Annotated in this window: 42 protein-coding genes and 2 pseudogenes; 30 read left to right on the top strand and 14 right to left on the bottom strand. The window is 70.7% G+C overall.

Features of this window, described 5'->3' with window-relative positions; all coding sequences use genetic code 11:
* Nucleotides 1-98 precede the first annotated feature (98 nt).
* Both ACZ5CR_RS33195 and ACZ5CR_RS33190 read right to left on the bottom strand, forming a co-directional pair.
* The gene (locus ACZ5CR_RS33195; RefSeq protein WP_468864356.1) at nt 99-398 is read right to left on the bottom strand and encodes a hypothetical protein; all 300 of its coding nucleotides are present in this window, start codon (nt 396-398) and stop codon (nt 99-101) included.
* Between the two features lie 149 nt (nt 399-547).
* Nucleotides 548-1,357 (bottom strand): hypothetical protein, encoded by an 810-nt coding sequence (locus tag ACZ5CR_RS33190; RefSeq protein ID WP_468864354.1) that lies wholly within the window; start codon nt 1,355-1,357, stop codon nt 548-550.
* A gap of 522 nt (nt 1,358-1,879) precedes the next feature.
* Here ACZ5CR_RS33190 and ACZ5CR_RS33185 point away from each other — a divergent pair.
* Nucleotides 1,880-2,524 carry a LysM peptidoglycan-binding domain-containing protein gene (locus ACZ5CR_RS33185; RefSeq protein ID WP_468864352.1) on the top strand — a complete coding sequence of 215 codons (645 nt, stop codon included), beginning with the start codon at nt 1,880-1,882 and terminating at the stop codon, nt 2,522-2,524.
* A 119-nt stretch (nt 2,525-2,643) separates the two neighbouring features.
* Entirely contained in the window at nt 2,644-3,435 is a 792-nt protein-coding gene (locus ACZ5CR_RS33180; protein ID WP_468864350.1) for a LysM peptidoglycan-binding domain-containing protein, read from the top strand.
* On the opposite strand, the gene ACZ5CR_RS33175 is transcribed toward ACZ5CR_RS33180, so the two are convergent.
* From ACZ5CR_RS33175 to ACZ5CR_RS33165, 3 genes are read right to left on the bottom strand one after another with little or no spacing between them, the layout of a single operon-like run.
* Nucleotides 3,422-4,129, bottom strand: a complete 708-nt coding sequence (locus ACZ5CR_RS33175; RefSeq protein ID WP_468864347.1) for an ATP-binding cassette domain-containing protein — start codon at nt 4,127-4,129, stop codon at nt 3,422-3,424. The genes ACZ5CR_RS33180 and ACZ5CR_RS33175 overlap by 14 nt on opposite strands.
* A complete protein-coding gene (locus ACZ5CR_RS33170; RefSeq protein WP_468864345.1) occupies nt 4,126-6,819 on the bottom strand; it encodes an ABC transporter permease subunit in 2,694 nt (897 codons plus the stop codon). Before ACZ5CR_RS33170 ends, ACZ5CR_RS33175 begins: the two co-directional genes overlap by 4 nt.
* A gap of 4 nt (nt 6,820-6,823) precedes the next feature.
* The gene (locus ACZ5CR_RS33165; protein WP_468864435.1) at nt 6,824-7,336 is read right to left on the bottom strand and encodes a hypothetical protein; all 513 of its coding nucleotides are present in this window, start codon (nt 7,334-7,336) and stop codon (nt 6,824-6,826) included.
* 134 nt (nt 7,337-7,470) lie between these two features.
* Here ACZ5CR_RS33165 and ACZ5CR_RS33160 point away from each other — a divergent pair, with 134 nt between their 5' ends.
* From ACZ5CR_RS33160 to ACZ5CR_RS33140, 5 genes are all read left to right on the top strand, one after another.
* Complete coding sequence (locus ACZ5CR_RS33160; RefSeq protein ID WP_468864343.1) at nt 7,471-8,052, top strand: MTB12 C-terminal domain-containing protein; 582 nt, start codon at nt 7,471-7,473, stop codon at nt 8,050-8,052.
* Entirely contained in the window at nt 8,027-9,325 is a 1,299-nt protein-coding gene (locus tag ACZ5CR_RS33155) for an ABC transporter substrate-binding protein (RefSeq protein ID WP_468864340.1), read from the top strand. The genes ACZ5CR_RS33160 and ACZ5CR_RS33155 overlap by 26 nt, the downstream gene beginning before the upstream one ends.
* Before the next feature lie 164 nt (nt 9,326-9,489).
* A complete protein-coding gene (locus ACZ5CR_RS33150; RefSeq protein WP_468864338.1) occupies nt 9,490-10,770 on the top strand; it encodes a glycosyltransferase family 4 protein in 1,281 nt (426 codons plus the stop codon).
* Nucleotides 10,767-11,642, top strand: a complete 876-nt coding sequence (locus ACZ5CR_RS33145) for a hypothetical protein (protein ID WP_468864336.1) — start codon at nt 10,767-10,769, stop codon at nt 11,640-11,642. Before ACZ5CR_RS33150 ends, ACZ5CR_RS33145 begins: the two co-directional genes overlap by 4 nt.
* Nucleotides 11,643-11,738: 96 nt before the next feature.
* Nucleotides 11,739-12,809 carry a helix-turn-helix transcriptional regulator gene (locus tag ACZ5CR_RS33140; protein WP_468864333.1) on the top strand — a complete coding sequence of 357 codons (1,071 nt, stop codon included), beginning with the start codon at nt 11,739-11,741 and terminating at the stop codon, nt 12,807-12,809.
* Nucleotide 12,810: 1 nt separating this feature from the next.
* On the opposite strand, the pseudogene ctaD reads toward ACZ5CR_RS33140, so the two are convergent.
* A pseudogene (gene ctaD / locus ACZ5CR_RS33135) lies at nt 12,811-14,382 on the bottom strand (aa3-type cytochrome oxidase subunit I); the annotation flags it as partial.
* 414 nt (nt 14,383-14,796) lie between these two features.
* On the opposite strand from ctaD, the gene ACZ5CR_RS33130 reads away from it, so the two are divergent.
* Nucleotides 14,797-15,012, top strand: a complete 216-nt coding sequence (locus tag ACZ5CR_RS33130; protein WP_468864330.1) for an I78 family peptidase inhibitor — start codon at nt 14,797-14,799, stop codon at nt 15,010-15,012.
* Between the two features lie 167 nt (nt 15,013-15,179).
* Here ACZ5CR_RS33130 and ACZ5CR_RS33125 read toward each other — a convergent pair whose 3' ends face one another.
* Entirely contained in the window at nt 15,180-16,193 is a 1,014-nt protein-coding gene (locus tag ACZ5CR_RS33125) for a phosphatase PAP2 family protein (protein ID WP_468864328.1), read from the bottom strand.
* A gap of 236 nt (nt 16,194-16,429) precedes the next feature.
* On the bottom strand, nt 16,430-17,569 hold the full coding sequence (locus ACZ5CR_RS33120) for a glycosyltransferase family 39 protein (protein ID WP_468864434.1): 1,140 nt from the start codon (nt 17,567-17,569) through the stop codon (nt 16,430-16,432).
* 251 nt (nt 17,570-17,820) lie between these two features.
* On the opposite strand from ACZ5CR_RS33120, the gene ACZ5CR_RS33115 reads away from it, so the two are divergent.
* Nucleotides 17,821-19,458 carry an MFS transporter gene (locus ACZ5CR_RS33115; RefSeq protein ID WP_468864326.1) on the top strand — a complete coding sequence of 546 codons (1,638 nt, stop codon included), beginning with the start codon at nt 17,821-17,823 and terminating at the stop codon, nt 19,456-19,458.
* Nucleotides 19,459-19,594: 136 nt separating this feature from the next.
* A complete protein-coding gene (locus ACZ5CR_RS33110) occupies nt 19,595-20,791 on the top strand; it encodes an acyl-CoA dehydrogenase family protein (RefSeq protein WP_468864324.1) in 1,197 nt (398 codons plus the stop codon).
* Between the two features lie 13 nt (nt 20,792-20,804).
* Here ACZ5CR_RS33110 and ACZ5CR_RS33105 read toward each other — a convergent pair whose 3' ends face one another.
* Nucleotides 20,805-21,248 (bottom strand): cell division protein SepF, encoded by a 444-nt coding sequence (locus tag ACZ5CR_RS33105; protein ID WP_383275957.1) that lies wholly within the window; start codon nt 21,246-21,248, stop codon nt 20,805-20,807.
* A gap of 289 nt (nt 21,249-21,537) precedes the next feature.
* Here ACZ5CR_RS33105 and ACZ5CR_RS33100 point away from each other — a divergent pair, with 289 nt between their 5' ends.
* Nucleotides 21,538-22,830 carry a DUF5685 family protein gene (locus ACZ5CR_RS33100; protein ID WP_468864320.1) on the top strand — a complete coding sequence of 431 codons (1,293 nt, stop codon included), beginning with the start codon at nt 21,538-21,540 and terminating at the stop codon, nt 22,828-22,830.
* Between the two features lie 36 nt (nt 22,831-22,866).
* On the opposite strand, the gene ACZ5CR_RS33095 is transcribed toward ACZ5CR_RS33100, so the two are convergent.
* Nucleotides 22,867-23,844: an ABC transporter substrate-binding protein gene (locus tag ACZ5CR_RS33095; protein WP_468864319.1), complete on the bottom strand. Its 978-nt coding sequence runs from the start codon at nt 23,842-23,844 to the stop codon at nt 22,867-22,869.
* Between the two features lie 523 nt (nt 23,845-24,367).
* Between ACZ5CR_RS33095 and ACZ5CR_RS33090 the strand changes: the two genes are divergently transcribed.
* The 8 genes from ACZ5CR_RS33090 to ACZ5CR_RS33055 all read left to right on the top strand — a co-directional run bounded on the left by ACZ5CR_RS33090 (nt 24,368) and on the right by ACZ5CR_RS33055 (nt 32,501).
* Nucleotides 24,368-25,225 (top strand): amino acid ABC transporter permease, encoded by an 858-nt coding sequence (locus tag ACZ5CR_RS33090; RefSeq protein ID WP_468864317.1) that lies wholly within the window; start codon nt 24,368-24,370, stop codon nt 25,223-25,225.
* Complete coding sequence (locus ACZ5CR_RS33085) at nt 25,222-26,097, top strand: amino acid ABC transporter permease (RefSeq protein ID WP_468864314.1); 876 nt, start codon at nt 25,222-25,224, stop codon at nt 26,095-26,097. Before ACZ5CR_RS33090 ends, ACZ5CR_RS33085 begins: the two co-directional genes overlap by 4 nt.
* Nucleotides 26,094-26,855, top strand: a complete 762-nt coding sequence (locus tag ACZ5CR_RS33080) for an amino acid ABC transporter ATP-binding protein (RefSeq protein ID WP_468864312.1) — start codon at nt 26,094-26,096, stop codon at nt 26,853-26,855. The genes ACZ5CR_RS33085 and ACZ5CR_RS33080 overlap by 4 nt, the downstream gene beginning before the upstream one ends.
* 44 nt (nt 26,856-26,899) lie before the next feature.
* The gene (locus tag ACZ5CR_RS33075) at nt 26,900-27,874 is read left to right on the top strand and encodes an ABC transporter substrate-binding protein (protein WP_468864310.1); all 975 of its coding nucleotides are present in this window, start codon (nt 26,900-26,902) and stop codon (nt 27,872-27,874) included.
* A gap of 72 nt (nt 27,875-27,946) precedes the next feature.
* Nucleotides 27,947-28,765, top strand: a complete 819-nt coding sequence (locus ACZ5CR_RS33070; RefSeq protein ID WP_468864309.1) for a DUF1684 domain-containing protein — start codon at nt 27,947-27,949, stop codon at nt 28,763-28,765.
* Between the two features lie 270 nt (nt 28,766-29,035).
* On the top strand, nt 29,036-29,935 hold the full coding sequence (locus ACZ5CR_RS33065) for a S1 family peptidase (RefSeq protein WP_468864307.1): 900 nt from the start codon (nt 29,036-29,038) through the stop codon (nt 29,933-29,935).
* 176 nt (nt 29,936-30,111) lie between these two features.
* Nucleotides 30,112-31,140, top strand: a complete 1,029-nt coding sequence (locus tag ACZ5CR_RS33060) for a slipin family protein (RefSeq protein WP_468864305.1) — start codon at nt 30,112-30,114, stop codon at nt 31,138-31,140.
* 275 nt (nt 31,141-31,415) lie between these two features.
* Entirely contained in the window at nt 31,416-32,501 is a 1,086-nt protein-coding gene (locus ACZ5CR_RS33055; protein ID WP_468864303.1) for a S1 family peptidase, read from the top strand.
* Nucleotides 32,502-32,668: 167 nt separating this feature from the next.
* On the opposite strand, the gene ACZ5CR_RS33050 is transcribed toward ACZ5CR_RS33055, so the two are convergent.
* Together ACZ5CR_RS33050 and ACZ5CR_RS33045 are read right to left on the bottom strand one after the other, a co-directional pair.
* A complete protein-coding gene (locus tag ACZ5CR_RS33050) occupies nt 32,669-33,856 on the bottom strand; it encodes an AAA family ATPase (RefSeq protein WP_468864302.1) in 1,188 nt (395 codons plus the stop codon).
* 49 nt (nt 33,857-33,905) lie between these two features.
* Entirely contained in the window at nt 33,906-34,952 is a 1,047-nt protein-coding gene (locus ACZ5CR_RS33045; RefSeq protein ID WP_468864300.1) for a DUF3533 domain-containing protein, read from the bottom strand.
* A 175-nt stretch (nt 34,953-35,127) separates the two neighbouring features.
* On the opposite strand from ACZ5CR_RS33045, the gene ACZ5CR_RS33040 reads away from it, so the two are divergent.
* The 5 genes from ACZ5CR_RS33040 to ACZ5CR_RS33020 all read left to right on the top strand — a co-directional run bounded on the left by ACZ5CR_RS33040 (nt 35,128) and on the right by ACZ5CR_RS33020 (nt 42,858).
* A complete protein-coding gene (locus ACZ5CR_RS33040; RefSeq protein WP_468864299.1) occupies nt 35,128-38,586 on the top strand; it encodes a DNA polymerase III subunit alpha in 3,459 nt (1,152 codons plus the stop codon).
* On the top strand, nt 38,583-39,557 hold the full coding sequence (locus ACZ5CR_RS33035; RefSeq protein ID WP_468864297.1) for a DNA polymerase Y family protein: 975 nt from the start codon (nt 38,583-38,585) through the stop codon (nt 39,555-39,557). The genes ACZ5CR_RS33040 and ACZ5CR_RS33035 overlap by 4 nt, the downstream gene beginning before the upstream one ends.
* Before the next feature lie 221 nt (nt 39,558-39,778).
* Nucleotides 39,779-41,104, top strand: a complete 1,326-nt coding sequence (locus tag ACZ5CR_RS33030; RefSeq protein ID WP_468864294.1) for a sensor histidine kinase — start codon at nt 39,779-39,781, stop codon at nt 41,102-41,104.
* Nucleotides 41,101-41,787, top strand: a complete 687-nt coding sequence (locus ACZ5CR_RS33025; protein ID WP_468864292.1) for a response regulator — start codon at nt 41,101-41,103, stop codon at nt 41,785-41,787. Before ACZ5CR_RS33030 ends, ACZ5CR_RS33025 begins: the two co-directional genes overlap by 4 nt.
* A gap of 201 nt (nt 41,788-41,988) precedes the next feature.
* A complete protein-coding gene (locus tag ACZ5CR_RS33020; protein ID WP_468864290.1) occupies nt 41,989-42,858 on the top strand; it encodes an esterase/lipase family protein in 870 nt (289 codons plus the stop codon).
* 122 nt (nt 42,859-42,980) lie between these two features.
* Here the strand turns inward: ACZ5CR_RS33020 and ACZ5CR_RS33015 are convergent, their stop codons facing one another.
* On the bottom strand, nt 42,981-43,976 hold the full coding sequence (locus ACZ5CR_RS33015; RefSeq protein ID WP_468864287.1) for a lytic polysaccharide monooxygenase auxiliary activity family 9 protein: 996 nt from the start codon (nt 43,974-43,976) through the stop codon (nt 42,981-42,983).
* A gap of 396 nt (nt 43,977-44,372) precedes the next feature.
* Between ACZ5CR_RS33015 and ACZ5CR_RS33010 the strand changes: the two genes are divergently transcribed.
* Nucleotides 44,373-44,861, top strand: a complete 489-nt coding sequence (locus ACZ5CR_RS33010; RefSeq protein WP_468864285.1) for a hypothetical protein — start codon at nt 44,373-44,375, stop codon at nt 44,859-44,861.
* Between the two features lie 100 nt (nt 44,862-44,961).
* Nucleotides 44,962-45,243 (top strand): hypothetical protein, encoded by a 282-nt coding sequence (locus tag ACZ5CR_RS33005; protein WP_468864283.1) that lies wholly within the window; start codon nt 44,962-44,964, stop codon nt 45,241-45,243.
* Nucleotides 45,244-45,320: 77 nt separating this feature from the next.
* Here ACZ5CR_RS33005 and ACZ5CR_RS33000 read toward each other — a convergent pair whose 3' ends face one another.
* Nucleotides 45,321-46,007: a response regulator gene (locus ACZ5CR_RS33000; RefSeq protein WP_468864280.1), complete on the bottom strand. Its 687-nt coding sequence runs from the start codon at nt 46,005-46,007 to the stop codon at nt 45,321-45,323.
* 205 nt (nt 46,008-46,212) lie between these two features.
* Here ACZ5CR_RS33000 and ACZ5CR_RS32995 point away from each other — a divergent pair, with 205 nt between their 5' ends.
* The 4 genes and pseudogenes from ACZ5CR_RS32995 to ACZ5CR_RS32980 all read left to right on the top strand — a co-directional run.
* Complete coding sequence (locus tag ACZ5CR_RS32995; RefSeq protein WP_468864431.1) at nt 46,213-47,196, top strand: Bug family tripartite tricarboxylate transporter substrate binding protein; 984 nt, start codon at nt 46,213-46,215, stop codon at nt 47,194-47,196.
* Nucleotides 47,193-47,738 carry a tripartite tricarboxylate transporter TctB family protein gene (locus tag ACZ5CR_RS32990; RefSeq protein WP_468864279.1) on the top strand — a complete coding sequence of 182 codons (546 nt, stop codon included), beginning with the start codon at nt 47,193-47,195 and terminating at the stop codon, nt 47,736-47,738. The genes ACZ5CR_RS32995 and ACZ5CR_RS32990 overlap by 4 nt, the downstream gene beginning before the upstream one ends.
* A 1-nt stretch (nt 47,739) precedes the next feature.
* On the top strand, nt 47,740-49,248 hold the full coding sequence (locus ACZ5CR_RS32985) for a tripartite tricarboxylate transporter permease (protein WP_468864278.1): 1,509 nt from the start codon (nt 47,740-47,742) through the stop codon (nt 49,246-49,248).
* Nucleotides 49,245-49,616: pseudogene (locus ACZ5CR_RS32980) on the top strand (hypothetical protein); the annotation flags it as partial. The gene ACZ5CR_RS32985 and the pseudogene ACZ5CR_RS32980, both read left to right, overlap by 4 nt.

Genomic DNA, 49,616 nt, shown 5'->3' with positions numbered 1-49,616 from the left:
AAACAAAGACCACCAACACACCCCCCCCCCCCCCCCCCCCCCCCCCCCCCCCCCCCCCCCCCCCCCCCCCCCCCCCCCGGCCCATCGGTGGTGGTGGCTCAGAGCCCCCTGCGCGGCGCCGGGGGAAGCGCCGCGGGGAACTGCTGGTTCGCCGTGCCGTGCTGCTCGTGGCCGTAGCGGGTGACGTGCAGTTGGCTGAAGGTGTTGTACCGCGGTTCGTTCCGGTCACCGGCCCGGTGCATGCCGTACGGCGCGCCGCCGAACGAGGTGAACCCCAGATCCTCCTCGCCGGACCGGTCTCCCGGAAGGGCCTTGAACGACCTGCGGTACTCCGAGTAGAGCGCGTCGTAGATCGGCGTGGCCGAGTGGGCGGCCCCCGTGTCCTGCGACGAGCGCATGGAGGGAATGGGGGTCTGGTACGCCGGCCGGGGGCGGGAGGGGTCGTATGTGTGCACGTATGTGCCAACGACCCCATGCCCGTACGGATGCGGGGGCCGCGCCGCTTTCACGGAGCGCCGGGAGCGTGAGCGGCGCGGCCCCCGCGGGCTCAGGTGCCGGCGAGCGGCATCGCGGCCGCGACCAGACGACCGTGTGCCGCCGCCTTGTCCAGGGCGTCGCGCATCAGGTCCTCGCGGTGCTGGCGGCCGATGGAGCCGACCGGCGCCGCGAACAGGAGCACCGTCTGCAGTTTGTTGGCCGCGGCCCGCCAGGCGTCGGTGACCTGGAGCGGGTGGTGGGCCTGCCACCAGGCGACGGGGGCCCCGCCGCCGGTGCCGGGCTGGAGCACGGCGTGCAGCTGACCCGCGGCGAGCAGCACCGACCAGCCGTGCAGCACCGGCGGTACGCCGTCGAGCGAGGCCACCGGCGAGAAGCCCTGCTCGACCAGGAGCTGCAGGAAGTTGTCGCCGCCGGGCTCGGTGCCGGGGCGAGCGATGGCTCCGGTCGGCTCGACGACGAGCGCGGGCCGCAGCTCGCCCTCGATGAGGACGAGACCGCTGGTCACGCCGAGAACCGCCTGGTCGGGCGCTGCCTCACCGGGACCGGGACCGGGGCCGGGGTATCCGGCGAGGCCGGTGCCGTCCTCGCCGGTGATCGAGCGCACGGCGCCCTGCAACTGCTCCTCGGAGACCTGGACGATCTGGGAGGGCAGGCAGGTGGCGTGGGCGAAGGCGAGCACGGCGGTCTCGTCGCCGATGAACAGGACCGTGCTGGTGCGTTCCTGTTCGGTGTCGCCCGGGGTGCGGCAGGACGTGCAGTCGTAACTGCCCGGGGCGTTCTCTCCGGCCAGCAGCCGGTCGGCTTCTTCGTCGCCGATCTCGGCGCGTACGTCGTCGCCGACGTCGAGCATGCGCGGCACGGGTGGCTCCTCGGAATCGTTGCGTGCGGACCGGGGGTGCCCGGCTCATAAGAAGACAACGGGCGATCAGTGGTGCAAGTCACGCGCGAAGGCGAACGGAATCGAACCATCCACAGCGGAGGGTGAGTTGTCCGGCGGAATCCGTCACTCCGTACCAACGCGTTCTACGTACAAGGAAGTTGGAGTGGTGAGCTGGGTCACATGCTTCAGGGGCGGCAGGTCGACAAACCATGAAATCGGTGAATTTAATGGGCGGCCTGAATTCGCCGATACTCCAGGTAACCGCCTGCTGGCCTGGAGTGACGGTGGGTTGGTTGATGCCGGGGCGAGCAGGCGCCTAGATTCCACCGCCGTGTGCAGCGAGCACCGCTCGGGTACGTCCGCCGGCCGCACCAGCCAGCTCAAGCACCGCGGCACGAAAGTGCCGCACTCCGGCGGACAGGATGAGCGGGCCTTCGGCGTCAGATGCGCCAGGAGGCCCGGCACATCTGGGGGATCCCGAGTCCTTCGAGAGGGATATTCATGTCCGCACGTCCCAAGTGCGTTCGCAGGACAGCAGTGATCGGCGGAGCGGCGTTGCTCGCCCCGCTGGGACTGCTCACCGCCACCGGCCAGGCCGGAGCGGCGGACAGCGGAGTGTGGGATCGCATCGCTCAGTGCGAGAGCGGCGGAAACTGGAGTATCAACACCGGGAACGGCTACTACGGAGGACTGCAGTTCTCCGCGTCCACCTGGCGGGCGTACGGCGGAGGAGCCTATGCGGCGACCGCCGACAACGCGTCCAAGGCGCAGCAGATCGCTGTCGCCGCGAAGGTCCAGCGCGCTCAGGGGTGGGGCGCCTGGCCCAGTTGCTCGGCGCGTGCGGGTGCGTCCGGCGGCGCGCCGGGGGCGGCAGCGGCTCCAGCGGCCCCCAAGGCGGCCAAGGCCCCCAGGACTGCCAAGGCCCCCAAGGCGGCCGAACCGCGGGCCGTCAAGCCGCAGAGGCGGGCGCCGAGTCATGTCAACCGTGGCTCCAGTCGCGGTGACTACACCGTTCGGCAGGGGGACACCCTGAGCCGGATCGCAGCGGCGCACGGCGTCAGCTGGCACAAGGTGTACGCCGCCAACAAGGCGGTCGTCGGCGGGAATCCGCATGTGATCCTGCCCGGGCAGCGGCTCGACCTCTGAGTTCTCCCCCTCAGGGGCGCGGTCCCGCTCGGTCGGCCGACCGGGTGGGACCGCGCCCGTGGCGGCGCGGCACGGCTCCCCGCCATGGCGGGGCTGCCTAGCGTGGGCGGATGTACCCGATGCCGATCAAGAGTCTCCGGTCGCTGTGGCCCGCTGGTTCGGCCGCTCTGGTCGTCGCCGCGGTCTCCTCGCTGCTGCTTCCGGCATCCGCGTCCGCTGCTCCGACACCGCCCCTGCCGGCGCCCCGGCTCGCCGTCGCGGCGTACGACTGCTCCCGCACCGAGGGGCCCTGGAACTGCCTCGCGCAGTGCGAGAGCAGCGGCCGGTGGCACGTGAACACCGGGAACGGCTTCTACGGAGGGCTGCAGTTCTATCAGCCCACGTGGGAGGCGCACGGCGGTCTCAAGTACGCGCCGCGCGCGGACCTCGCCACCAAGAAGGAGCAGATCAAGGTCGCCGAGGAGGTGCTGCGCACCCAGGGGTGGAAGGCGTGGCCCGTGTGCTCGAAGAAGATCCCCAAGGAGATCCGGGACGGCCGCGTCGTCGTGCACGTCGTGAAGGCGGGCGAGACGTTGAGCTCCATCGCCCGGCGCTACAAGGTCAAGGGCGGCTGGCAGGCGCTGTATCGAGCCAACCGGAAGGCTGTGGGGAGCGAGCCCGGACGGCTGGATGTCGGCACGAAGCTGGTCATCTGGAAGAAGGCTGTTCCCGAGAAGGCCCCTCCGAAGAAGACCGCCCCGAAGAAGACCGCTCCGAAAAAGGCTGTTCCGGAGCAAGCAGCTCCGTCGGAGGCCGCTCCGTCGAAGGCCGCTCCGACGATGGCTACCCCGTCGGAGGCTGCTCCATCGAAGTCCCCTTCATCGAAGCCCGCTCCGTCGAAGTCCGCTCCGGAAAAGGTCATCGCGAAGTAGGCCGCTCGGACCGCCTCCGTCGGCCGAGTTCGCTCGCCTCGCCGCTGAACACGACCGCGCCACGGCGCAGTCGGTGTACCACCACTGCCGTCGGGCCCGCGTGTTCTCGCAGACCGGACGGCAGTCGCTGTTCCGCCGTCAGGACACAGGCGTGCGCGCTCAGGCCGACGAGAAGGTCGTACGTCCGGGACGCGACGGCTGGGGACATGCCCTGGGTGGGCTCGTCGATGAGGATCACTCGGGCGTGGGCCGTCAGGAGGGCGCGGGAGAGGGCGAGCATGCGTTGCTCGCCGCCGGAGAGGGTGCCTGCCCGGCGGGGGAGCAGGGGGCGCAGCTCGGGGTACGCGTCCAGGGCCGGGGTGATGTCGGCCTTCGCCTCGCGGCTGGACAGGTCGAGGTTCTCGTCGACGGTGAGGTGGCCGAACACGGCTGGTCCGTCCGGTACGAAGCACAGGCCCCGCTTCGCGCGTGCGTGCGCGGTGAGCCGGGTGACGTCCGTTCCGTCCCAGGTGACGGTGCCGGTGGCGAGGGGGGCCGTGCCGGCCAGGGCGCGCAGAGCTGTGGTGCGGCCCGAGCCGTTGCGGCCCAGGAGGACGGTGAGGCCGGGGGACGGGGCGGCGATGCTCACGCCGTGCAGGGCCTCCAGGGGGCCGTAGCGGACGCGGGCCTCGTGGAGCTGGATGCCGGTTTTCATGGGGTCACCCTGTGGAGCACTTCGTTGGGCGGGCCCGACGTGATGATGCGGCCCGCAGCCATGACGTGGACGGTGTCGGCGAGGTTCGCGACCAGGTCGATGTCGTGCTCGACCACCAGGAGCGCCATGCCGTCGGCGGCGAGGGCCCGCAGGACGCGGGCCAGGGCGGCCACTTCGGCGGTGTCCAGACCTGCCGCCGGTTCGTCAAGGAGCAGCGTGTGCGGTCGGCCCGCCAGGGCTCTGGCCAGTTCTACGCGTCTGAGGGTGCCGGTGGGGAGGTCCGCTGCGGGGTGGTGGCGGGTCGCGTCGTGGTGGAGGGAGAGGAGGCGGAGGGACTGGGCGGTGGCTGCGGGGTCCGGGACTCGGCCCTGTTCCGCGCCTACTTGGACGTTCTCCGTGATGGTCAGCGACGGGAAGACCGCCAGTTGCTGGAATGTGCGGGCCACGCCCAGGCGGGTCCGGGCGTGGGCGGGGGTGCGGGTGATGTCCCGGCCGTCGAAGGTGATGCGGCCCGAATCGGGGCGCAGGGTGCCTGCCAGGCAGTGGAAGAGGGTGCTCTTGCCGGCGCCGTTGGGGCCTACTACGGCGGTGATGTGGCCGGGAGGCACGGAGAGATCCACACGATCCAGGGCGGTGAAGCCGTCGTAGGTGGCGGTGATGTGGTGGGCGGTGAGCCGCGAACCGTGCTCCGGGCGGACATACCGAACCGTCCCCTCGGGTCGGATCGGCGCCTGCGGCCCGGTACAACGCTTTTCCGAGCTCTGGTTTTCCGCCTGCTTGTTCTGGGCCTGCTCGCTCCCCACCGGCTCGACGCGGGGTATTCGGGCGGGCGGGTGCGAAGGAGAGGCCAGGGCAGTGCGGGCACGCGTGCCCAGGGGCGTCAGGGCGGGGCGGCGGTTCAAGCTCGCGGTAGCCGCACGCAGTGCCTCGTACGGGCCCCCGGGAAAGCGCCCCACCAGCACCGCGAGGACACCGATCACCGCTGCGGCCACGCCACCCCGTGTGCCCGCGTCCAGGCCCACAAGCAGCGCCGCCGCGACCAGCGAGCCCAGCAAGCTGTCGGCGCCGAGAACCACCACCGCCGCGAACCAGAGAAGCCCCCGCACGGGGTCGTACGCGGCGGGGTCGAAGGCCCGTAGCCCCATGCCCAGCATCCCGCCCCCCAGCGCGGCGAGCGCCGCCCCTGCCACGAAGGCCGTGAGTTTCAGGGTGCGCACCGGCACCCCCGCCGCGCCCGCCCCCGCCTCGTGGTCCCGCATCGCGGCCAGCGCACGCCCCATGCGGCCCCGGCGCATACCGGCCGCGAAGAGCAACGCCGCCGCGAGCAGGACCAGTTCGAGGACGTAGTACGCGCGGTCACTGTCGAAGCCCGCCGGACGGTCCAGGGCCAGGCCCGACGTCGCGTACGGCTGAGCGAAGACGAAGCGGCTGACGCCGACGCCGACGGCGAACGTCGCCAGGGCGAGCGCGAGGCCGCGGCGGCGCAACGCGGGCCAGCCGGTGAGGAGGCCGAGGGGCGCCACGAGCAGGACGGCCAGGGCCAGGGCGGGGAGGTGGGGGAGTTCGGGCAGGCCCGGGAAGCGGCCCGCCGTCAGGAGCGCCGTGAAGAGCGCGCCTAGACCCGCGTACGCCGCCTGGCCCAGGGAGATCTGGCCGCCTCTGCCGGTGACGATCACCAGGGAGAGGAGGATGACGGCCAGGGCAGGGACCTGGACCGAGGTGGTCAGGTCCGAGCCCGCGAAGCCGAGCGGTATGAGGAAGAGGACCGCCGCCACGATCCACGCGCCCGGTGGCGTCGGAACGCGCGCCGTCGCCGTGCGCGGAAGCGTGGTCTGCGAGCCGATGCCCGGGAGCACGAGGGCCGCGATCAACAGGGCCACCACGAAGAGGTTCGCTCCCACTGCCTGGAGGAGGGGCTCCGCCCAGCCCGACGAGGGGTGCAGGCGGGTCAGTTGGCTCTGGGCCACGCCGACGCCGAGCGCCACCACCACCGCGACCAGCATGCTCCGCATGCGCGCCGCCACCGCGACGGCCACCACCTCCATGACCAGGAGCGGCATGCCGTACGGATCGAGGCGTACGAAAGGGGCGAGCAGTACGCCGGTGAGGCCGGCCGTGAACGCGCCGAAGGCCCAGCCCGCCGACGCCACCCGGTCCGCGTCGATGCCGCCGAGGACGGCGAGGGGCCGGTTGTCGACCACCGCCCGCAGTTCGCTGCCGAAGCGGGTCCAGCGGGTGACCGCCCAGACCGAGGCGGCGAGGACGACCGTCACCCCCAACTGGGCCCAGGGGTCCGCAGGTACGAGGGTCGGTGCGTCCGCCTTCGCGCCCGGGCCCCAGATCAGCGCGGCGCCTCCGACCAGGAGGACGAAGACGCCGATGGACGCCACCAAGGTCTGGGCCGGATCGCCGCCCAGGACCGACAACGGGCGGAACACCGCCCTCTCCAGGAGCAGACCGATGGCCGGGGCGACGAGAAGGAGCGTGAACGCCGTGGCGAGGGGCAGCGGCCAGTGCCACTCCGCCGTCAGCTGGCGCAGGACGTACGCGCAGACCATCGCGATCGCGCCGTGCGCGAGGTTGAGGACGCCGGTCGCGCGGTACGTGACGATCAGGCCGATGCCGGTGAGGGCGGCCGCGCTGCCGACCGCGAGCCCGGCAAGGGTCAGGTCGTAGCTCAGGGAGGCCACCGGGTCATCGCTCCGGCGACGGGGTGCTGGGGGACGGCTGCGGTTCGCAGATGGGGCACGGGCTCAGGTCACCGGTCGCGAGGACGTGGGCGTCCGCGGGGACCGCCTCCGGTTTCCCCGCCACCAGGGGGCAGTCCGCCCGGTGCCAGAGGGTCCCGCCGGGGATCACCAGGAGGTCGCCGCTCGTCGCCACCGCGGCCGGGGACGCCGTGGTGGCCGGAGGCGAGCCCGCCGTCACCAGGAGCTCGTACAGCTCCTCCACGCGGGCCGTGGCCAGAACGCTCCTGCCGTGGACGAAGAGCACGGCCCCGGCGATGATCAGTGCCGCCCCCGGCACCGTGCACGACGCCAGATACGGGAGCTGCCGCTCGGCGAAGCGTTCGCCGGACACGCCGTACCAGCCGATCACACAGAGCACCGCACCGGTGGCGAGGGCGGCGAAGGCCGCCCAGAGGACGGGGCGCACCGCGCTGAGCCGAGCCGAACGAGCTGTCTGATCCGGTCGAGCCGCCCGCATAAGGGCCCCCTGGAACACGTCAGTCACGTCAATGGGCTGTCCATGTCAGTCAATGGATTGCACTATGCCTTCTGGAAGCTGACCCTGAAAGCTCCGGGCCCTGACGGCTCGGCCGATACCCGGCGGTGAACCAGATGGTTCTCTGGACAAGGCCCAGGCGAGGGAGCGATATCAGGCGGGGAAGGGTGCGGAGCGCGGCGATGGCGGCTGCCGCGGTCCTGCTCGTCGCTCCGGCCGCCGCGGCGTGCGGCGACGACAGCGGCGGTGGCGGCGAGAGCGATCCGCCCAAGCCGTCCGCCGCGCAATCGACCAAGGACGTTCCCTCGGACGCCGCGAGTGCGACCGCCACCGCGCCCTCGGATCCCACGGCGGCTGAGAAACAGGTCAAGAAGAACTTCGAGAAGTTCTTCGACCCCGCCGTCCCCGTGAAGGAGAAGGAGGCCGTCCTCGAGAACGGGTCGAAGATGCGGGGCGTCCTGGAGAGCTTCAGCGGCGACAAACGCGGCACGCAGGTCAGCGCCGACGTCACCAAGGTCGAGTTCAGCTCGGCGACCGAGGCGGACGTGACGTACGCACTGAAGCTGAAGGGTGCCACCGCGCTGCCCGACGCCTCGGGCACCTCCGTCAACCAGGACGACACCTGGAAGGTGTCCGTCAAGACTCTCTGCGCACTGGTGAAGCTGAGCGGCAATGAGTCGCCCGGCCCGGGCTGTTGAGGGCCTGGCCCCAGCCATAGCCGCGCTGCTCGTGGCGGTGGCGGTGGCGGTGGCCGGGTGCGGCAGCCGGCTCCCCGAGAGCGACTTCGAGGGGCGGAGCACGGCGCCCGCCCCGGCCGGGGCGCCGATCCGGGTCGGCGTCATCACCAGTGCGACGAGCCCCGTCGGCGGCTCCGCCTTCACCGGGCCGCGCGACGGGGCCGAGGCGTACTTCGAGCGGCTGAACGCGCGCGGCGGGATCGACGGGCGCAAGGTCGAGGTGCGGACGTGCGACGACGGCGGCAGTGGCGTCGGCAACAACGAATGCGTGGACAAGCTCCTCGACGAGGAGCACGTCGTCGCGCTCGTCGCGACCAGCTCCCTCGACTACGCCGGGGCGTCCCGCGTCTCCCGCGCGGGCGTGCCCGACGTCGGCGGGCAGCCGATCGGGTCCGCGTACGACACCTATCCGCATCTCTACGGGATCTACGGCAGCCTCGCCCCACGGAACGGGAAGCCGGGCTGGGGCGGCAAGCTGGTCGGCGGGACCGAGGTCTACCGCTACTTCAAGCGGGAGCGGGGCGCACGGACCGCCGCCGTCGTCTCCTACAACCAGGCGGCGTCCGCCGCGTACGCCCGTCTCGTCACCCGGGGCCTGAAGGCCGAGGGCTACAAGGTGGTCACCGAGCAGGTCGACTTCGCGCTGCCCAATTTCCGCGCGGCGGCGGCCGACCTGAAGGAGCAGGGCGCCGACCTGGTCTTCGACGCGATGGACACCCACGGCAACGCCCAGCTGTGCGAGGCCATGGACGCGGTCGGAGCGAAGGTGACCGCCAAGGTCACCAACGTCCAGAACTGGACCTCCTCCGTGGCCGACGACTACAAGGACGCACCGCGCTGCCGCAACGCCCTGTGGGTCACCGGGGCGAGCCGCAACTACGAGGACACGGACCATCCGGCCGTACGCGATTTCCGCGACGCCATGAAGGGGCACAAGGTGCTCTCCCAGTGGCAGCTGGAGGGCTGGGCCGCCGCCATGTGGTTCACGGACGCGGCGGAGTCGTGCCGGGGGGACGTCACGCGCGCGTGCGTCGACCGCTTCATGGACCGGGGCAAGTCGTACACCGCGCGGGGGCTGCTGCTCCCGGTGACGTACGAGGAACGAGCCGATCCGCCGGAGACCCGTATGACCTGTATGTCGGTGGCCCGCTGGAGGGACGGTGAGGGGTGGGTCACACAGGGGGACATGAGCAAAAACTGCTTCGACGTGCCGCAGCTCTCCTACCAGCCATGATGCGGATGGGTGGGCGGAAAGTTCCCGAATCGGGGTACCGATGACGCATCGCTTCAGGAACAAGATGATGATGAAACCCAACCCTGTTCCCGTAATACCCGTCTAACCCTGCGGTAGGCGGACGAGAAGGACTGTCCGCGGGGAAGCGTGGGATACGGGGACGCATGCACATCTCTTTCCTTATTCATAACGCGTACGGAATCGGCGGGACGATCCGGACGACGTACAACTTGGCGAACACTCTCGCCGAGCAGCACGACGTCGAGATCGTCTCCGTCTTCCGCCACCGTGACGAGCCCGTCTTCTCGCCTGACTCCCGCGTCAGGCTCAGTCACCTCGTCGACATGCGCAAGGACAGCCCCGGCTACGAGGGGGAGAGCGCCGACGCCCTGCGGCCCGCCCGGACGTTCCCCACCGCGGAAGGCCGCTACGGCCAGTACAACGCCCTCACCGACCGGCGTATCGCCGCGCACCTCTCCTCGCTCAGCTCCGACGTGGTGGTCGGTACGCGGCCCGGCCTGAACGTGCACATCGCCCGTGAGGCGGCGCGCGGCCCGCTGCGGGTCGGCCAGGAGCACCTCACGCTCGACAGCCACTCCAAGGAACTGCGCCGTCAGCTCCGCAGCGTCTATCCCCGCCTCGACGTCCTGACCACGACGACCGAGGCCGACGCCCGCGCCTACCGCCGCATGATGCGACTGCCCGGCGTCCACATCCAGGCCGTGCCCAACCCCGTGCCCGCGCCTGGCATCGAGCCCGCCGACGGCTCCCAGAAGTGGGTCGTCGCGGCGGGGCGGCTCGCCCCCGTCAAGCGGTACGACCTGCTGATACGGGCCTTCGACCAGGTACGCGCCGAGCGCCCCGACTGGCGCCTTCGGATCTACGGCGGCGGCAAGCAGAAGGACAAGCTGCGCGCCCTGATCGATGAGCTCGGCCTCTACAACCACGTCTTCCTGATGGGGCCCGCCCACCCCATCGAGCCCGAGTGGGCCAAGGGCTCCATCGCGGCCGTCACCTCCAGCCTCGAATCCTTCGGCATGACGATCGTCGAGGCGATGCGCTGCGGCCTGCCGGTCGTCGCCACCGACTGCCCGCACGGGCCAGGCGAGATCATCGACAACGGTGTCGACGGGCGCCTCGTCGAGGTCGGCAACCCCGACGCGATCGCGGGCGGCCTGCTCGAACTGATCAACGACGACACGCTGCGCCACCGGATGGCGGGCGCCGCGCTCGAGGACTCCGAGCGCTTCGACCCGGCCCACATCGCCGAGCGCTACGACGCGATGTTCACCGGGATGCTCGCCCGCGGCAGCTCCTTCGGCGGCCGGATGCGCGGCTCACTGCACCGCACCCGTGGGGCGCTGCTCAACGGCGCCTACGCGATACGGGACATCGGACACGGGGTTCCGACCAGCGGCATACAGACGAAAGGATTCACCGCATGACGGCCTTGGCCACCCCGGACGCCTCATCGCCCTGCGACACCGGTGCCGATCAGGACGTCCCCGCGGCACCGCGCGCCGACTGCATCGCCGATTCCGCGGGCGGTCTGACCTTCGACGTCACCGACCCCGGTGGCGAGGGCGCCGCCTACCTCCTGCTGCGCCGCCGTGATGCCGCGTCCACCGACGAGGACGTGCGCCTGCCGCTGTCCCCGGCCGCCGACGGCAGGCTGCGGGCCGCGCTGCCCAGCAGCGTCGAGCTGGCCGAGGGACGCTGGAACGCCTACGCGGAGGTCGGGGGCGGCACACCGCGCCGCCTCGCGCCCGGCGTGAACGACCTGCGCTCCCTCGTCGACCGCGCCCCCAGCGGGGCCCGCGCCTACATCGCCGTCCGCATCCCGTACGCGACCAAGCAGGGCAACCTCTCCGTACGCAGCTGGCTGCGCGCCCCGCACGCCGAGATCGGCGAGCTGAGGATCGACGGCACGTCGGTGAGCGCGCAGGGCCGCGTGTACGGCACCGCGCTGACCGGCACCGCATACGCCGAGGCGTCCCTGCGCGCCGAGCCCGAGCGCATCGAGCGCTACGAACTCGCCGCGGACGGCGTGGAGTTCAGCTTCACCCTGCACTGTGACGTGCTCGCCGAGAGCGGCCCGGGTCCCTGGGACCTCTGGCTGCGCCCCGCGGGGGACAGCGGGCCGCGGGTCCGGCTCGCCCGGCTCCTGGACGACGTACCGGACAAGAAGCAGATCTTCACCTACCCGTCGGTGCGGCTCGACACCGCGGCGCACGGCCCGCTGGACGCGGGGGCGTACTACACGAACGACAACGACCTCTCGGTGCGGATCCGCGAGACGGACGCGATCGAGGACTGACGCCATCGAGGGCTGACGCCATCGGGGACTGGCGCCATCGAGGGCTGACGCCATCGCGGACCGTGGCTGTCCGCGACGCCGGGCACAATCAGCCTCATGTTGGAGACCTCCGCACGACTGCTCCGCTTGCTCTCGCTCCTGCAGGCCCACCGTGACTGGTCGGGCGCGGACCTGGCCGACCGGCTCGGCGTCACCCCACGCACCGTGCGGCGCGACGTGGACCGGCTCCGCGAGCTCGGCTACCCCGTCAACGCGAGCCCCGGCACGGGCGGCGGCTACCAGCTCGGCGCGGGAGCCGAGCTGCCGCCGCTGCTCCTGGACGACGACGAGGCGGTCGCGGTGGCCGTCGGTCTGCGCACCGCGGCCGGACAGGGCATCGAGGGCATCGGCGAGACCTCCGTACGCGCCCTGACCAAGCTGGAGCAGGTCCTGCCGAGCAGGCTGCGGCGCCGGGTCGGCGCGCTGACGGCGTTCACCGTGCCGATGTTCCGGACTCCGCAGCAGCAGGCCGTGGACCCCTCGGTCCTGACCGAGCTCGCCCACGCCTGCCGGGACTCGGAGCGCGTGCGCTTCGACTACCGCGACCACGGCGGCAGTCCGACCCGCCGCACCGTCGAACCGCACCGCCTCGTCTGCACCGAGCGCCGCTGGTACCTGGTCGCCTGGGACGTCGAGCGGGACGACTGGCGGACCTTCCGCGCGGACCGCGTCACGCCGAGGCCGCCGCACGGACCGCGCTTCGCCCCCCGCACCCCGCCCGCCGACGATCTCGCCGCCTACGTCTCCCAGGGCATCTCCACGCGCGCGTACGCCGCCCAGGCGGTGTTCCGGCTCCTGGTGCCCCTGGAGGAGGCGGCCCAGCGGGTCACCCCGTCCGACGGCACCCTTGAGGCCGAGACCGGGCACAGCTGTCTGCTGCGCACGGGCGCCACGAGTCTGGACGTCATGGTGATCCATGTGCTGCTGATGGGCTTCGAGTTCGAGGTGGTCGAACCGACGGACCTCACCGAGCGGCTCAGCTCGGCGCGGGACCTCCTGAGCCGGGCCCTGGACCGGGGTGTTCGGTCTGCGGATCCGGGTGCTGTGTCCCCGGCGGCTGGAACGCCGCGTACTCAGGGTGGTGCAGATCGAACGCCGGGGACTCGGAGCGGATCCGGGGCAGCGTGACGAAGTTGTGGCGCGGCGCCGGGCAGGCGGTGGCCCACTCCAGGGAGCGGCCGAAGCCCCAGGGGTCGTCGACGTCGACCTTCTTGCCGTACTTGGCGGTCTTCCAGATGTTGTAGAGGAACGGCAGCGTGGACATGCCGAGCAGGAACGCCCCGATGGACGAGACGGTGTTGAGCAGCGTGAAGCCGTCCGCTGCCAGATAGTCCGCGTAACGCCGTGGCATGCCCTCCGCGCCCAGCCAGTGCTGGACGAGGAACGTGGTGTGGAAGCCGACGAAGAGCGTCCAGAAGTGGATCTTGCCGAGCCGTTCGTCGAGCATCTTCCCGGTGAGCTTCGGCCACCAGAAGTAGAAGCCGCCGAAGGTCGCGAAGACGACGGTGCCGAACACGACGTAATGGAAGTGCGCCACGACGAAGTACGAGTCGGTGACGTGGAAGTCGAGCGGTGGCGAGGCCAGGATGACGCCGGTGAGCCCGCCGAAGAGGAAGCTCACCAGGAAGCCGATGGCCCACAGCATCGGTGTCTCGAACGACAGCGAGCCCTTGAGCATCGTCCCCGTCCAGTTGAAGAACTTCACGCCGGTGGGGATCGCGATGAGGAAGGACATGAAGGAGAAGAAGGGCAGGAGCACCGCGCCCGTCGCGAACATGTGGTGCGCCCATACGACGACCGAGAGCCCGGTGATGGCCATCGTCGCGCCGATCAGGGGCAGATAGCCGAAGATCGGCTTCCTGCTGAACACCGGGATGATCTCGGAGATGATCCCGAAGAACGGCAGCGCGATGATGTAGACCTCCGGATGCCCGAAGAACCAGAAGAGGTGCTGCCACAGCAGCGCACCGCCGTTCTCCGGGGCGAAGACCATGGATCCGAAGCGCCGGTCCGCCTCCAGGACGAGCAGCGCGGCGGCGAGGACCGGGAACGCGAGCAGGACCAGGATCGAGGTGAACAGGACGTTCCAGGTGAAGACGGGCATCCGGAACATCGTCATCCCGGGCGCCCGCATCCCGATGATGGTCGTCAGGAAGTTCACCGAGCCGAGGATCGTGCCGAACCCGGAGAGCGCGAGCCCCATGATCCACAGGTCGGCGCCGATCCCCGGCGAGCGCTCCATGCTGTTCAGCGGCGCGTAGGCGAACCAGCCGAAGTTGGCCGGGCCGCCCGGCACCAGGAGCGAGCCGAGCACCATCAGGCCGCCGAAGAGGAACAGCCAGTACGAGAGCATGTTGAGCCGCGGGAAGGCGACGTCGGGCGCGCCGATCTGCAGCGGCATGATCTCGTTGGCGAAGCCCGCGAAGGTGGGCGTCGCGAAGAGCAGCAGCATGATCGTGCCGTGCATGGTGAACGCCTGGTTGAACTGCTCGTTCGTCATCAGCTGCAGGCCCGGCCGGGCGAGTTCGGCCCGCATCATCATGGCCATCACGCCCGCGACGAGGAAGAACGCGAAGGCCGTGATCAGGTACAGGTGACCGATCTTCTTGTGGTCCGTGGTGGTCAGCCAGTCCACGAGGATCCGGCCCGGGCTCGCCTGCCGGACGGGTCGCGCCTGTGGTGCCTCGGTCTCGGTCCCCATACGCCCGCCCCTTCTCCGTCGCGCACCGTAGGCCTGCCAGCGGGGGCCATGATGCTCGCGTCCCCCGGACTCCGACAGGGGGCGTACGAGCCGCTGTGCTGGAACCGTGAATTCCTTATGCGCTGTCACATCCCCTGGAGCGTCCAGGATTCGGGAATTGCGGGGGGAGTGAAAAGGTGCTCGGGCCACCTTTCGGCCGGGCCGTAACGGTCGTTTCCGGTCACCGCCGACAGGCTCGCGGTAAATGCGGGAATCACGTCTGAACAAGTCCGGAACCGCCCGTACGTGTGACGGAGTTAAGAGGAAACGGGCGTCGTGATCCTGTGACAAAAGCGTGACCGGAGAGGGACCGGTGACCCATGGTGTCCGGCTACGGCCTTCCCCGGCCGGGCCACGCCGCCTACCGTGGCGGTCATGGCACCTATTCCGACCCCTCCCGCCGAACCCCAGGACAGCTTGGACGCCTATGTGGGCCTCGCGGCCGAGGGCGCCGAGCAGCAGGCCCGCGAGCGCGGCTGGTCCCCTGTCAGGTCGCTGCCGCCGGGCGCGATGATCACCATGGAGTACCTCGCGGGGCGGCTCAACTTCGAGGTCAAGGAAGGCGTCGTGACCCGCTGCTGGAAGGGCTGACCCTCTGGCGCGTACGGCGCGGACAAGCAACACGTACGGCGCGGACGAGCAACGCGTACGGCGCGGACGAGCAAGCAGACAGGCGAAAGGCCCCGGTTCCGAGACGGAACCGGGGCCTTCGCGATGCGGGGGATGGGTTGTGCGTACCGACCCCCGCTGCCTTGGGGCTAGCCGCCCGCCACCGGGCGGGCCGGCGTGGAGGCGCGTGAGGCGCGCTCGGAGTGCGGCGGGCGGCGGCTGCCCGCCGGGGTGACCGGGCTGCGCTCGGAGCGCGGTGTGTGCGGGCCCGGTGCGAGGTGGGAGCGCGCGGGGCGCGGGACGCCGACCGGCTCGCGGACCTGGGGCTCGTCGGCCGGCACGGAGGCGGCCTGCGGCGACATCGCGGGCACCGGGGTGGCCGGGGCCGGGACACCTGCGCCCGCACGGCGGTCGCGCCAGAGGTCCCGCACGCTGAAGATCCAGCCCTCGACCCGGGTGAGCAGCGGCTCCACCCAGGGCAGCGCGAGCAGGACGAGCAGACCGGCGGCCCAGCCGAGGAAGACGTCGCTCAGCCAGTGCGTGCCGAGGTACACGGTGGTCAGGCCGACGCTCAGGGAGACCACGGCCGAGAGCGCCGAGAGGTAGCGCCGGGTGCGCGGGGTGGAGGCCATGTAGGCCAGGATTCCCCAGGTCACCACGGCATTGGCGGTGTGACCCGAGGGGAATATATCGCCGCCGAGACCCATCTCGCTGGCGCCGATCGTGGTGGCGTAGTGGGGTCCGAGGCGGCCCATGCCGATCTTGGCGGCGCCGACCGTGACGTTCAGGAGCAGCAGCGCCGCACCGAACGTCAGGAGCGGGCGGATGGTGTGCTGACGCCAGGAGCGCCAGCCGAGCCAGGCCGCGACCATCACGGCCGTCGGGCCGCGCTGGCCGAGGACCACCCAGTAGTCGAGGAAGGCGTGGATCTCGGGCCACTGCTGGTAGGGCCGGAAGAACATGACCTGCCAGTCGAACCGCACGAGCCACGTCGTGGCGAGCACGGCGACCACGATGGCGAGGTAGAAGGCCAGGGTCGCGCTGAAGAGCACGATCCGGTGCCTGCTCATCCTCGGTACATCGAGGCCGGCCGGTCGTTCCGGTTCACGGTCGAGACGGGCGAAGACCCGATCCAGACGGGTGAGGTTTCGTTCGGTACGCACCCAATCGACGTTACAGCGAGTGAGTGCGCGACTAGGCCGAATCAGTGGCTTTGTGATGACGATGTGATGTGGCATTCCTCTCAGGCAGGGGTTTATTCCTGTGGATTCCTTATTCGGCCACGAGCTCCTTACTTAATTTGTTGATCATTAGTGGGACGGTTTTATGGCGCTTATGAATTCGTTCACCGCGGGCTGGTGCGGAATTTCCCCCGCGCTCACCGGGGCCGCAGAAATGATCATGGCGGACCCGAGCCGTTCAGCCAGAACGCCCCGTACACCGCACTCGCCGCGGCCACACCCCCGAGCACAAGGGCCGACCTGGACGTACGCAGCCGGGCGAGCGCTACCGCCAGGGGCAGGAGCAGGGGGAAGGCGGGCAGCAGGAGGCGCGGCTTCGAGCCGAAATAGCCCGCCGCGCACAGGGCGAGCGCCACGACGATCCCGGTGTAGACGAGCAGGGGCAGCGGCTGCCTCCGTCGTACGCCGATGACGTACAGCCAGATCACCAGGGCGACCCCGACGATCAGGCCGACCCCCGCCAGGGCCGCGGGGAAGGCGGTGAACTTGTCGCCGACGAAGCGGGCGAAGGCGTAGCCGAAGTCGAAGCCGTTGCCCCAGCCTGCCTGCACGTCGAGATAGCCGAGGAGGCCGTCGCCGGTGCGGTGGCCGACCCACAGGACGTAGCCCGCGGCGCCGAGCGGCGCGAGGACCACCCCCAGGATCATGCGCCAGGAGGCGCCGCGCTCCCGGTGGACGTGGACGGCCGCCGTCACCCAGAGCGCCGCGACGACCGCGGCGCCCACGGGCCGGGTCAGACCCGCGCAGGAGGCGAGCACACCCGCCCACACCCAGCGGCCGGTGAGCACCGCGTACAGCGACCAGGCCGCGAGCGCCGTGAAGAGGGACTCGCTGTACGCCATCGACTGCACGATCCCCACGGGCAGGACCGCCCACAGCGCCACCGCGCAGATCCCCGCGCGGCGCCCGTAGAGGTGATCGGCGATCGCGAAGATTCCCGCGGCGGCGCAGAGCGAGGCCAGCCAGCTCACCACCAGGCCCGCGTCGGCGTACGAAAGGGGGCTGATCGCCGAGACGAGCCGCTCCAGCCAGGGCAGCAGCGGGAAGAACGCCAGATTCGAGTGCACGCTGCCGTCCGGCAGCTTCACCTCCCAGCCGTAGCCGAACTCGGCGACACGGGTGTACCAGAGCGAGTCCCACCGTGCCGTGAGGAGCGTGTGCGGGCTCTTGCCCGCCGCCGCGCTCCACGCCGCGAGCACGGCGACCCCCAGGGCGCGCACGCCCGCGTAGGCGAGCAGGGCGGGTGCCGCACGGCGCAGCGCGCTGCTCGCACGGGCGCCGTACGAAGGCGGCGGCATGCACTGATCAAGGTCGTTCACGGGCACGATTATCGGCGTAGGCGGGAACCGGCCGCCCGGCCGGGTGCGTGGTCCAGGCGTGTGCAGCGTGGCGTACGCCACACCCTCTCCGATCAACCATGAGAGGTCCGCCACGCGCCACGGCCGTGAACTCGCGTACTCTGACGGCTCACTCGCCTATCGCCGCCGCCAGCTGGGAGATCACGTCCCGCGGGGCCGCCGATGCGAGGGATCACTGGGAGGTATCGCACATGTCGGGTTCAACCACGGCCACCGCTCCTTCCGGCCGTCGGGTACCCGGGTCGCAGGGCGGCGCCAACCGCTGGCTGGTGCTCGTCGTTCTCTGCGTGAGCCTGCTGCTCGTCGCCGTCGACGCCACCGTTCTGCATGTGGCGGTGCCCGCCGTCACGGAGGACCTGAAGCCCGGCGGCATCGAGCTGCTGTGGATCGTGGACGTCTATCCCCTGGTCTGCGCCTCGTTGCTCATCCTGTTCGGCACCCTCGGCGACCGGGTGGGCCGCAGGCGTGTGCTGCTGCTCGGCTACGCCCTCTTCGGCGTGGCATCGGCCGTGGCAGCCATGGCGGACAACGCCCAGATCCTGATCGCGGCCCGTGCCCTGCTCGGCGTCGGCGGCGCGATGATCATGCCCGCGACCCTCTCGATCCTGCGCCAGGTCTTCCCCGACCGGCGTGAGCGCGCGGTCGCCATCGGCGTGTGGAGCGCGGTGGCCGGAATCGGCGCCGCGGGCGGGCCGCTGCTGGGCGGTTTCCTCCTTGAGCACTTCTGGTGGGGCTCGGTCTTCCTGATAAACATCCCGCTGATGCTGGTCAGCCTGCCCATCGGGCGACTGCTCCTGCCCGAGTCGACGGGTGACCGCGACGGGCCGTGGGACGTGGTCGGCGCGCTGATGGCCGCGGGCGGACTCTTCGGTCTCGTGTTCGCGGTGAAGCGGGCCGGTGGCGGAGAGTCGCCGTTCGGCATGACGACGCTCCTCTCGTTCTTCCTGGGCGGGGCCCTCCTGATCGGCTTCGTGCGCAGGCAGCGGCGGCGCAAGTTTCCGCTCATAGACCTGTCGATGTTCGCGCGGCCCGCGTTCAGCACCTCGCTGGGCTGCATCGTCCTGGCGATGCTCGCCCTGGTGGGCCTCGAACTGGTCGCCGCGCAGTATCTGCAGCTGGTGCTCGGGCTCTCCCCGCTCCAGACCGGCCTGCGGCTCGTGCCGCTCACCGTCGCCGCGATGGTCGCGGGCCTCGCCGGATCGAAGTTCCTGCACCGCTTCGGCCCACGCGTGATGGTCGCCTCGGGCTTCACCCTGACCGCGGTGGCCGTCGTGGTGCTCACCGGGATGGGCGACCAGATCAACGACCCACTGATGATCACCAGCTTCGTGCTGCTCGGCCTCGGCCTGCAGACCACGCTCTTCGGCAGTTACGAGTCGATGCTCAGCGAGGCGCCCCAGGCGCAGGCGGGCGGCGCCGCGGCGATCGGCGAGACCTCGTACCAGCTGGGCGCCGGCATCGGCATCGCGCTGCTCGGCAGCGTCATGAACGCGGCGTACGCACCGGGCCTCTCCTCCGTGCACGGCGTGCCGGCCAAGGAGAGCGACGCGGCGAGTCACTCGCTCGGCGAGGCGTACGAAGTGGCTTCGGGGCTCGGCGGCGGGGCGGGCGAGGCGTTGCGCGACGCCGCGCGCGAGTCCTTCGTGCACGGGCTGCATGTGACCTTGCTGGTCAGCGCGGGGCTGCTGCTGCTCGGCGCGCTGATGGCGCTGAAGCTGCCGCGGACCATGGAGTGCGGGACGCAGGGGGAGCGGCCCGAGCAGGGGATTCCGGCGCCCCGGGACGCGGCAGAGGCTCCCGCGGAGCCCGCGGAACCAGTCCGCCGCTGAGGCGGGCAGGTTCCGGGCCGCGGCCGGGGCGGGCGCGGGGGAGGCGGGCGGCTCTGGACGTGCGGGATGCTGCGTCGTAACGTCAGCCGAGCCTGGATAACTACCACTGCTAGTTTTCGTGTCGCCGGAGGCCCGCATGTCCACAAGCGCCCGTACGCCCCTGCCGCCCTTCGACCCCGCCGACCCCCTCGGCATCGACGACCTCCTGGAGCCGGAGGACCTCGCGATCAGGGAGACCGTCCGCACCTGGGCGGCCGACCGCGTCCTGCCGCACATCGCCGACTGGTACGAGAAGGGCGAGCTGCCCGGCATCCGCGATCTCGCCCGAGAGCTCGGTTCGATCGGCGCGCTCGGCATGTCCCTGGAGGGCTACGGCTGCGCCGGGGCGAGCTCGGTCCAGTACGGCCTCGCCTGTCTGGAGCTGGAGGCCGCCGACTCCGGCATCCGCTCGCTCGTCTCCGTGCAGGGTTCCCTCGCCATGTACGCCGTCCACCGCTTCGGCTCCGAGGAGCAGAAGCAGCGCTGGCTGCCGGGGATGGCTGCCGGGGAGATCATCGGCTGCTTCGGTCTGACCGAGCCCGACCACGGCTCCGATCCGGCGGCCATGCGTACGCACGCGAAGAAGGACGGCACCGACTGGGTGCTCACCGGACGCAAGATGTGGATCACCAACGGGTCGGTGGCCGGTGTCGCCGTCGTCTGGGCGCAGACGGACGAGGGGATCCGCGGCTTCGTCGTCCCCACGGACACCCCCGGCTTCTCGGCGCCGGAGATCAAGCACAAGTGGTCGCTGCGCGCGAGCGTCACCAGTGAGCTGGTGATGGACGAGGTACGGCTGCCGGCCGACGCCGTGCTTCCTGAGGTCACCGGGCTCAAGGGCCCCCTGAGCTGTCTCTCCCACGCGCGCTACGGCATCGTCTGGGGAGCCATGGGCGCCGCCCGCTCCTCCTTCGAGACAGCCGTCGAGTACTCCAAGACCCGCGAGCAGTTCGGCAGGCCCATCGGCGGCTTCCAGCTCACCCAGGCCAAGCTCGCCGACATGGCGGTCGAGCTGCACAAGGGCATCCTGCTCGCGCACCACCTCGGCCGGCGTCTTGACGCGGGCAGGCTCCGTCCCGAACAGGTCAGCTTCGGCAAGCTCAACAACGTACGAGAAGCGATCGAGATCTGCCGCACGTCCCGGACGATCCTGGGCGCGAACGGGATCTCGCTCGAGTACCCCGTCATGCGGCATGCCACGAACCTCGAATCGGTGCTCACCTATGAGGGCACCGTCGAGATGCATCAGCTCGTGTTGGGCAAGGCGCTCACCGGCCTCGACGCTTTCCGGTGAGCGGCCTCGCCCGCTAGCTCTGGTTGAAGAAGCCGTCCGTCGGACGGCTGGTGGCCTCCCCGTTGACGATGTGGGTGTCGGCGGGGGTCAGCAGGAAGACCCGCGTCGCCACGCGCTCGATGGAGCCACGCAGGCCGAAGGTCAGTCCTGCCGCGAAGTCCACGACGCGCTTGGCGTCGCCGGGCTCCATCGACGTGAGGTTGATGATGACCGGGACGCCGTCCCGGAAGAGCTCGCCGATGCCGCGCGCGTCCCGGAAACTGTCCGGGGTCACGGTCCCGATCCGGCGCCCTTCTTCCTCGGCGGCCTCGGCCACCACCCGCACCCGCGGGTCGGTCACCCAGGCATCGCCGGGTCCCTCGGCCGCGTCGTCGTCATATCCGTCGTAGTAACGCTCGTCGTTGTTGTTGTCGTCGACGAGGCCAAGCCAGGCACTCGCCTTGCGCACCGATCCCATGGACGCCTCCTCTCACAGCGGGCTTTCTGCGTTCCGCATCCCCATGTTCGTCCATGATGCTGATAGTGCGCCAAGTGGATAGTCGCCGCGCGGGGTTTTCGTGACGGTACTGGTGCAGAGTCAACACGCTGAGACACGTGGCTCCCCAAGGGGTCTGCTGTGTACGGCTGCTGACAGTGAGTGAAATATGATTCTTCACGGCGTATGGGTGACGACCGGTGCGTCCGGGTGAACGGACCCCTCGATACGATGCCCGAGTTGATCGACGGCAGGCTCACGGGGGAGTCGTATGTTCGGAATTGTCAGGCCTTGCAGCCATCGTCTGGGCGAGGGGCTCAAGGCCCAGTGGATGGCGCATCTGTGCGGACTCTGTCTCGCGCTTCGCGGTGATCACGGACAGTTCGCCCGTGTCGTGACGAACTATGACGGCCTGATCATCTCGGTTCTGACGGAGGCTCAGGCCCAGAAATCCACCGGATGGCGCCGTACCGCGGGCCCCTGCCCGCTGCGCGGCATGCGCACCGCGTCCGTCGCGCAGGGCGAGGGCGCGCGACTCGCCGCCGCGGTCTCGCTGGTCCTCGCGTCCGCGAAGGTGCGTGACCACGTCGTCGACGGGGACGGCCTCTTGGCCCGCAGGCCCCTGGCCGCCGCCGCCCGCAAGGTGGCACGGAGCTGGGACCGGGCGGGTGCCCGCACCGGCGCCGACGTGGGCTTCGACACGGCGGTCCTGCTCGACGCCGTTGAACGCCAGGTCGGCATCGAGGGCTTGGCGGGCCCCGGCACCTCCCTGCTCACGGTCACCGAGCCGACCGAGACCGCGACCGCGGCGGCCTTCGCGCACACCGCCGTCATCGCGGGCAGGCCGGAGAACGCCGAGCCCCTCGCGGAGGCCGGGCGCCTCTTCGGCAGGCTCGCGCACCTCCTGGATGCCGTGGAGGACAAGGAAGCTGACGCCGCGTCGGGCGCCTGGAACCCGCTGACGGCCACGGGCACGGGCCTGGCCGAGGCCCGGCGCCTCGCCGACGACGCGCTGCACGGCATCCGCCTCGCGCTGCGCGACGCCGAATTCACCGACGGCAAGCTCGCCCACATGCTCCTCGCGCACGAGCTGGGGCGTTCGGTGGACCGCGCCTTCGGAACCGACGCCTGCGGGCACGCGCACGAGGTGACGGCCCATCAGGGCGGTTCCTTCGGGCCGCCGCAGGGCGGTCCGCCGGACTGGAGCGGGCCGTACGGACCTCCCTCCAGCGGTCCGTACGGCCCGCAGTCCCCGTACGGAGGTGGCAATCCGTACGGAGGCGGGGTGCCCGGTGGGCCAGGAGGTCCTGGCGGTCCGGGCGGGCCCGGCGGTTCTGGTGGCGGGCCCGGGTTCGAGCCGCAGCCGCCGAAGCCGGGCAAGCGGGGGTTCTGGGCGGGGTGCGCGGTCGCCATCGGGCTCTGCTGCACCTGCAAGCTGTGCTGCGCCGATTCGTACGAGGGCCCCTGGTCCCGCAAGAAGCGCGAGGGCTGCTGCAACAACTGCGACGACGGCGGATGCTGCTCCTGTTGCGAGTGCTGCTCCTGCTGCGACTGCGGGCTGTAAGTACTGCGCGGCCGGGGCGCTCCTGCTGAGGGGCGGTCAGTCCTTGATCTCCGGCGGGGAGATCCGGGACTTCCCGATCGCCGAGTCCTGGGTGCCCCACTTCTTCAGGATGCGGTCGTAGGTCCCGTCCTCGATCAGCCGATTCACCGCGGCCTGGAAGGCGGGCGCCAGCTTCGTGCCCTTCTTGAAGGCGAAGCCGACGTCGAGACGGTGGTACTCGCCGAGGAACTTCAGGCCCTCCTGCTGGTCGACCGCGTAGCGCAGGCCGTTGATCGTGGACATCACCACATCGGTGCGGCCCTGCTGGAGCGAGCCCCAGATCGCGCCCTGCTCGGCATACGTCTTCACGCTGTACGGCTTCTTGCCCGCGTCCTGGCACACGTGCTTGTTGTCCTCCAGGGTGACCTCGAAGGTGGTGCCCGCGCCGGTCGCCACGTTCAGACCGCACAGCTGACGGAAGTCGGTGACCTTCTTCAGCTTGCTGTCGTCGCGGACGGCGAAGCCCTGGCCGTCGTTGATGTACGTGACGAAGTCGATGGTCTTGCGCCGCTCCTCGGTCACGCCGAAGTTCCCGGTGCCCAGGTCGTACTTCCCGCTGTCCAGGGCGGGCAGGATCGCCTCGAAGCTCGCGGCCTCGCGCTTCAGCTTCAGGCCGAGCACCTTGGCGACGGCCCCCGCGAAGTCGGCGTCCTGGCCGACGATCGTCCTGCCGTCCTCCAGGTAGGTGTTGCCGGGCGGGCTGCCGCCGACGGCGGTCGCGAGATTGAGGGTGCCCCGCTCGCGTACGTCCGCCGGCAGGAGCTTCGCGGCCGCCGCGTTCTTCTCGACCGAGGAGACCACGTCCTGCGTGGGGATCTTGTCGCTCTTGCCCGCGGGCGCCGCGCCGCCTGTGGTGTCGGCGGAGTCGCCCGAGCCGCAGGAGGTGAGCGTGAGTGCGGTGGCGGTGATCAGGGCGAAGGCTACTGGGGTACGACGGGAATATCCGTAACGACGGGAATACGGGGACTTACTCATGGCGTGACGCTCTCCATCAGGCAGCAGGGCAGGGCGAAGCGGACGTACGACGAGGGAGGGGTGCCGCCGCTCAGAGCAGCGGTGCGGCGGCGGAGTACGCGTGTGAAGGCGAGGTCAAGGGCGCGCGGACGCACAGAAGATGCGGCGCACGGGAGATGCGAGGCGCAGGAGACCCGGGAAGGAAAGAGGGCTCAGCGCGCAGGGGGTCGGCTCAGAGAGTCGTCGAACACGACGCCGACCACACTCGACCGAAGTCGATGTGGGAGCGCGTGACCAGCCACTGCTGCGAATGCATGGGGCAAGTGGAACAGGCATCCGTTTCCGCGTCAACTGCCGTGAGACTCACCGCTCATATCCTGGACACTCTTGACAGCGGGCCGAAAGCGCCCCGTACTCTCAAGGCGGATCGTGCTGAGGGGCTCGGTCCGTGTGAAGGCGTCACCCGTGTGTGATCTCCCGCCGAACGCTCCACAGAGCGTTCCGTCGTGCGCCGGAGATCTCCGATGACCACGGAGCCTTCGCCATGTCTTCCGACACGCTCGCCAAAGCCGCACCGGCCCCTCCTCAAGACCCGCCACCCGATGTCCCGCGCATCGTGCCGCAGCGCCGCGCCGGGCAGTGGGTGGCCGCCGCGGCGGTCCTCGTGCTCCTCGCGCTCGCCGTCAATTCCGTCGTCCGCAACGACGCGTTCCAGTGGGACGTGGTGGGCGACTACTTCACCTCCGCGTCCGTGCTGCGCGGCCTGTGGCTCACGCTCTGGCTGACCGCCGTCGTCATGGTGCTCGGCTTCGTGCTCGGATCGATCCTCGCCATGGGACGGCTCTCGTCCAACCCCGTTCTGCGCGGGGTGAGTTGGGGCTACGTCTGGCTCTTCAGGTCGATGCCGATCCTGGTGCAGCTGCTGTTCTGGTTCAACATCGGGGCGCTGTACCCGTACCTCTTCGGCGTGAAGACGGTGAACCTCCTCGGGCCGATCACCATCGCCGTCATCGGACTCACCCTGCACGAGGCCGCGTACGCCGCCGAGGTGGTGCGCGGCGGCATCCTCTCCGTCGACCGCGGGCAGATCGAGGCCGCGCAGGCGCTCGGGCTCAGCCGGTGGCGCAGATGGCGGCGGATCGTCCTCCCGCAGGCCATGCGCTCCATCGTGCCGCCCGCGGGGAACATGCTGATCGGCACGCTCAAGGGCACGTCGATCGTCAGCGTGATCGCGGTGCAGGACCTGCTGTACTCCGTGCAGCTCGTCTACCACCGCACCTACCAGGTGATCCCGCTGCTCCTGGTCGCCACCATCTGGTACGTCGTGATCACCTCGCTGCTCAGCGTCGGCCAGTACTACGTGGAGCGCCACTACGCGCGCGGTTCGGGGCGCACCCGATGAGCGTGACGCAGAGCAAGCCGGCCGCCGACGTCAGGAAGGACGACCACGACGCGCTGAAGGTCGTCCCCGTGCGCCACCCCTGGCGCTGGGCCGCCGTCGTCGCGACGGCCGTCCTCCTGGCCCAGTTCGTGCACGGCCTCGCCACCAACTCCGGCTGGGAGTGGGAGGTGTTCGCCGAGTTCTTCACCGCCGACGTGATCCTCAAGGCGGTCTGGGTCACCCTCCAGCTGACCTTCTACGGCACGGCCCTCGGCTTCGCGCTCGGCATCGTGATCGCCTTCATGCGGCTCTCGGTGAGCCCCTTCCTGCGGGCGGTGGCCGTCGCCTACATCTGGGCGTTCCGGTCGATCCCGCTCATCGTGCAGCTGCTGTTCTGGTTCAACCTGGCCTATCTCTACAAGGAGTTGCAGTTCGGGATCCCGTTCGGGCCCGGCTTCTACTCCTTCGACACGATGGGCCTGGTCGGGGCGATGAGCGCGGCGGTACTCGGGCTCGCCCTGCACCAGGCCGCGTACGCCGCCGAGATCGTGCGCGCGGGCGTACTGTCCGTCGACAGCGGCCAGTTGGAGGCCGCGGCGGCGCTCGGCATCCCGCGGCTGCGGCAGATCCGCCGCATCATCCTGCCGCAGGCGATGCGCTCGATCCTGCCCAACGCGGCCAACGAGATCATCTCCCTCTTCAAGGGCACCTCGATCGTCTCCGTGATGGCGATCGGCGAGCTCTTCTACCAGGTGCAGGTCATCTACGGCCGCAACGGCCGTGTCGTGCCGCTCCTGATGGTCGCCACCGCCTGGTACGTCCTGCTCACCAGCGCCCTCTCGGTCCTCCAGCACTACGTCGAACGTCACTTCTCCAAGGGGGTATCGCGATGAACGCGATGGTCGAACTCCGGTCCGTACACAAGTCCTTCGGGTCTCTGGAGGTACTCCGGGGCCTGGACCTGGAGGTGCGCAAGGGCGAGGTCACCGTCATCCTCGGGCCCTCCGGATCCGGCAAGTCCACCCTCCTGCGCGCCATCAACCACCTGGAGAAGGTGGACAAGGGCTGGATCAGCGTCGACGGCGCGCTCGTCGGCTACCGGCGCTCCGGCGACAAGCTGTACGAGCTGCGCGAACGCGAGGTGCTCAAGCAGCGCACCCAGATCGGCTTCGTCTTCCAGAACTTCAATCTCTTCCCGCATCTGACCGTCCTGGAGAACATCGTCGAGGCGCCCGTGTCGGCGCTGAAGCGGCCGCGCAAGGAAGCCGCCCTGGACGCCGGGGTTCTTCTCGACCGGGTCGGGCTCGCCGACAAGGCGGACGCCTACCCCAAGCAGCTCTCCGGCGGGCAGCAGCAGCGTGTCGCCATCGCCCGCGCGCTCGCCCTCGAACCGAAGCTGTTGCTCTTCGACGAGCCGACGTCGGCGCTCGACCCCGAACTGGTCGGTGAGGTCCTCGACGTCATCAAGGACCTGGCGAGCCAGGGCACCACGATGATCGTCGTCACCCATGAGATCGGCTTCGCGCGTGAGGTCGCCGACACGGTCGTCTTCATGGACGAGGGGCTCATCGTCGAGCAGGGCGCCCCCGGCGACGTACTGGACCGTCCGCGGCACGACCGCACCCGCGCGTTTCTTTCCAAGGTTCTTTAGCCCGCTCAGGGTTCTTCAGCCCGAGATTCTCCAGGAGCTCCCGCATGCTTTCCCGACGTACCACCCTCGCCGCCTCCGTCGCCGCCCTGGCCCTCGCGCCCCTGCTCAGCGCCTGCGGCGGGGACAGCGACGCCGCGACCGGCGGCGGCGAGCCCGGCACCAAGAAGGTCGGCGACATCAACATCGGGCCCGACCAGAACCGCGTACGCGGCAAGAAGGCCGACGAGATCGCGGAACTCCTGCCCGAGAAGGTGCGCGAGCGCGGCACGCTGCGGCTCGGCGGCAGCGCCGACTCGGTCGCGCCGCTCGGCTTCTTCGCCACCGACGACAAGACGCGGATCGGCTCCGAGGTCGACATCGCGAGCCTGGTCGCCGACACGCTCGGCCTGAAGCCGAAGTTCGAGCAGGTCTCCTGGGAGAACCTCTTCGTCGGCCTGGACAGCGGGAAGTTCGACGGGGTCTTCTCGAACGTCACGGTGACCGAGGAGCGCAAGGAGAAGTACGACTTCGCGACCTACCGCCACGACAACATCGCCTTCGAGGCGCGCAAGGACGCGAAGTGGACGGCGAAGAAGCCGGCGGACGTGGCGGGCAGGACGATCGCGGTCTCCTCCGGCACCAACCAGGAGAAGATCCTCGTCGACTGGAGCGAGGAGAACGAGAAGGCCGGGCGTAAGCCGGTGAACATCAAGTACTTCCAGAAGGACTCCGACTACTACCTGGCCCTCCAGTCGGGGCGCATCGACGCGTATCTCGGCCCGAACCCCTCGGCCGCGTACCACGTAGCGTCGTCGGGACAGACGAAGATCATCGGGACCCTTTCGGGCGGCGGCCCCAGCATTCAGGGCGAGATCGCCGCCACCACGAAGAAGGACAGCGGACTCGTCGACGCGTACGCCGCCGCGCTCAACCACGTGATCAAGGACGGAAGCTACGCCAAGGTTCTCAAGCGATGGGGTCTGACGAACGAGGCCGTCAAGGAGTCGGAGGTCAACCCCAAGGGTCTGCCCAAGGAGTAGGGAACCGTAGGCAGGCGGGAGACGGACAGCCGTCAAGGGAGGGCCGTATGCCCCTATGGAAGGGTTGATCACATGACGACGGACGCAACGACGGACGCGGTACGCGACTGGAAGCACTGGCACGAGCAGCGGACGGAGACGGTGTCGGCGCCCTACGGCCCGCTCTCCCTCACCGGCACGCACTGGCTCGGGGACTACCCGGACGGATCGCTTCCGGGCATCCCGGGGCGCTGGACCGAGGCGGGCGACGAGATCGTCCTGACCGCCGCAGTGGACGACGGGCTCACTCTCGACGGGCAGCTCCTCAACGGCGAGGCCCGTCTCGGCGCCGACCCCGGCCCGGTCGCCGCGGCCCGCGTCGGGCACGGCGGCCGCCGCTTGATCGTGCTGCGGCGCGAAGGGCTCTGGGCGGTACGCGACTTCGACCCGGAGTCCGCCACGCGCCGCGCCTTCCAGGGCATCGAGGCCACCGAGTACGACGCGCGCTGGGCGGTGCCGGGGCACTTCACGCCGTACGCCGCCGACAGCACTGTCGATGGGGTCCGCACCGTCAAGGTCGGCAACGCGGACGGAGTGGAGCGGGGGCTCGGCCTCGGCGGAGAGCTGACTTTCAGCCTGGCCGGAAAGGAGCACACGCTCCAGGTGTCGGTGGAGGGCGACGGGTCGCTCTGGGCGGTGTTCGGCGACGCGACAGGAGGGGTGTCCAGCTACCGGTTCAGGTTCCTGCGGCCCGCCGCGCCCGACGCCGAGGGGCGCACGACGGTCGACTTCAACCGCGCACTGCTTCCGCCGTGCGCCTTCGCCGACCACTTCATCTGCCCCTTCCCGCCCCCGGGCAACACCCTTGACGCCGAAATCGCCGCGGGGGAGCGGAACCTCATCGACAGCTGACTCGTCTGACACAGGCTCGTCAGAAACAGAGCCGATGACCCCAGCCCCGGCGGCGTACGACAGGTACGACAACCGCCGGGGCCGGTCGGCATGTATATGACTTACGGCCGAAAGCCGCTCTTGTGCGCGGTGTCCGCGGCCCGAATACTCCGAGCAGCGCTTGTCAGGAGCACGGCGTAACCGGAATCCGGCTTGCCTTTTGCTCATTGGCTGCGCCTCACGGGCCTCAACCCACGCGGCCCACTGACTTCCCCCCGGGAGGAACAACAAGTGAGGAACAAGCGCACCACCCCCCGCAGCGGCATAGCGAGACGCACCCGTCTCCTCGCCGTGGCCACCGGACTTGTGGCCGCCGGCGCGCTCGCCGTACCCGCTGCGAACGCCAATGACGTCACCACCTTCAGCTCGGCGCAACTCACCAACGCGAGTGACGCGGTACTCGGCGCGGATGTCGCGGGCACCGCATGGCGCGTCGACAAGGCGACGAACCGTCTGGTCGTCACCGCCGACAGCACCGTCTCCAAGGCCGAGATCGCCAAGCTCAGGGAGGCCGCGGGAAGCAACGCGGACGCCCTCAAGGTCGAGCGCACTCCGGGCAAGTTCAACAAGCTGGTCTCCGGCGGCGACGCGATCTACGCCTCCAGCTGGCGCTGCTCGCTCGGCTTCAACGTCCGCAGCGGCAGTACCTACTACTTCGTCACCGCCGGTCACTGCACCGACGGCGCGGGCACCTGGTGGTCCAACTCCGGACACACCACGACGATCGGGTCCACGACGGGCTCCAGCTTCCCGACCAACGACTACGGCATCGTCAAGTACGCCGCCGGTTCGGCCACCCCTCCCGGCACGGTCGGCAGCCAGGACATCACCAGCGCGGGCAACCCCACCGTGAACCAGACGGTCACCCGGCGCGGCTCGACCACCGGTATCCACAGCGGCAAGGTCACCGGCCTGAACGCGACCGTCAACTACGGCAACGGTGACATCGTCTACGGCATGATCCAGACCACGGTCTGCGCCGAACCCGGCGACAGCGGCGGCCCGCTCTACGCGGGGACCAAGGCGCTGGGCCTCACGTCGGGCGGCAGCGGCAACTGCTCCTCGGGCGGGACGACCTTCTTCCAGCCGGTCACCGAGGCGCTGAGCGCGTACGGCGTGAGCGTGTACTGATCAACTGACCCACTGATCCACGTACGTCAGCAAGTCTGCAGCCAGCAGCGGGGGAGCCCTCGTCCGGAAGTCCGGGCGGGGGCTCTCTCCTGTCTCCCGTCTCCCTTTGCGCGCCGTACGGCGCTACCTTCGAAGTGCACGCCCAACACGCCCAATTCGGACCCTGGGGGGCCGGCATGGTCGAGGAGCTGGTGGCGGCGGGAGTGGCCGTCGGATGTGCCGCAGTGGTCTACGCGATGGCCGCGGCGCGTGTCGTCAAACAGTACGAACGAGGTGTGGTGCTCCGGCTCGGGCGGCTGCAGAGCGGGGTGCGGGGGCCCGGGTTCACGATGATCGTGCCGTTCGTCGACCGGCTCCGCAAGGTGAACATGCAGATCGTGACGATGCCGGTCCCCGCGCAGGACGGCATCACCCGGGACAACGTCACGGTGCGCGTCGACGCGGTCATCTACTTCAAGGTGGTCGACGCCTCCGAGGCCGTCGTCCAGGTGGAGGACTACCGCTTCGCGGTCTCGCAGATGGCGCAGACGTCATTGCGCTCGATCATCGGCAAGAGCGAACTCGACGATCTGCTCTCCAACCGCGAGAAGCTCAACCAGGGCCTGGAGTTGATGATCGACTCTCCTGCCGTCGGATGGGGCGTGCAGATCGACCGGGTCGAGATCAAGGACGTATCGCTCCCGGAGACGATGAAACGGTCCATGGCCCGGCAGGCCGAGGCCGACCGTGAGCGGCGGGCGCGCGTGATCAACGCGGACGCCGAACTGCAGGCCTCCAAGAAGCTGGCCCAGGCCGCGCACGAGATGGCGGACGAGCCGGCCGCGCTCCAACTGCGGTTGCTCCAGACCGTGGTGGCGGTCGCCGCCGAGAAGAACTCCACCCTCGTACTGCCCTTCCCCGTCGAGCTGTTGCGCTTCCTGGAGCGGGCTCAGCCCGCTCCGCCGACGCAGCAGCCGCTCGCCGCCGCGCCTGTTGAGCCCGCCGTCGCGCCCGCCGAGCCCGTTCCCGCCGCGCCTGTTGAGTCCGCCTCCGTCGCGCCCGCCGATCCCGTTCCCGCCGCGCCTGTTGAGTCCGCCTCCGCCGCGCCCGCCGAGTCCGTCCCCGCGTCTGTCGAGCCCGTTCCCGCGCTGCCGGATTTCGGTGCGGCGGATTCGGAAGCCGGGGCTCCGGGCGCGCGGGGAGCGTCGAGAATCGGACAGGACTAGACCTTACCCACTGCCGATCACCCGCTCGCACGGGGTGTTTGCAACGGGAACCGACGTGGTGAGACCGGCGCCGGTGAAGACACAGGGGGCGCACAGTGTTGGTCACGTGCGCGTCCTGAAGTAGACCTTGTGTGCTACCAGGCGGCATCGGGATAGTGGGCCGCACCATTTGGCATGGACGCGGCTTTCCCAGCGTGAGCGACTCCGTGCCGGTACGCCTTCCGGTCCCCAGGTCCCCACACCGAACGGGCCGACCCCCCACAGGAGGACGTGAATTGAAGCACCGACGCATATCCAAGCGACGTGCCACCGTGGCAGGTGCGGGCATCACCGCACTGATCGCCGCCGGAATCACCTTCCAGACTGCGAACGCCAGTGAGAGTGCCCCGACCCCCACGCCGGACACCCTCTCGGCAGCGAAGGCCGGAAAGCTCGCCTCGACCCTCGGCAAGGACCTCGGTTCGGACGCCGCGGGTACCTACTACGACGCCAAGGCCAAGAACCTCGTCGTGAACGTCCTCGACAAGAGTGCGGCGGACGCCGTCGAGTCGGCGGGTGCCAAGGCGAGAATCGTCGAGAACTCCCTCGCCCAGCTGAAGAGCGCCCGTTCGACGCTCAGCGACAAGGCGTCCATCCCCGGCACCTCGTGGGCGGTCGACCCGGCCACCAACAAGGTCGTCGTCACGGCGGACCGCACGGTCAAGGGCGCCTCGTTGGACAAGCTCGACTCGGTCGTGAAGGGGCTCGGTTCCAAGGCCGAACTCCAGCACAGCAAGGGGGAGTTCAAGCCTCTGATCGCGGGCGGCGACGCCATCTGGGGCGACGGCAGCCGCTGCTCGCTCGGCTTCAACGTGGTCAAGGACGGCGCTCCGTACTTCATCACGGCCGGGCACTGCACCGAGGCCGTCAAGAGCTGGTCCGAGAAGCAGGGCGGGCCTGTGATCGGTGAGAACGCCGACTCCAGCTTCCCCGACAACGACTACGGCCTGGTCAAGTACACCGGCGACACCGCGCACCCCAGCGAGGTGGACCTCTACGACGGTTCGACCCAGGCCATCGCCAAGGCGGGTGACGCGACCGTCGGCCAGAAGGTGCAGCGCAGTGGCTCGACCACGCAGGTGCACGACGGCACGGTCAAGGGTCTCGACGCCACCGTGAACTACGGCAACGGCGATGTCGTCAACGGACTCATCCAGACCGACGTCTGCGCCGAGCCCGGCGACAGCGGGGGCGCGCTCTTCGCGGGTGACACCGCGCTCGGCCTGACCTCGGGCGGCAGCGGTGACTGCAGCGCCGGTGGGGAGACGTTCTTCCAGCCGGTTCCCGAGGTGCTGAGCGCCGTCGGTGCGGAGATCGGCTGAGGGAGGAGTGCCCCCCGGCGGGGGGCAGCAGGATGGGGCCGGTCCGCTCGTGGCGGACCGGCCCTTCTGCGTCCGCCCGGCTCTTCTGCGTTCGCCCGCCCGCCCGCCCGGCCTGCCTGCCGGTAAAGCCCCCCCCCGCGAGCCCGGCCTGATCCACACGAGAGGCTCTAGCGCTTGGGCCAGTACCAAAGAGGTTCGTCCAGCGGGCCCTCCCGTCCGGCCACCGTCGTCTGGCCGAACTCCTTGACCAGCTCTATGGAGTTCACGTCGACGCGGTGGCGCGGGGCGCCCTTCTCGATGGCGTCCGCCAGCGGCCTCGCGTGGGTGACCAGGACGATCTGGGTGTCCTTCGTCGCGGTGAGGATCAGATCGGCGAGGGGGCGCAGGAGGTCCGGGTGCAGGCTCGTCTCCGGCTCGTTCAGGACGAGGAGCGAGGGCGGCCGTGGGGTCAGGAGTGCCGCCGCCCACAGCAGATAACGCAGGGTGCCGTCGGACAGCTCGGCGGCGCCGAGGGGGCGCAGCAGCCCGTGCTGGTGCAGCAGCAGCTCGAACCGTCCGCCGTGGTCGGCGACGTCGACGCGGCTGCCGGGGAAGGCGTCGTCCACCGCCGCGTCGAGCGCGGCGTGGTCGCCGGTCTCGCGGATGGTCTGGAGGGCGGCCGCCAGGTCCGAGCCGTCGCCGCTGAGCACCGGGGTGCGGGTGCCGATCTGGGCGGCGCGGGCGGGGGCGTCGGCGTCCGTGCGGACGTGGTCGTAGAAGCGCCAGGACCTGATCAGCTCGCGCAGGCGGAGCAGGTCGGGGGCCAGCTGCGGGTCGGCGAGCTGGCTCAGCATGCTGTCGTACGGACGGATCTCGTTCACGGAGCGGTGCCAGCCGCCGTCGGCGGTACGGGTGCGCACGGCGGGCCCCGAGCGGTCGGAGAGGAGCGCGGCCGGGCGGAGCACCGGGCCCGCCCAGGTGGCCTCGCGCTTGATCTCCGGGTCGAGGTTGAACAGGGACGCGGGGCCGCTGGGCTGGGGGTGGCCGAAGTCGACCGCGTACCCGAACTCGTCCCCGGCGAAGCCGAGGCGCAGGCTGACGGGCTCGGTGCGGACCGTGCCCTGGACGGCATGGCGGCCCTCGCGGACGGCGCGGCCCAGCTTCTCGGGGCCCGCCCACAGGGTGGACGGCAGGCCGCCTTCGTGGGCCAGCGCCGAGATCGCTCCGCCGCGGGCCGACTCGGCGAGCAGTCGCAGCGCGCGGTACAGGCTCGACTTGCCGGTGCCGTTCGCGCCCGTGACCACGTTCAGCCGGTCCAGGGGGACGATCAGTTTGCGCAGGGAGCGGTAGTTCTCGACCGCCAGGGTGGTGATCACCGCTCCAGCCTCGCACCCGGGTCTGACAACGGCCGCGCAGAGCGGGCCGTCACCCGCGGTGGGCGCCGGTGTCCTCCTGCATCGAGGGCTTCTGGCCCGGCTGCCGGTCCCCGCGCAGCGAGGACATGACCAGGGTGACGGCGGTGCCCACGACCGCCCAGGCGGCGAGCACCAGCATCGGTCCGGTGATCGCGTTGCCCTTGAAGTACGCGATCGAGCGCGCCACCCAGGTGCCCGCGCCCGGCGGCAGCCAGGGGCCGATCTCCTTCCAGAACGGCGGCAGCATCGGCAGCGGGAAGGCGCCGCCCGCGCTCGGGTTGCCCGCGATCACGACGAGCAGGACGGCGAGGCCGATGCCCACGATGCCGGTGAGCGACTGGAGGGCGAGCGTGATCATGCCGACCCCGAAGACGACGAGGGAACCCAGGCCCCACAGCCCCATGATGCTGCCGGGCAGGGCACCGAGGATCGGCCCGATGATGATCGCGCCGCCGAGGCCGCCCGCGATCGAGTAGAGCGCCATGACGCCGGTCCTGATCAGCGCGCGCCCGCCGTTGGCGGCCCGGGATCCCGCGCTGATCGCCAGGATCGAGGCGCACAGGTAGCCGCCGACGCACCAGCCGACGACCAGGTAGAAGGACGAGAGCCCGTCGAAGTCCTTGGCGGACGCCGGGGCCACGTCCACGGCCTTGACCGTGCGCTTCTCGGCGCCGTCGACCTGAGTGGCGATCTTCTCCAGCGCGGTGGCGAGGACGGTGCCGCCGCCCGAGCCGACCAGAAGGGTGTCGGTGGTACCCCGGGGGTCGACGATCAGGGCGCCGTCGATGTCGCGGTTCATGATCTGATGCCGGGCCGCGGCCTCGTCCTTGACCACACGTGGGTCGAGCGGGCCGCCGGGGAGCTTTCCGAGCTTGTCCGAGGTCTCCTTCGCCGCGGGACCCGGAGCGACGACTCCGAAGGGCACGTCTTTCGGCTTCGGGTCGTGCAGGGCCCCTACGTAGGAGGCGATGAACAGCAGTTGCAGGGCCAGTACGCCGATGACCAGCAGGGCTGCTCGCGGGGTGACGGCGCTCTTCACATCATCGGTGAAACTCATGCCCCCACGCTCCGTGGCTCCTGCCGTTCCCGCAGGTGGGCGGGGCCGAATGGGCGAAGCAGACGCGGGTCGGACCGGGTGCCGTACGTCGGTGTCGTACGTACGTTCGAAACTTGGTCTATGGTGGAGGCGGGGGATGTGAGAACGGATCGATTCAGGGTTTCAGGAGGTGCGTGTGCTCGGGTTCACGCATCTGCACACCGTCTCCGGGTTCTCCCCGCGGTACGGGGCCTCGCATCCGGAGCTTCTCGCCGAGCGCGCCGCCGAGCGGGGCATGGACGCCCTCGCGCTCACCGACCGGGACACCCTCGCGGGAACCGTCCGGTTCGCCAAGGCCTGCGCGAAGGCGGGGGTCCGGCCACTGTTCGGGGCCGAGCTCGCGGTGGGGGAGCCGGTCGCGGCGCGCGGTGCGCGGCGGCGGACCCCGGTGCGCGGAGGCGCCTTCATCGACGAGTCGACCCCGCGCGTGACCTTCCTCGCCCGCGACGGCGCCACGGGCTGGGCCGCGCTGTGCGGCCTGATCACCGCCGCGCACCGGAGCGGCGAAGGGCAGCCCGTGCTTCCGTGGGAGGAGAACCACGGCGACGGCATGACCGTGCTGCTCGGCCCCGCGTCCGACGTGGGGCGCGCTCTGGCCGCCGGACGCCCCGACCGGGCCGCCCGCCTCCTGGCCCCCTGGCGCGAGCGCTACGGGGACGCGCTGCGCCTTGAGTCCGTGTGGCACGGCCGCGAAGGCACCGGACCCGGTTCGCTCCGCCTCGCCGCCCGCACCGTCGGCTTCGCCGCCGAGCAGGGCGTCCGCCCCGTCCTGAGCAACGCCGTCCGCTACGCCGACGCGGGGCTCGGCCCGGTCGCCGACGTACTCGACGCCGCGCGCCGCCTCGTCCCCGTCGACCCGACCAAGGAACTCGACAGCGGAGAGCGGTGGTTGAAGGGCGCCGACGCCATGCTGGGCAACGCCGAGCGGATCGTGGAGGCGGCCGGTTTCCGCCGCGACACCGCCCACCGCCTCGTCGAGCAGACCCGGTCGGTCGCCGCCGAGTGCCTCGTCGACCCCGAGGACGACATCGGCATCGGCTCCGTGCGCTTCCCCGAACCGCATCTCGTCGGTGCGGGATGCCGCAGCGCGCAGCGCGTGCTCGCCTCGCGGGCGGCGGCGGGGATGGTCCTTCGGGGATACGACAGACGCCGCACGCGGCGCGCGTACTGGGAGCGGATGCACCACGAGCTGGACATCATCGCGTACCACGGCTTCGCCTCCTACTTCCTCACCGTGGCCCAAGTGGTCGACGACGTACGCGACTTGGGTATCCGCGTCGCGGCGCGCGGCTCCGGTGCCGGGTCCCTGGTCAACCACCTCATCGGCATCGCGCACGCCGACCCCGTCGAGCACGGCCTGCTCATGGAGCGGTTCCTGTCCACGCGGCGGGCCGTCCTGCCGGACATCGACATCGACGTGGAGTCGGCCCGCCGCCTCGAGGTCTACCGCGCGATCATCGGCCGCTTCGGCACCGAGCGGGTCGCGACCGTCGCCATGCCCGAGACCTACCGGGTCCGCCACGCCATCCGCGATGTGGGCGCCGCCCTCTCCATGGACCCGGCCGAGATCGACAAGATCGCCAAGTCCTTCCCGCACATCCGCGCGCGGGACGCCCGCTCGGCGATGGAGGAGCTGCCCGAACTGCGGGCGGTGGCAGGGGAAACGGAGAAGCACGGACGGCTGTGGGACCTGGTCGAGGCCCTGGACGCGCTGCCGCGCGGGGTCGCCATGCATCCGTGCGGAGTGCTCCTCTCCGATGCCTCACTGCTCGCGCGTACGCCCGTCGTGCCCACCAGCGGCGAGGGCCTGCCCATGTCCCAGTTCGACAAGGAGGACGTGGAGGACCTCGGGCTGCTCAAGCTCGACGTGCTCGGCGTGCGGATGCAGTCGGCGATGGCGCACGCGGTGGGGGAGGTCGAGCGGGCCACGGGGGAGCGGGTGGACGTGGACGCGGTGCCGCCGGGTGACCCGGCGACGTATCGGCTCATCAAGTCCGCCGAGACGCTCGGCTGCTTCCAGATCGAGTCGCCGGGCCAGCGTGATCTGGTCGGCCGCCTTCAGCCCGCGACCTTCCACGACCTGGTCGTCGACATCTCGCTCTTCCGGCCGGGGCCGGTCGCCGCCGACATGGTGCGGCCCTTCATCGAGGCCCGGCACGGCCGCGCGCCCATCCGCTATCCGCACCCGGACCTTGCGGGCCCGCTCAAGGAGACGTACGGCGTCGTCGTCTTCCACGAGCAGATCATCGACATCGTGAACATCATGACCGGCTGCGGGCGCGACGAGGCGGACCGGGTGCGCCGCGGGCTCTCCGACCCCGAGTCGCAGGGACGGATCCGGTTCTGGTTCGCGCAGCAGGCGGCGGCGAAGGGGTACGACGCCGAGACGATCGGCCGGACCTGGGAGATCATCGAGGCCTTCGGTTCGTACGGCTTCTGCAAGGCGCACGCGGTGGCCTTCGCCGTGCCCACCTACCAGTCGGCGTGGCTGAAGGCCCATCACCCGGCCGCCTTCTACGCGGGGTTGCTCACGCACGACCCCGGCATGTACCCGAAGCGGCTGCTGCTCGCGGACGCGCGGCGGCGGGGGGTGCCGATTCTTCCGCTGGACGTGAACCGGTCCGCGGTCGCTCACCGTATCGAACTGGTGTCTGATAACCCTGGGTCCCGGGATGTGTGGGGCCTGCGCCTCGCGCTCTCCGATGTCCACGGCATCAGCGAGGCCGAGGCCGCGCGGATCGCGGACGGGCAGCCCTACGCCTCGCTCCTCGACTTCTGGGAGCGGGCCAGGCCCGGAAAGCCGGTCGCGCAGCGGCTCGCGCAGGTCGGCGCGCTCGACGCGTTCGGCGCCAACCGCCGCGATCTGCAGCTGCACCTGACGGAGCTCCGGCGGGGCTCGCGGGGTTCGGGGGGCTCGTCCGGGGCTCAACTCCCCTTGTCCGGCGGGCGGAAGACGGCATCCGCGGGGCTGCCCGACCTGGACGACGCGGAACGGCTCAGCGCCGAACTCGGCGTCCTGGGCATGGACTCGTCGCGCCATCTCATGGGCGACCACGCGGAGTTCCTCCGGGAGCTCGGCGTGCTGACGGCCCGCCGTCTGCGGGAGGCCGAACACGGGGTGACCGTCCTTGTCGCGGGCGCCAAGGCGGCCACCCAGACCCCGCCGATCCGCTCCGGGAAGCGGGTCATCTTCACCACCCTGGACGACGGTACGGGCCTGGTCGACCTGGCCTTCTTCGACGACGCCCACGAACGGTGCGCGCACACCGTCTTCCACTCCTGGCTGCTCCTGGTCCGCGGAGTGGTGCAGAGGCGCGGGCCGCGCAGCCTCAGCGTGGTCGGCGCGGCGGCGTGGAATCTGGCGGAACTGGTGGAGCTGCGGCAGGAGGGCGGGCTCGATGCGGTGGGGGCGCGCCTTGCCGAGCCAGGCCCGGAAGGGGCGCCCGGGTCCGATGAGGCACCAGTGGACGACGGCCGACGTATCCGGATGTCCACGGGGTACGAGATGCACCCCTGGGCCGACCTCCGGCCACCCGGCGAACGGGCGGCGACAGGACGGAAGTTGTGGCACCAGAGTCCAGGGAGCGCGGGATGAGTACCCTTTGCGTGCGTTTTCTCCTGCCACCCATGTACGAGGCCGCCGTACCCCGGCTGCTCCTGCTGCTCGGCGAGTTCAGCCCCGTCGTCGAGGCGCTGCCGCCCGACGCCGCGCTTGTCGACGTGCGGGGAGCGATGCGCTACTTCGGGCGCGACGCCGTCGAGCTCGCCTCGGTGATCCGGGTGCGGGCGCTCGCCCTCCACGGGGTGGACTGCGTGATCGGCGCCGGGCCCGGGCCGATGCTGGCGCGGATGGCCGTGCGGGGAGCCGCGCCCGGGGTGACCCGGGCCGTGGGTCCGGAGCCCGGCGCCATCGCGGATTTCCTCGGGCCGAAGCCGGTCGCCGAACTGCCCGGGGTCGGCCGCGCCACCGCCCGCACCCTCTGCGGGTACGGGCTCGACTCCGTCGGCAAGGTGGCCGCCGCGCCGCTGTCCACGCTGCAACGCCTCGTGGGGGCCCGCGCGGGACGCGAGCTGCACGAGAAGGCGCACGGCGTCGACCGCACGCGTGTCGTGCCGAACGCCGCCGCCCGCTCCCTCGCCTCCGAACGTCCCTTCCCCCGAGACGAGTTGGACCCCACGCGACACCGCAGGGCACTGCTCTCACTCACCGATGAACTCGGTGCGCGGATGCGCGACGAGGATCAGGTGTGCCGCTCCCTGACCCTCACCGTGCGGTACGCGGACCGCTCCACGACGACCCGCACCCGTACGCTGCCCGAACCGACCGCGCACTCCGGCGCGCTGACCACGACCGCGTACGGGATGTACGAGGCGCTCGGCCTCCAGCGGGCCCGAGTGCGCGGCATCTCGCTGCGCGCCGAAGGGCTCGGGCCTGCCGAACAGGCCGCCCACCAGCTGATGTTCGACCCGGTGGACGACAGGGCGCGGCGGATCGAGGCGGTGGCCGACCGGGCGCGGGCGAAGTTCGGCCCCGGCGCGATCGTGCCGGGAACGCTGGCGGCGTGACCGGGTCTTCGTGGCTACAGATGTGGCCCACAGATGTGGCTACAGGCATGGCTGCATGTGTGGCTACATGTGTGGCTAGGGGGGCGCGGCGGTGCACGGACACGACCGCTTCGTCCGGCGGGCATCGGGTGGTCGGCCACACCTGGGGCGGCTCCGGTAGCCCGTGGGAGTACGACCGCGGGCCAATACCTCTGCGGGGGAAGGGCACATACGATCGGCGCATGGACATCGACCCAGGTCAGCGCACGGGCGAAGAGGCCGAAGAGGCCGAGGGGGCCGAGCAGGCCAAGGAGGGGCGGAGCCGACGCGTGCCCGGGCGCCTGTGGCCGTCGGTGCGCACGGGCCTGGCCTGGAGCGGGGCCGTCATCTTCCCGTTCGTCACGTACGTGACCTTCGACTACGGGCAGCACGGCTTCGACATCCTGATGGTCATCGCGTCGATCGCGCTGACGGCCGTGGTCGCGTCCCTCATCAGGCGCAGGCCGCTGCCGGCCCTTGCCTTCCTGCTCCTGGGCGCGGTGACGGCCACGATGGAGATGCGCAAGATCGAGGTCAGCTATCTCCAGACGCTCGCCGGGGTCTGCGCCGTCGGCTACCTCGCCGCCACCCGCCCGCGCCGCACCTCGATCGCCGCCGCCCTCATGGCGTTCACCACCCAGGCCGTCACCCTCTTCGCCTTCCCGCCCGACGGCGGCTGCCGACCCGCCACATACGAGGCGAACGGCTGCGGGACCTCGGGCTGGGCCGGCAACAACGGCGAGACCGTGGCGTTCATCGCCGTCGCGCTCATCGCCGCCTGGATGGCGGGAAGTTCGTCCCGTGAGCGCCGCACGCACGCGGACGCACTGCGCGCCCAGGCCACAGCCCGCGCCGTCACCGCCGAACGGCTGCGCATCGCAAGGGAGTTGCACGACATGATTGCCCACAGCATCGGCGTCATCGCCATCCAGGCGGGCGTGGGCAGCCGGGTCATCGACACCCAGCCCGCGGAGGCCCGCAACGCGCTCACCATCATCGAGGCCACCAGCAGGGAGACCCTCGCGGGGCTGCGCCGCACGCTGGTCGCGCTGCGCAGGCCGGAGTCGGAGCCGGGGACCGCCGACGACGCGCCGGACGTCGCCCGTGACACGCCCACCGCGGCACCCCGCGAACCGGCCCCGGGGCTCGCCGACATCGACCGTCTCGCCGCGTCGGCGCGGGACGCCGGAGTCCGCGCGGAGGTCCGCCGACTGGGGGAGCGCGCACCCCTGCCCCCCGACATCGACCTGGCCGCGTTCCGCATCCTCCAGGAGGCCCTCACCAATGTCGTACGGCACGCGGGAACGGACACCTGCCGGGTGACCGTCGAGCAGCGGGACGGCGAGCTGTCCCTCCGGATAGAGGACGACGGCCGCGGCGGCCGCCTGTCCGCGGGCACCGGGTTCGGCCTGGTCGGCATGCGCGAGCGAGTCGCCCTGCTGCGCGGCAGGTTCACCGCGGGACCGCGTCCTGAGGGCGGCTTCCGGGTGACGGCCCTGCTGCCCCTGCCGCCGGTGGAGGCCCGATGACCGGCCCCGCCGTTCGCGTCGGCCCCACCGTCAGCGTCGTACTCGCCGACGACCAGCCCCTCGTCCGCGCGGGCCTGCGCGTCCTGATGGCCGACACCCCTGACATCGAGGTCGTGGGGGAGGCCGGGACGGGCGCGGAGGCGGTCCGGCTGGCCCATGACGTACGCCCCGACGTCGTGGTGATGGACATCCGCATGCCCGGCATGGACGGCATCGAGGCCACCCGTCTGATCACGGCAGAGGCAGAGGCGACGCGCGTCCTGGTCCTCACCACCTTCGACGACGACGATTACGTCTACGGTGCGCTGCGCGCGGGCGCGAGCGGATTCCTCGTCAAGGACATGGCACTCGAGGACATCCTCGCGGCGATCCACGTGGTGGCCGCGGGGGACGGCCTGATCGCGCCGAGCGTCACCCGGCGCCTGATAGAGGAGTTCGCCGCGCGCCCCGATCCGGCGCCGCGGGCCCGGCGGACGGTCGAGGGCATCACCGACCGGGAGTGCGAGGTGCTCACGCTGGTGGGGCGCGGCCTGTCCAACGCGGAGATCGCGGCCGAACTCTTCATCACCGTGGCCACGGTGAAGGCACATGTGGCGCGGCTCTTCACCAAGCTCGACTCCCGGGACCGGGTCCAACTGGTCATCATCGCGTACGAGGTGGGGCTCGTGGCGCCCCCGCGCTAGGGCCCCCTCCGATGGATCTCCGCGGCGTCGCGACAGGCGCTTCGAGGCGACGACCGTGCCAGTACCTGCTGGAAGTTTTACCGACGCGTAACTTCACACTTTTACTACTCGCCCGTAATTTGTCGTGTGCACGGCATCCTCGTGATCCGGATCACAGGGCTCACCCATCGCAACTCCCTTGAGCCGCAAGGAGATCACCCGATGCTGCCCTGGAGACGAGCGCTCAGAGCGTTCACCGCAGCCCTTCTCATGACGGGCGCGCTCACCCTGACCGCCCCCACCGCCACCGCGTCAGCCGCCCCCTCCGCCCCCGCTGCCTCGTCGAGCGGCTGGAACGACTACGGCTGCAAGCCGTCCGCCGCCCACCCGCGCCCCGTGGTCCTCGTCCACGGCACCTTCGGCAACTCCGTCGACAACTGGCTCGTCCTCGCGCCCTACTTGGTGAGGCGCGGCTACTGCGTCTTCTCCCTCGACTACGGCCAGCTGCCCGGCGTGCCGTTCTTCAACGGGCTCGGCCCGATCGACAAGTCCGCCGAGCAGCTCGACGGCTTCGTCGACAAGGTACTGGCCTCCACGGGGGCGGCGAAGGCGGACCTCGTGGGCCACTCGCAGGGCGGCATGATGCCCCGCTACTACCTGAAGTTCCTCGGCGGCGCGCAGAAGGTGAACGCCCTGGTCGGCCTCGCGCCCGACAACCACGGCACCACCCTGCTCGGCTTCACCAAGCTGCTGCCCTACTTCCCGGGCATCGAGGACCTGCTCACCACCAAGACCCCGGGCCTCGCCGACCAGGTGGCGGGATCGCCGTTCCTGACCAAGCTCAACGAAGGCGGCGACACCGTCCCGGGCGTGCGCTACACCGTCATCGCCACCAAGTACGACGAGGTGGTCACCCCGTACCGCACGCAATTCCTGAACGGCCCCGGCGTACGCAACGTCACCGTCCAGGATCTGTGCGCCGCGGACCTCTCCGAGCACGTGGCGATAGGGATCCTCGACCGCGTCGCGCACCACGAGGTCGCGAACGCGCTCGACCCGGCGCACGCGACGCCGAGCACGTGCTTCTCCTGAACCGCTCCGCACGGACAGAGGGCCGCCGTCTCCCCGTGACGTACGAGGAGAGGGCGGCCCTCACGCCGCAGAACCCGGTCGACCGGGCTCGGCGGCGGCTCGGTGAACGCTGCTCAGCCGGTTCAGCGGCCGTGGCGCGCCGTCCGGCGGCGGGCCGTGCCGAACATGGCCGCTGCGCCGATGGCGAGCGCGGCGGCGCCGCCGATCGCGATGTACGGGGTGGTGCTGTCGCCGCCGGTCTCGGCGAGGTTCTCGTTGGCCGCCGCGACGGGCTTCTGGTCGCCGCTGTTCACCTCGGGCTGGTTGGCGGCGGTGTCGTCACCCGCGGCCGGGGCCGCCTCGGAGGCCTCGGCGCCCGTCTTGGCGTCGCTGTCGCCGTGGCCGTGGTGCTCGACGGTGGACTTGTCCGCGCCCGCGGCGATGTCCTTCTCGGAGGGGGCGGAGGCGGCCGGGGCCGGTGCTGCCGCCGTGCCGCCGCCGCTGTCCTTGCCGAAGACGACGTCGGAGCAGGTGTAGAAGGCCTCGGGGGAGTCCGAGCGCTGCCAGACCGAGTAGATCAGGTGGCGGCCCGACTTGGCGGGGACCTTGCCGTCGAAGACGTAGTCGCCGTTCTCCATCTTCGGGTCGGCGACGTCGACGAAGGGCTTCTCCTCCAGGTCCGACCACTTCAGGGGCTTGGTCGGGTCGTACGAGTCCTTCGTGATGTACAGCTCGAAGGAGCCCTTGTGCGGGGCGGTGCCCTTGTAGTGGAAGGTGTGGTTGCCGCCGGACATCTTGCTGGACGGCCAGTCGGCGCGCGGCAGGTCGAGCCCCTTGTACTTGTCGTTGCCCGCGCTGCACAGCTTCCCGTCGGGGATGATCTCCTTCGACTTGCCCGCGGCGTTGGCGATGTTCACGCCGTTCCAGTCGTAGAAGGCCTGCGCACCACTGGCCGCGACAGCCGCCTTGCAGGCAGCCGACGTCGGGGACTCCGGGCCCTCCTGGAAGCACGCGGAGACCCGGCTGACCGGGTCCGTCATCGAACCGTGCGCGGCGGCGGGGGCGGCCGAAAGGGCGGTCAGGGCGAGCGGGGCGATACCGGCGGCGGCGATCGCGGCGACCTTGCGACGTGCGGTCATGAGTGGTTCTCCTCAGCGGCGGTTCTGGGGGGCGGGGGACCCGAGACGGTTGCGAACGGCCGGTGCCGCCCCCCGATTGCGTGCGGCGCCGACGGTTCGTAACCGGCCCGGCGACGAGAAAACTAGCCGCTGAAATCGTCGAAATCGCCTGCTGGGAGGGGGTGATGGCGATCTTTATGGTGCGGTTAAGGGAGGGCTAACCGGGGGCTGAGGCTGGGTCCCGGAAGCACCTCTATGACCAGTACGTGAGCTACGTACCAGTCCGTGGGAGTCCGTTGAGATCCGGCACAGGTCACCCCCGTACACGGTGCGGCGCGACGCGAGCCACGGGTCTGCGAGAGGCGCGGGATAGGATTCGCGCCCTGTTGGCGAGCTGACGAATTGGGGAGAGCGGGCGTGGCCACGTACGCCGTAACCGGGCACATGGACTTGACCGACGAGAGCGTCGAGCTTGTACGCACGGCGCTGCGCGAGGTGTTCGTGCGGCACGCGGAGGGTGAGCTCGTCGGAGTGTCGTGCATCGCGGCCGGCTCCGATTCGATCTTTGCCGAGGAACTCCTCGCGGCCGGCGGGCGTCTCGTGGTCGTGCTGCCTTCGCACGACTACCGGCAGGCGAAGGTGAAGCCCGAGCACGCCGAGACCTTCGACCGACTCGTCGCGGCGGCCTCCGAGGTCGTCGTGATGCCGCACGAGACTGCGAACCGCTCGGCGTACGAGGCAGCGAACTCGGAACTGCTGAGGCGCGGCGATCGGCTGGTCGCCGTGTGGGACGGTGCTCCGCCGTCGGGCAAGGGCGGGGGCACGGCCGACACGGTGCTCGCAGCACGCGAGACGGGTCTCGCGGTTGATGTCGTATGGCCTGAGGGGGCTGGGCGCCGCGGCTGATACTCGGATGTCACCCCCGGACGCACGAGGGCATCAGGCGGCGGCGCGAAAGGCGTGATCCATTCTTGTGGCGTGAGGTGCCCGACGGAAGCATGAGCGCATGGCGGACAAGAGATGCGTTCACGAAATGCTGGTGGAGCAGTGCACGGAATGCGCTCCGGTCCCCGAGGGGTTGCCGTCCCACGTCTTCGTCACCGCAGGTGGACAGGTCTTCCATCGCACGACGCGCTGTGCGGGGCTGCTCGACGGGCAGCGGCAGGCTGGTCGCCAGGGCAAGGAGATTCACACTCCCCGAAGGAAGCCGCTCGCCGAGGCGAGGGCCAAGCTGGGCGCCTGTCTGATCTGCTTCCCCGGCTACCGTCCCGGCGCGACCCGCCCCTGACCGCGCACGCCCGGGCGGCTCACGCCTGATTCCGCCCACCGGGACGGTTCACGCCTGACTCCGCCCACCAAAACGGCTCACCGCACCCACCGATACCGCCGCTCCGGCCGCCCCGTCCCCCCGTACCGAAGCGTCACCTCCACCCGCCCCGTGTCCGCGAAGAACTCCAGATAGCGGCGGGCGCTGACCCGGGAGAGTGCCCCCTCCTGTGCGCACTCCGAGGCGGAGAGGCCGCCCGGATGTCTGCGCAGTGTCTGCTCGACTAGGTCGGCGGTGTGGGCCGCCAGGCCCTTCGGGAGTTCGCGGGAGCCGGGTGGGCGGGGGCCGAAGAGCTGGTCTATGTCCTCCTGGCGTGCTTCGTCGAGGCCGTCAAGGCGGGCCCGCAGCGCGGCCACGTGCAGCAACTGCTCCCGCAGCGCGGCCTGGTTGAACGGCTTGATCAGATAGTGCAGCGCACCGGCCCGCAGCGCCGCCCGCACGATCTCCGCGTCCCGCGCCGCCGTGATGAACAGCGCGTCCAGCGGCTGGCGGTCCCGGTCGCGCTCCTCCACGGCCCGCAACTCCCGTAGCACCGCGATGCCGTCCATATCGGGCAGATAGATGTCAAGGAGTACGAGATCGGGGCGCAGCCGCTCCACCGCCGCCAGTGCCTCCGTACCGCTGTGCGCCACTCCCACCACCGAGAATCCGTCCACCGCGGACACATAGCGGCTGTGCAGTTTGGCGACCATGAAGTCGTCGTCCACGACCAGCACCCTTGTCATCGCCGCAGGCTATGGGCCCGACCACAACGACCACAACGTCCGTTGATTCCGGAAGAGAGACAGCTTCTTAACGTCCAGGCAACATGTGGGCCACCTCACAGATATCCCCGTCCCCGCGGACCGCGGCCGGGTTCCCACCCCCACGGGGAACCCGGCCGCATCAACTCCCTCGTACCGAACTACGTACCGACAGGTGGTGGCACCCGTGCGTCTGCGCACACCCCTTGCCCTGCTCGGGGCCGCGCTGCTCGTGCTCGCCGGGCCGCCGCTGCTCTCCACGGGCAGCGGCGCCGAGACCGGCACACAGATCCCCGGCCTGCGCCTCATGGTCCCCAACACGCCGGGCGGCGGCTACGACATCACCGCCCGGACCGCGGCGAAGAACGCCGAGGACGCCGGACTCACCCACAACATCGAGGTGTTCAACCTGCCCGGCGCCGGCGGCACCGTCGGCCTCAGCCGCCTCGTCGGCGAGCACGGCAACGGCAAGCTCGCCATGTCCATGGGCCTCGGCGTCGTGGGTGCCGCACGCTCCAACGACTCGCCCAAGACCCTCGCCGACACCACCCCGATCGCCCGCCTCACCGAGGAGCCGGACGTCGTCGTGGTCTCCAAGGACTCGCCGTACAAGAACATCAAGCAGCTGGTCACCGCCTGGAAGAAGAACCCGGGCAAGCTCCCGGTCGGCGGCGGCTCTTCCCCCGGCGGCCCCGACCACCTCGCCCCCATGCTGATGGCGCGCGCCGCGGGGATCGACCCGAAGAAGGTCAATTACGTTCCCTTCGACGGCGGCGGTGAACTCCTCGCCTCGATCCTCGGCAAGAAGGTCGCCTTCGGCGTCTCGGGCGTCGGCGAGTACCTGGACCAGATCAAGTCGGGCGAGCTGCGCCTCCTCGCGACCACCGGACCCAAGCGGGCCAAGGGCCTGGACGGGCCGACCCTCAAGGAGTCCGGCTACGACGTGGACTTCACCAACTGGCGCGGCATCGTCGCCCCGCCCGGCCTCTCCGACGCCGAACGCAAGAAGCTCACCGGCCTGGTCAAGAAGCTCCACGACTCTCCACAGTGGCGCAAGTCCCTCAAGACCAACGGCTGGGACGACGCCTTCCTCACCGGCGACAAGTTCGGTGACTTCCTGGCCGAACAGGACAAGAGCGTGGTGTCCGTGCTGAAGGAGCTGGGACTGTGACGACGACGACCACCACCGAAACCCCGCCCGATGAGCGCGGCGGCGGCCGCCGTGCCTGGCTGCGCGAGCATTCCGAACTCGGCGTGTGCGTCATGCTGCTGGCCCTCGGTGCGCTCGTCCTCACCGACGCGCTCACCATGGACGTCGAGATCGCCCAGCGCGGCCCTATCGGCCCCAAGACGGTCCCGATCGTCGTGGGCGTCGGGCTCCTGGTCGTCGCCGTGATCCTCGCGATCGACGTCCTGCGCGGCGGCCGCGGCGAGGCAGAGGGCGGCGAGGACATCGACCTGTCGGAACCCGCCGACTGGCGCACCGTGCTGCTCCTCGCCGGCGTCTTCCTCGGCGCCGCCGTCCTCATCGAACCGCTCGGCTTCCCCATCGCGGGCGCCCTGCTCTTCTGGGGCGCCGCGTACGCGCTCGGCAGCCGTCACCTGGACCGCGATCCGCTCATCGCGGCAGGGCTCTCCCTCCTCACGTACGTCGTCTTCAACAACCTGCTCGGGGTGCCGCTGCCCGGCGGACCACTGATGGGAGTGCTGTGACATGAACGCCTTCAACTCCCTGATGGACGGCTTCGGTACGGCCCTCACGCCCATGAACCTGCTCTGGGCCGCCGTCGGCGTGCTCCTGGGCACCGCGATCGGCGTTCTGCCCGGCATCGGCCCCGCGATGGCGGTGGCACTCCTGCTCCCCGTCACGTACGGCCTGGAGCCGACCGGCGCGTTCATCATGTTCGCGGGCATCTACTACGGGGCGATGTTCGGCGGCTCGACGACCTCGATCCTCCTGAACACCCCGGGGGAGAGCGCCGCGGTGGTGGCGGCGATGGAAGGCAACCCGATGGCCAAGGCGGGGCGCGGCGCACAGGCGCTCGCCGCCGCGGCCATCGGCCACTTCGCGGGCGGCATCATCGGCACGACCCTCCTGGTGGCGCTCGCGCCGACGGTCGCGAAGCTCGCGGTCGACATCGGGGCGCCCGACTACTTCGCCATCATGGTGCTCGCGTTCATCGCCGTGACGTCCGTCCTCGGCTCCTCGCGGGTACGAGGAATCGCCTCGCTCCTCATCGGTCTCACCATCGGCCTGGTCGGCCTCGACCAGATGACCGGACAGCAGCGCCTGACCTTCGGCTCGCTCCAACTCGCCGACGGCATCGACGTGGTGATCGTCGCGGTGGGCCTCTTCGCCATCGGCGAGGCCCTGTGGGTCGCGGCCCATCTGCGGCGCACGAGCGGCGAGGCGATCCCGGTCGGCCGCCCCTGGCTGGGCAAGGCAGACGTGAAGCGCACCTGGAAGTCCTGGCTGCGCGGCCCGCTCATCGGCTTCCCGTTCGGCGCGATCCCCGCGGGCGGCGCGGAGATTCCCACCTTCCTCTCGTACGTCACCGAGAAGCGCCTGTCCAAGCACAAGGACGAGTGGGGCAAGGGCGCGATCGAGGGAGTGGCGGGCCCCGAGTCCGCGTCATCGGCGTCGGCCGCGGGCACCCTGGTCTCCATGCTGACACTCGGCCTGCCCACGACGGCCGTCGCGGCAGTGATGCTCGCCGCCTTCCAGCAGTACGGGATCCAGCCCGGGCCGCTCCTCTTCGAGCGCGAACCGGACCTGGTGTGGGGCCTGATCGCGTCCCTCTTCGTGGGCATGGTCCTGCTCCTGGCCCTGAACCTGCCCCTCGCCCCCATCTGGGCGAAGCTGCTGCGCATCCCCAGGCCCTACCTCTACGCGGGAATTCTCTTCTTCGCGGCGGTGGGCGCGTACGCGGTGGGCGGCGAGGCCCTCGACCTGGTGATCCTGCTGATCATCGGCCTGATCGGCTTCGGCATGCGCCGCTACGGACTGCCCGTCCTGCCGGCCGTCATCGGCGTCATCCTCGGCCCGAACGCCGAGCAACAGCTGCGCCGCGCCCTGCAGATCAGTGACGGCAGCGTCAGCGGCCTGTTCGACACGCCCTTCTCGATCACGGTGTACGTGATCATCGCGCTGATCGTGCTCTGGCCGCTCGTGAAGAAACTGCTGGTGCGGGGCAGGAGCAGTGACGTAGACGTAAAGGCATGACCGACGACAGCCGCCACGCCGCCGCAGCCATCCGGCCCGCCACCGCCGCCGACGTCCCCGCCGTGAAGGCGGTGACGGACGCGGCGTACCACCCCTACATCGAGCGCATCGGTGTCGTGCCCGTCCCCATGGAGGCGGACCACGCGGCGGACGTGGCGGCGGGGCGGGTGTATGTCACCGGCGACCCGGTGGTGGGCGTCCTGGTCCTCGTCCCGCACGAGGACCACCTGTTCCTGGACAGCGTCGCGGTCCACCCCGAGGCGGGGGGGGGGGGGGGGGGGGGGCGGGGGGGGGGGGGGTTGGGGGGGGGGGGGGGGGGGGGGGGGGGGGGGGGGGGGGGGGGGGGGTGGGGCCTGCCAAAAGGTGTG

The sequence above is a fragment of the Streptomyces sp. NPDC031274 genome, assembly GCF_055570235.1.
This window is presented reverse-complemented; position numbering and strand designations above follow the sequence as displayed.

Bases quoted from the DNA above. Each gene is read 5' to 3' on its own strand.
- ACZ5CR_RS33100 (WP_468864320.1), top strand. From the start codon at position 21,538: ATGTTCGGAATTGTCAGGCCTTGCAGCCATCGTCTGGGCGAGGGGCTC.
- ACZ5CR_RS33130 (WP_468864330.1), top strand. From the start codon at position 14,797: ATGGCACCTATTCCGACCCCTCCCGCCGAACCCCAGGACAGCTTGGAC.
- ACZ5CR_RS33000 (WP_468864280.1), bottom strand. From the start codon at position 46,007: ATGACAAGGGTGCTGGTCGTGGACGACGACTTCATGGTCGCCAAACTG.
- ACZ5CR_RS33030 (WP_468864294.1), top strand. From the start codon at position 39,779: ATGGACATCGACCCAGGTCAGCGCACGGGCGAAGAGGCCGAAGAGGCC.
- ACZ5CR_RS33110 (WP_468864324.1), top strand. From the start codon at position 19,595: ATGTCCACAAGCGCCCGTACGCCCCTGCCGCCCTTCGACCCCGCCGAC.
- ACZ5CR_RS33020 (WP_468864290.1), top strand. From the start codon at position 41,989: ATGCTGCCCTGGAGACGAGCGCTCAGAGCGTTCACCGCAGCCCTTCTC.
- ACZ5CR_RS33015 (WP_468864287.1), bottom strand. From the start codon at position 43,976: ATGACCGCACGTCGCAAGGTCGCCGCGATCGCCGCCGCCGGTATCGCC.
- ACZ5CR_RS33195 (WP_468864356.1), bottom strand. From the start codon at position 398: ATGCGCTCGTCGCAGGACACGGGGGCCGCCCACTCGGCCACGCCGATC.
- ACZ5CR_RS33080 (WP_468864312.1), top strand. From the start codon at position 26,094: ATGAACGCGATGGTCGAACTCCGGTCCGTACACAAGTCCTTCGGGTCT.
- ACZ5CR_RS33025 (WP_468864292.1), top strand. From the start codon at position 41,101: ATGACCGGCCCCGCCGTTCGCGTCGGCCCCACCGTCAGCGTCGTACTC.
- ACZ5CR_RS33035 (WP_468864297.1), top strand. From the start codon at position 38,583: ATGAGTACCCTTTGCGTGCGTTTTCTCCTGCCACCCATGTACGAGGCC.
- ACZ5CR_RS33075 (WP_468864310.1), top strand. From the start codon at position 26,900: ATGCTTTCCCGACGTACCACCCTCGCCGCCTCCGTCGCCGCCCTGGCC.
- ACZ5CR_RS33155 (WP_468864340.1), top strand. From the start codon at position 8,027: ATGAGTCGCCCGGCCCGGGCTGTTGAGGGCCTGGCCCCAGCCATAGCC.
- ACZ5CR_RS33150 (WP_468864338.1), top strand. From the start codon at position 9,490: ATGCACATCTCTTTCCTTATTCATAACGCGTACGGAATCGGCGGGACG.
- ACZ5CR_RS33090 (WP_468864317.1), top strand. From the start codon at position 24,368: ATGTCTTCCGACACGCTCGCCAAAGCCGCACCGGCCCCTCCTCAAGAC.
- ACZ5CR_RS33045 (WP_468864300.1), bottom strand. From the start codon at position 34,952: ATGAGTTTCACCGATGATGTGAAGAGCGCCGTCACCCCGCGAGCAGCC.
- ACZ5CR_RS33185 (WP_468864352.1), top strand. From the start codon at position 1,880: ATGTCCGCACGTCCCAAGTGCGTTCGCAGGACAGCAGTGATCGGCGGA.
- ACZ5CR_RS33175 (WP_468864347.1), bottom strand. From the start codon at position 4,129: ATGAAAACCGGCATCCAGCTCCACGAGGCCCGCGTCCGCTACGGCCCC.
- ACZ5CR_RS32985 (WP_468864278.1), top strand. From the start codon at position 47,740: ATGAACGCCTTCAACTCCCTGATGGACGGCTTCGGTACGGCCCTCACG.
- ACZ5CR_RS33005 (WP_468864283.1), top strand. From the start codon at position 44,962: ATGGCGGACAAGAGATGCGTTCACGAAATGCTGGTGGAGCAGTGCACG.
- ACZ5CR_RS33095 (WP_468864319.1), bottom strand. From the start codon at position 23,844: ATGAGTAAGTCCCCGTATTCCCGTCGTTACGGATATTCCCGTCGTACC.
- ACZ5CR_RS33160 (WP_468864343.1), top strand. From the start codon at position 7,471: ATGGTTCTCTGGACAAGGCCCAGGCGAGGGAGCGATATCAGGCGGGGA.
- ACZ5CR_RS33165 (WP_468864435.1), bottom strand. From the start codon at position 7,336: ATGCGGGCGGCTCGACCGGATCAGACAGCTCGTTCGGCTCGGCTCAGC.
- ACZ5CR_RS33180 (WP_468864350.1), top strand. From the start codon at position 2,644: ATGCCGATCAAGAGTCTCCGGTCGCTGTGGCCCGCTGGTTCGGCCGCT.
- ACZ5CR_RS33070 (WP_468864309.1), top strand. From the start codon at position 27,947: ATGACGACGGACGCAACGACGGACGCGGTACGCGACTGGAAGCACTGG.
- ACZ5CR_RS33140 (WP_468864333.1), top strand. From the start codon at position 11,739: ATGTTGGAGACCTCCGCACGACTGCTCCGCTTGCTCTCGCTCCTGCAG.
- ACZ5CR_RS33115 (WP_468864326.1), top strand. From the start codon at position 17,821: ATGTCGGGTTCAACCACGGCCACCGCTCCTTCCGGCCGTCGGGTACCC.
- ACZ5CR_RS33120 (WP_468864434.1), bottom strand. From the start codon at position 17,569: ATGCCGCCGCCTTCGTACGGCGCCCGTGCGAGCAGCGCGCTGCGCCGT.
- ACZ5CR_RS33085 (WP_468864314.1), top strand. From the start codon at position 25,222: ATGAGCGTGACGCAGAGCAAGCCGGCCGCCGACGTCAGGAAGGACGAC.
- ACZ5CR_RS33145 (WP_468864336.1), top strand. From the start codon at position 10,767: ATGACGGCCTTGGCCACCCCGGACGCCTCATCGCCCTGCGACACCGGT.
- ACZ5CR_RS33105 (WP_383275957.1), bottom strand. From the start codon at position 21,248: ATGGGATCGGTGCGCAAGGCGAGTGCCTGGCTTGGCCTCGTCGACGAC.
- ACZ5CR_RS33060 (WP_468864305.1), top strand. From the start codon at position 30,112: ATGGTCGAGGAGCTGGTGGCGGCGGGAGTGGCCGTCGGATGTGCCGCA.